The organism is Streptomyces sp. NPDC048002 (assembly GCF_040653275.1).
Classification (GTDB): domain Bacteria; phylum Actinomycetota; class Actinomycetes; order Streptomycetales; family Streptomycetaceae; genus Streptomyces.
Window position 1 is genome coordinate 1 of sequence record NZ_JBEZNL010000033.1, and the last position, 55,646, is coordinate 55,646.

The following is a 55,646-nucleotide window of genomic DNA, read 5'->3' on the forward strand; positions in this document are numbered from 1 at the left end:
TTCCCGAAGCCCTTCTTGAGGGCCAGTTCCCGCACGGCGGCGTACGAACCCGCGAAGCCGATGCCGGCGATGATCACGGCGCCGAACACGACCACGCCGATGAGAACGCGGTGCATCCGGGTCAGCTGTATTGGCGCGGCCACCCGCACTCCCCTCCCCTTGCGTGTTGTTGCGCGCAACAGGGTGGCACATGTGTGCGGCGTACGCGTTGCCGGTAGGTCAGCTCTTCTTCGAAGAGGTCTTCGAGGATGTCGTCGAAGACGCCCGCTACGAGGACTGGGAGGACGCCTTCGAGGACGACTTGGAAGCGGACTCCGAGGCCGACGCGGACGGCGCCTTGCCGGTGGAGGTGCCGCTGCCGTTGGCCTCGGTCACCGCGGCCACGGCCTCCTTGGCGGCCTTCTCCGCCAGCTTGGCGAGGGTGTCCGCGCTCGGCGTCTTCTCACCGGCGAGACCGGCGCCGTTGTAGTCGAGGGTGATGACCACGTTCTCGACCCGGGCCACCACCGTCTGCTGCTTGAAGGCGCCTTCCTTCTTCTTCAGGTCGTAGCGCACCAGCGTCGCCTCGTCGCCCGTCCCGGCGACCGGCTCGGACTTCACGTTCTTCGCGCCGTCCACCGCCTGGACGTCCCCGACCTGCTTGGCGTAGTACTCCTGCGCCAGCTTGTCGCCCTCGCCGCGGGTGACGTCCGACTCGAAGCGCAGCAGCGAGACATTGAGCCAGCGGAACTGCGAGCCGTCCACGCCGTTGTTCTCGAGGCTGCTCCAGGAGCAACTGGCGCGCGTCGCGGTGTCGTCGGACGAGCCCTCCTTGCCCGACTTGCCACTCTTCGGTACGAGATCGCCGAGAGTGTCCTTCGACAGCACGTCGCAGGAGTCCGGCAGCTTGTCGTACGCGGCAGCCTGCACCGTGGGCGAGGGGCTCGCCGAGGCCGAGGCGCTCGCCGCGGAGTCCTTGCCCGCCTCGTCCGAACCGGAACCGGAGTCGGAGGAGCAGCCGGCGGCGATCAGCATCGCGGGGACGGCAGCCGCGCAGACAAGGGCGCGGGGAAGGCGCCGGGCTCGCTGGTCGCTCGGGTCACGCTGGGCTGTTCGCTGCATGGTTCCTTCACTCATCAGACTCGTGGTTCCTGCCGTCGGATCGGGTCCGAGGGGCCACGGTACGCGGTGAGCAAGCCGGGCGTTTTGCTTTCGCCTTCTTCGCGAACGGGCCCGAACCGGCCTCACTCGGCCAGTGACTCGGCCAGTTCGGCGGCCAGTTTCCTTGCCCTGTCCTGCATTTCCTCGCTGTCCGGGACGGCGCCGACGACGGCGGGCTGCTCCTCGTACTCGACGGTCACGATGACGTTGGACGTGCGGAACGCCACAGTCACCGTGCGCTGCTGGGCCGTCGAACCGGCGCTGCTCAACGCGTCGTCCAGGAACGCCTCGTCCCCGAGGTCGTCCAGGACGCGGGGCTGGAGGTCGGTGGGGGTGGCGGACGGCGAGGCGGAGGCGTCGTCGGAGGGCGTCGAGGAGGCGGAGCCGCTCGGGGTGGCGGTGGGGCTGCCGGTGGGGACGGGGTCGGAGTCCGTGACCGTCGGCTCGGGGAGGTTGGCGGCCGTCTGCCGGGTGGCGAAGATCTGCTCGGCCTGGCTGTCGTCGCTGACGGCGTTGTCGTACGAGACCACGCGCTCGAAGTCGACGAAGAGGTGGTCGGTGGCGTCAGCGGACTCCACCTTCCAGCGGCAGCCGACCTTGCGGTCGGTGTCGTAGGTGAGGGTCGCGGTGCCCTCGTAGGCCCGCTCCCGCTGTTCCTCGTCGGCGAGTTGCTGGATGCCGGGCAGCAGCAGGTCGAGGGTGTCCGGGTCGGCGGCGCCGCAGGGCTCGGGGAGGGTGCGGTAGCGGCCGGGTTCGGCCGCGGCCGACGCGGTGCCGGAGTCGCCCGGGTTGGAGTTGTCCGTGTCGCCGCCGTCCGCGGAGGCGCCGGTGCAGCCGGCCAGCAGGGCCGCGAGGAGCGCGGCGGCGCCGGGTACGTACGCCTTCCGCTGCACGGTCGGCTCCTCTCGCTGCGGGTTAATCGTTTGCGGGGTGGGGGCGGCCCCTGGAGACAATGTGTATCGCACGCACTGCCGTGGACGCCGGTCCGTTGTCCCATTCATTGACCTTGGCGCCGGTTTTGCGATTTAAGACTTGTGTCGGTTTCCGGGGGAATGAGGGCGATATGTCGTACGTGGAGATGCCGGGCGCGAAGGTTCCGATCCGCATGTGGACCGATCCGGCGACGGTGGAGGACGTGGCCCTCCAGCAGCTGCGGAACGTGGCGACCCTGCCCTGGATCAAGGGCCTGGCGGTCATGCCGGACGTCCACTTCGGCAAGGGCGCGACGGTCGGCTCGGTCATCGCGATGCAGGGTGCGGTGTGCCCGGCGGCGGTCGGGGTGGACATCGGCTGCGGAATGTCCGCGGTGAAGACGTCCCTCACGGCCAACGACCTCCCCGGCGACCTGTCCCGCCTCCGCTCGAAGATCGAGCAGGCGATTCCGGTGGGGCGGGGGATGCATGACTCGCCCGTCGACCCGGGCGGCTTCCACGGCCTGGCCACCGCGGGGTGGGACGACTTCTGGGGGCGGTTCGACGGCGTCGCGGAAGCGGTGAGGTTCCGCCAGGAACGGGCCACGAAGCAGATGGGGACGCTGGGAGGCGGTAACCACCTGATCGAGACCTGTACGGATTCAGAGGGTGCGGTCTGGCTCATGCTGCACTCCGGCTCCCGGAACATCGGCAAGGAACTGGCGGAGTACCACATCGGTGTCGCTCAGCGACTCCCGCACAACCAGGGCCTGGTTGATCGCGATCTCGCGGTGTTCGTCTCGGACACCCCGCAGATGGCCGCGTACCGGAACGACCTGTACTGGGCGCAGGAGTACGCCAAGTACAACCGCGCGATCATGATGGCGCTCCTGAAGGACGTCATTCGCAAGGAGTTCAAGAAGGCGAAGGTGACCTTCGAACCGGAGATCTCCTGTCATCACAACTACGTGGCGGAGGAGCGGTACGAGGGCATGGACCTGCTGGTCACGCGAAAGGGCGCGATCCGCGCGGGCACCGGGGAGTACGGGATCATCCCGGGCTCGATGGGCACCAGCTCGTACATCGTGAAGGGACTCGGCAACGAGAAGGCCTTCAATTCCGCTTCGCACGGGGCGGGTCGGCGCATGAGCCGTAATGCCGCCAAGCGCCGGTTCACGGTGAGGGATCTGGAGGAGCAGACTCGGGGCGTCGAGTGCCGCAAGGACTCCGGAGTTCTGGACGAGATTCCGGCCGCCTACAAGAACATCGACCACGTGATGGCTCAGCAGCGGGACCTCGTCGAGGTCGTGGCCAAGCTGAAGCAGTTCATCTGCGTGAAGGGCTGACCAGCCAGTGAGGCTCCGGTGGCGACCGCCGGGGCCTCACTGTCCGTTGGTCCGTTACTTCTCGTTCGGCTGCGGGATCATGCCGTTGCGAAGACGCCAGTGCCGAAGATTGCAGCTCTGTGCGGTCCGGCCGAGCGCGCGGGCGGCAGCGGTCGGGCTCTTCAACTCCAGCAGGATGTGATCCTCCTGCGCGGTCCAACGGCGTCGCGGTGGCGCGATGCGCATGCTTTCCGGCCGTACCCAGGAACCGAGCGACTCGGCGGCCGCTTGTTTGCGCTGAAGTGACAGACAGCCCTCGTAGTAGAGGTGTGCTGCCAGAGCTTGGGCGTTCTCCTTCGTGTAGAGGACGTTGTAGATACCGTCTCGGGCATTGCGCTTCAGGGTGCGCTGCGAGCCCGTGATCTCCTGTGCGTACGTGGACAGGAAGGCGGCGATCGGCGTGCTGGCGGTGGTCAGGGAGACGAAGGGCAAGCCCCGGTTGGTGTGCCCGACGGAACCGTCTGCGTCGATGATTCCGCGGAGGTAGTCCCGGTGGGAGAACGCGGTGCTGCTCGGTGGCGAGACCGTCCGGGACTTGTGGCCGTAAGGGAGACCGAGTTCGTTGAGCCGGGTTCTGGCTTCCAGAGAACAAAGTGTCCAGATGGCCGAGGTGTGGGTATCGGCGAAGTTGGTGGACCGAGTGCGCCCGGTGATGCTGCTGTAGTAAGGCGTGAGCCGCTGGAATTCACGCAGGACGTCGATATCGCGGGCGCTGATCTCGACGGTCAGTCTCCCCTTCTGTCCCACACCCCGGCTCAGGTGCCCGTCCGCCTGTAAGAAGCCGAACATGTAGGCGTATTCGGGGACCGTGAGGTCCATGAAGCGGTGAGCGGTAGTCTCGCGGTCAGCCATGAGGAAGTGGTTCCTTCCTTGCTGGTCAGGCCCTCGGTGGGGATGGCAGTCCCCATCGAGGGTCGTCTCTTTTGTGGTGTGGTGCGAGCCTAGGTGTCAGTTCGGGTGCCGTTCGAGTAATCGGACGTGATCACCCGTATGAGCTAAATCGGGGGCTTCACAAGCGGTTGGTGAGGGTGAAGTCCTCGACGATCGTCTCCTCCGGGACGTCCAGGAGGGTCAGGACCAGTGCCGCCACCTGCCCTGTGCGGTCCTTGCCCGAGGCGCAGTGGAAGACCAGGGTTCGGCCGACTTCGCTGATCCGGCGATGAGTTCGAGGTCCTGGCGGATCTCCTCGGTGCCGTCCTCGGCGACCTCCATGAACCGTTCCGCCAGGTACGGGCCCGCGTCGACGTCCGCGGTGAGCGCCGCCTGGTCGTAGGGGCGGTGCTCGATGCCGAGGTTGCGGTAGGTGAGGGAGGCGTGCTCCGGGACGCGGCCGCGGGCCTCGATCTCCCACGGGTGGCGCAGGTCGATCACCGTACGGACGCCGAGGGCGAGGAAGCGGGACCAGTCCTCGGTGCCCTCGCGCAACTTGCCGAGGGAGTCGGCGCGGTAGAGGCGGCCGGTGCGGACCAGGCGGCCGTCGGTGGTCCGACAGCCGCCCAGGTCACGGAAGTTGTGCAGGGCGTCGAAGCGTATGCGCCGGTCCACGATCACGGTTGTACAGCGGCGGGCCGTCTCCGCGTCGGGGGTTTTCGGCGTGGCGCCCGCCCGTCGTCAGACCTCGCGGTGGACCTTCGTGTTCGAGGCCTGGGCGCGGGGGCGCACCACCAGCAGGTCGATGTTGACGTGGCTGGGGCGGGTCACCGCCCAGGTGATCGTGTCGGCGACGTCGTCGGCGCTCAGCGGCTCCGCCACGCCCTGGTACACCTTGGCGGCCTTCTCCGTGTCGCCGCCGAAGCGGGTGAGCGCGAACTCGTCCGTCTTCACCATGCCGGGCGCGATCTCGACGACCCGGACCGGCTTGCCGACGATCTCCAGCCGGAGGGTCTCGGCGAGGACGTGCGCGCCGTGCTTGGCGGCGACGTAGCCACCGCCGCCCTCGTACGTGCCGTGGCCCGCCGTCGACGACACCACGACCACCGTGCCGTCGCCGCTCGCCTCCAGCTTCGGGAGCAGGGCCTGGGTGAGGTTGAGGGTGCCGATGACGTTCGTCTCGTACATCGTGCGCCAGTCCGCCGGGTCGCCGGTGGCGACGGGGTCGGCGCCGAGGGCGCCGCCGGCGTTGTTGACGAGGAGGGAGATCGCCCGGAAGGCGGTGGCGAACTCGTCGACCGCGGCGCGGTCGGTGACGTCCAGCTGGTAGGCGACGGCCGAGTGCCCGGCCGCGTTGATCTCCTCGGCCAGCGCCTCGATGCGGTCCTTGCGGCGGGCGGTGAGGACGACCCGGTGACCGGCCGCGGCGAGCCGGCGCGCGGTGGCGGCGCCGATTCCGCTGCTCGCACCGGTGACGACGGCGATGCGGGAGTCTGCGGAGGGTGCGGCGGGGGCCATGGGGCTGCTCCTAGGGGCGTGACCGGGTCCGGACGTGGCTGTCCTGTCCGGCCAGGATAGGCGGGGGCCCGGCGGGGCGGATCGGGGTCTCGGTGCGTGGGCGCGGGGCCGCAGGCGGGGTGGCCGACGGGGTCGTGGGGTGCGGTGGGGTCCGGGCGTCGTCACCTGATGGACGGCGCCTGCGGCGCGGCGCGCGTGGGATACATCCGTACGACGGGATGACCCATGGCGGGTGAGCGCGAAGGAGTGGGCGGTATGCGGCGTGTGCGGGTGCTCGGGGCCGGGATCGCGGCGGTGCTGGCGGTGACCGGTGCCGCTTCGGGGGCCGGCGCGGTCCAGGAGCGGGAGGCGGACCTCTCCTACCACGGGGCCGCGTCGCTGGCCTTCGGCCAGGTCGACCTGCGGCTGACCCCGCGCAACCACGGGCCCTCGGCGGTGGAGGACGCGACGGTACGGCTGCGCTGGTCGGAGCCGCTCGCCGACCGCCAGTGGCTCCCGGAGGGCTGCGCCCGCTCCGGGGCGCGGGCGGTGCTGTGCCGGGTGGGTGCGCTGGAGGCGGACGAGGTGGGCGAGCGGATCACGCTGCGGGTGTGGCTGCGCGAGGTGCCCTCGGAGGTCGGGCTGGAGATCGACACGGTGTGGAGCGGCGGCGCCGTGGACCGCAACCCGGACAACGACCGGCAGCGGGTGCTGGTCCTCGACACCGGCGACGCGTACTACTTCTGAGCCGCGGAGGCCGCCGGGGCCGGCGTCCGGTCCTCCTCGTCGTAGCGCTCGCGCGCCGCGTGCACCTGGTCGATGTGGGTCTCCGCCCAGTTCTTCACGGCCGTCAGCAGCATGGCCAGGCTGTGGCCGAGCGGGGTCAGCTCGTAGTCGACGCGCACCGGTACGGACGGGGTGACCGTGCGGGAGAGGATGCCGTCCCGCTCCAGGGCGCGCAGGGTCTGCGTGAGCATCTTGGGGCTGACCCCGGCGATCTTGCGGCCCAGGTCGCTGTAGCGCATGGGCCCGGCGGCGAGCGCGGAGACCACCAGGCTGACCCACTTGTCGCTGATGCGGTCCAGCAGCTGGTTGGTGGGGCAGCCGCGCAGGAAGGCGTCGTACTCGACGCGGGCCTCCTCGCGCCGCTGTGCCGCCGTCTTCGTCGCCATGGCTCACCTCCGGGTGATGAACGCACCTTCAGGTAACTACTTACGAATGGATAGTAGCTCTTCCTAGGGTTGCTGATGCCGAGGAGATACCGAGGCGAGCAACTCCATTCGAGGAGCGGTCGGTTATGCGTGCTGTGGTGGTTTCGACGTTCGGTGGGCCCGAGGCCGTGGAGGTCGTGGAGACCGAGGTGCCCGAGCCGGGGGCGCGGCAGATACGGATCAAGGTCGGGGCGGCGGCGCTGAACCCGGTGGACGCCGGGGTACGGGAGGGCGTCTTCGGCGGCGCGGGCGAGCGGCTCGGGCTGGGCTGGGACGTCGCGGGGACGGTGGACGCGGTGGGGGCCGACGCCGGGTGGACGGTCGGCGAGGAGGTGGTGGCGCTGCTCCACGGCACGGTGAAGCCGCTCGGCACGCACGCCGAGTACGCCGTGGTGGACGCGGACGCGGTGGCCAAGGCGCCCGCCGGGGCCGACGCCGTACGGGCGGCCACGGTTCCGCTGAACGCGCTGACCGCGGCCCAGGCCCTGGATCTGCTGGAGGTCGCGCCCGGACGGTCGCTGCTGGTGACGGGGGCCGCGGGGGCGGTGGGCGGATACGCCGTCCAGCTCGCCGCGCACCGCGGGATCGCGGTGACCGCGCTGGCCCGCGAGGCGGACGCGGATCTGGTGAGGTCGCTGGGCGCGGCTCGCCTCGCGGGTGCGGAGGAGGGCGGCTTCGACGCGGTGCTCGACGCGGCGGTGCTCGGAGAGCCGGCGCTGGAGCGGGTGCGGGACGGTGGCGCGTACGTCGGGGTGATCCCGGGGGCCCAGCCCGCGCCGGTGCGGGGGGTGCGTACCGCGGCGGTGGAGGTGCGTGCCGACGGGGCGCGCCTGGCCGAGCTGGTCGGGCTGGTGGAGAAGGGGGTCCTGACGCTCCGGGTGGCCGGTACGTACGCCCTGGACGAGGCGGCGCGGGCGCACGCCCGGCTGGCGGAGGGCGGGGTGCGCGGGCGGCTGGTGCTGGTGCCGTGAGGCGGGCGCCCCGGTGTCGTCGGCCGGTCGCGCCCCTGGGGTGGGGGAGGGGCGCACCCGGTCGGTCCCGTCTCCGGCGCCCGTTCCGGGGAGGGGGAATACCGCGCGCACGGGCTCCGTTCCAGGGGTATAGTTGAACCGTCAACAACCTGGAGGGTGAGCGACCATGCAGTTCGGGATCTTCAGCGTCGGCGACGTCACGCCGGACCCCACCACGGGCCGGACGCCGACCGAGCGTGAGCGCATCAAGGCCATGGTCGCCATCGCGCTGAAGGCCGAAGAGGTCGGCCTGGACGTCTTCGCGACCGGTGAGCACCACAACCCGCCGTTCGTGCCGTCGTCGCCGACGACCATGCTCGGCTACATCGCGGCGCGGACGGAGCGGCTGGTCCTCTCCACCTCCACCACCCTCATCACCACCAACGACCCGGTGAAGATCGCCGAGGACTTCGCGATGCTCCAGCACCTGGCCGACGGGCGCGTCGACCTGATGATGGGCCGCGGGAACACAGGTCCCGTCTATCCGTGGTTCGGGCAGGACATCCGGCAGGGCATCAACCTCGCGATCGAGAACTACGCCCTGGTCCACCGGCTGTGGCGGGAGGACGTGGTGAACTGGGAGGGCAAGTTCCGCAGCCCGCTCCAGGGCTTCACCTCCACGCCCCGCCCGCTGGACGGCGTCGCGCCGTTCGTCTGGCACGGCTCCATCCGCTCCCCGGAGATCGCCGAGCAGGCCGCGTACTACGGCGACGGCTTCTTCCACAACAACATCTTCTGGCCGGCCGACCACACCAAGCGGATGGTCGAGCTGTACCGCAGCCGCTACGCCCACTACGGCCACGGCACCGCCGAGCAGGCCGTCGTCGGCCTCGGCGGGCAGGTGTTCATGCGGAAGAACTCCCAGGACGCGGTGCGCGAGTTCCGCCCCTACTTCGACAACGCCCCGGTCTACGGCCACGGGCCCTCCCTGGAGGACTTCACCGAGCAGACCCCGCTGACCGTCGGCTCCCCGCAGCAGGTCATCGAGAAGACGCTGTCCTTCCGCGAGTACGCCGGCGACTACCAGCGCCAGCTGTTCCTGATGGACCACGCCGGACTGCCCCTGAAGACCGTGCTGGAGCAGCTCGACCTGCTCGGCGAGGAGGTCGTGCCGGTGCTGCGCGAGGAGTTCGCGAAGAACCGTCCGGCGGACGTGCCGGACGCCCCGACCCACGCATCCCTCAAGGCCGCGCAGGAGAAGTCCGCGCAGGAGAAGTCCGCCCAGGAGGTGACCGTCCGATGAAGCTCGTCGTCGTCTCGGCGGGGCTGAGCGTCCCGTCCTCCACCCGGCTGCTCGGCGACCGGCTGGCCGCCGCGGTGCGCGGGCGGACCTCCGCCGAGGTGGAGGTGGTGGAGCTGCGCGACCTCGCCGTGGAGATCGCGCACAACTTCACCAACGGCTTCGCCGGGCCGAAGCTGGCCGCGGCCCAGCGGGCGGTCACCGAGGCGGACGGGCTGGTCGTGGTCACGCCGGTGTTCTCGGCCTCGTACAGCGGACTGTTCAAGTCCTTCTTCGACGTCCTCGACAAGGACGCGCTGGCCGGGAAGCCGGTGCTGCTCGCCGCGACCGGCGGCACCGCCCGGCACAGCCTCGTCCTGGAGCACGCCCTGCGCCCGCTCTTCGCCTACCTGCGGGCCGTGGCCGTCCCGACCGGCGTCTACGCCGCCTCGGAGGACTGGGGTGCCGAGGGTCTGGACGGGCGGATCGATCGGGCGGCCGGGGAACTGGCCGCGCTGATGACCGGGCTGCGGGCGGCGGCGGCCGTGCCGGCCCAGGACCGCCTGGTGCCGTTCGAGGAGCAGCTCGCGGCGCTCCGGCCCTGAGGGCGGGGCCTGAGCGCGTGCCCCGTCCGGCCGGCCCGTTCCGGGGCCGGCCGGACGGACGGTGTGTGGGGCGCGAGGCCGGGCCCAACCGCGTCCGTTCCGGTGGAGGGCCGGGTGGCCCGTACGACCGTGAGGGATCGTGGGGGACGGTGAGGGACCGTGAGGGACCGCGTCCGTGACGGTGAGAGGCAGGTAAAAAGGCCCACCGCCGACCCGCCCGTCCCGCTGGACGGCCGTACGGCTTGGCAGACTGGCGGCGTGCCTCAGACCGTGCTCCTCGCCGAAGACGACCGCGCCATCCGGCACGCCCTGGAGCGTGCCCTGACCCTGGAGGGCTACCGGGTCACCGCGGTCGCCGACGGCGTGGAGGCGCTCGCGCAGGCCCACACCTCGCCGCCGGACGTGCTCGTCCTGGACGTGATGATGCCCGGCATCGACGGCCTCCAGGTCTGCCGCGTGCTGCGCGCCGAGGGCGACCGCACCCCGATCCTGATGCTGACGGCGCTCGTGGAGACCCAGGACCGCATCGCGGGGCTGGACGCCGGCGCGGACGACTACGTCGTCAAGCCCTTCGACGTCGAGGAGGTCTTCGCCCGGCTGCGCGCCCTGCTGCGCCGCACCGGCCAGGGCGAGAACGGCACCGCCGAGTTCCCCCGGCCGGCCCCGGCGCAGGCCCCGGAACAGACGCCCGCGCAGGCGCCCGACCGGTGGCTGGAGGCGGCCGGGCTGCGCATGGACCCCCAGGCCCGCCGCGTCTGGCGCGGCCCGCGCGAGCTGGAGCTGACCCGCACCGAGTTCGAGCTGCTGGAACTGCTGGTCCGCAACGCCGGGATCGTCCTCGACCACGCCACCATCTACGACCGGATCTGGGGCTACGACTTCGGCCCCGGCTCCAAGAACCTCGCCGTCTACGTCGGCTATCTGCGCCGCAAGCTCGACGAGCCCGGCGCCCCGCCGCTGATCCACACGGTGCGCGGCGTGGGTTACGTGCTCCGGGAGGACTGAGTGGGCCGTGTCCGGCGGCTGCTGCGGGACCGGCGTCCGCGCCTGGCCTCGCTGCGTACCACCTTCGCGGTGTCCTTCGCCGCGGTGACCGCCGCGGTCACCGTGCTCGTCGGCATCCTCTCCTACAGCGCCGCCGCCCGGCTGGTGCGGGTGGACCAGCAGTCCGTCTTCGACGAGGTCGTCCAGGACGTGCGCAACGAGGTCGGCGCCCGGCGGATGGACCCGGAGGACTTCTCCTCCACCGCGCCCGGACACGATCTGGTCCGTCCCGCGCGGACCGATGTGCAGGTGCTCGGCCCGGACGGCTCCGTCTACGACCCGGGCCGGCCGGGGCTGCCCGTCACCGACGCCGACCGGCGGATCGCGGCGGAGCGGCCCTCGGGCAGCTGGGTGGTCCACGCGGACGTCGACGTCGGCAGCGACGTGTACCGGATCGCCACGGTGTCGCTCGGGGACGGGCGCGGGGCGGTGCAGATCGCCCAGGAGTTCAGCGACACCGAGGACCTGCTCCGGGCGCTCCAGCAGCGGACGCTGATCCTGATGTCCGCCGTCGTGACCGGCGCCGGGCTGTTCGGGTGGTGGCTGGCCCGCCGGATCACCCGCAGACTGATCGTCCTGACCTCCGCCGCCGAGGACGTGGCCCGCACCCGGCGGCTCGGTATCCAGGTCCCGGTGGCCGGATACGACGAGGTGGGGCGGCTGGGCCGCGCCTTCGACCGGATGCTGGGGCGGCTCGCCCAGTCCGAGGAGGACCAGCGGCGGCTGGTCCAGGACGCCGGGCACGAGCTGCGCACCCCGCTGACCTCGCTGCGCACCAACATCTCCCTGCTGCGCCGGATCGACGAGTTCCCGCCCGGCACCCGGGACGAACTGGTGGCCGACCTCGCCCAGGAGGCGCTGGAACTGACCGACCTCGTCAACGAGTTGGTCGACCTGGCGGCCGGGCAGTCCGACTCGGAGCCGCCGCAGCGGGTGGATCTCGCGGACCTCGCGGAGGACGTGGCGGGGCTGTCCGGGCGGCGCACCGGGCGGCGGATCGAGGTACGGGCCAGCGGGGACACCACGACCGACGGGCGGCCGGGGATGCTCCAGCGGGCGATCTCCAACCTCGTGGAGAACGCGGCCAAGTTCGACCGGGGCGGCACCGCGCCGATCGAGATCAACGTGGCCGGTCCCGCCGTGCACGGCACGGTGCGGGTGGAGGTCCTCGACCGCGGCCCCGGCATCACGGACGACGACCTCACTCACGTCTTCGACCGCTTCTACCGGGCCACGGACGCCCGTTCCCTGCCCGGCTCCGGGCTCGGCCTGTCGATCGTGCGGGAGGTCGCCCTGGCCCACGGCGGCGCGACCTTCGCGGCCCGCCGCCCCGGGGGCGGCTCGGTCATCGGCTTCACGGTCGGGGCGGGCTACGACACGGATCCCGCCGTGGAGCCCTGACCTGCGCCACCGGGCCGGTCGACGGCGCCGGGCGGGTGGGCACGCGGGCGGGTGGCCCCGCGGGGGTGGCCCTGCGGGGGTGGGCCCGCGGGCGGGTGGCCCCGCTCCGCTCGCACGCCTGGCCGTCCGGCGGGCCGGGCGGCATCGCGGGCCGTCCACCACCGCGTCCACCACCGGCGTGCCGGTGGAGGTCCGGCGGGTGCGGACGGCCTCCGGGGCGGGTGCGAAGCAGCCTCGGGGCCGGGGAAGCGGGCGCGGACCCGCTCCGGCCTGCGCGGACCCGCTCCGGCCTGCGCGGACCCGCCCCGGCCTGCCCGGCCTCGGTCCGTGCCGGAGGGGGCCGGCGGGGCGCAGGCCCTGCGGTGCTCTGCCGCCCGGACGGGGCGGCCGTACGGGGCGGCCGTTAGGCTCCGGCTCATGTTGAGCCGTGAAGAGGGTGCCGCGCTCGCCGCCGTCGACGAGGGTGACGCGGTCCGTACGCTGCTGGAGCTGATCGAGGTGCCCAGCGTCACCGGCAGCGCGGCCGAGTCGGAGTTGCAGCACCTGCTGGCCCGACGGCTCGAACTGCTGGGCCTGGACGTGGATTTGTGGTCGATGGACCTGGCCGCCCTGCGCGCCGACCCCGACTTCCCCGGCTCGGAGGCCCCGCGCGAGGAGGCGTGGGGGCTGGTCGGCACCACCGGCGGCGAGGACGGGCCGACGCTGGTCCTCCAGGGCCACGTGGACGTCGTACCGCCCGGCGATCCCGCCGCCTGGGCGGGCGATCCGTTCGTCCCCCGGGTCACCGGGGACCTCGTGCACGGGCGCGGCGCCTGCGACATGAAGGCGGGCCTGGCCGCCCACCTCGCCGCGCTGGCCGCAATCCGGGCGGCCGGTGTCCGGCTGCGCGGGAAGGTCGCCGTGCACTTCGTGGTGGGGGAGGAGGACGGCGGACTCGGCGCCTTCGGCACCCTGCGCCGGGGCCACCGCGGTGACGCCTGTGTCATCACCGAGCCGACCGGCGGACGCGTGATCACCGCCAACGCGGGCGCCCTGACCTTCCGGCTCGCGGTGCCGGGCCTTTCCGCGCACGGCAGTTCGCGCGATCAGGGCGTGAGCGCGATCGACGCGTTCCTGCCGCTGCACCGGGCGCTGGCCGTGCTGGAGGCGGACCGCAACCGGGACCCGGCGCCGCTGATGGCCGAGCACCCGATCCCGTACGGACTGTCCATCGGCACGCTGCGTGCCGGTGACTGGGCGAGCAGCGTGCCCGACCTGCTGGTCGCCGAGGGGCGGCTCGGGGTGCGGCTGGGGGAGGAACCGGCCGCCGCGCGGGCCGAGTTCGAGCGGTGCGTGGCCGAGGCGTGTGACGCGGACCCGTGGCTGCGGGACCATCCGGCGACGGTGACCTGGCCGGGCGGGCAGTTCGCGAGCGGGGCGCTGCCGGAGGGGCATCCCCTGGCCGCGCTGGTGCGGGACGCGCGGGAGGACGCGGTCGGCGACGGCAGGCCGCCGGTGCGGGGTGCGACGTACGGCAGCGATCTGCGGCTCTACGCCGGTGCCGGGATACCCACGCTCCAGTACGGGCCCGGTGACATCCAGGTCGCCCACAGCGCGCGCGAGCAGGTGTCGGTGCGCGAAGTCGTGGACGCGGCACGGACGTTGGTGCCGGTGATCCTCAGGAGCGCGGGGACCCGGTGAGCACCGGCGCCCGGAGGCAGGTCGGGCGCCGGTGCGGTCGGGGTTACGGCGTGGCGACCGTGCCGCCGAACGTCACCACGAGGCGTCCGTCCGAGGCGAGGGACCAGCCGAGGGCGCCGTCGTAGGAGGTGCAACGGGAGCCGTTGGTGCCGGACCAGAACTGGTTGGTGCTGTCGGAGTCGCCGATGATCCGGTCGTTGGTGCCGCTGCCGGAACGGCAGGAGGTGTTGTTCCGGAACACCGAGGTGCCGGCGTCGAAGTTGAAGTTGCGCTCGGTGTTGTCGACGCTGACGTTGTTGGAGATCGTCATCGAGCCCGGGTTGCTGTTGTAGGTGAACCCGTGCTTGCCGTTGTCGACGGCGAAGCTGCGCCGCACGACGTGGTTGACGGGTACGTCCTCGCCGCCGAGCTTGTAGCCGTTGCGGTCGCCGTTGCCGGCCTGGGAGCCGTTGCTGAGGGTGCCGTTCTCGTAGGAGAGCGAGTCCTCGATGGTCACCGGGCCGATGGGGTCCTCGTCGGCGTAGGTGTAGAGGTCCCAGCCGTCGTCGATGTTGTGGTGGGCGACGGCGTAGCGGAAGACGTTGCCGGTGCCGGTGGTGAGCTTCGCGGCGAAGCCGTCGGCGTCCTCGCCGTCGGAGTCGGCGTTGTCGTGCGACTCGGCGCTCAGGATCAGGTTGTTGGACGGCCACTGCGCGGTGGGCGTGGTGGAGGTCATCCGGCCGAGCTGGAGTCCGGTGTCCCGGTTGAAGCGGGTCACCGTCCGCTCGATGACGTTGTTGCTGCCGCCGACGAAGATGCCGTTGTCCCCGGCCCGTTCGACGATCAGCCCCTTGATGTGCCAGTACGAGGCGTTCAGTTGGAGCCCGCGGTTGGACGAACTCTCGCTCTGCGCGCTGAAGTTCAGCACCGGTGTCTCGCCCGGGTAGGCGGTGAGGGTGGTGCGGGCGCTCGAAGTGCCGTTGCTCCCGGCAGGGATGGTGACCGTGGATGCCTGGTTGTAGGTGCCGCCGCGCAGGTAGATGGTGCCGCCGGCGGTGATGCGGCTGATCGCCGAGGTGAGGGTGGTGGGCGCGGCCTGGGTGCCGGCCGCGCTGTCGGTGCCGTTCGGGGCCACGTACAGGGCGCTGCCGGTGGGCGGGGTGGTGTCCGAGGTGACCGCCTCGACGTAGTCGACGTTGGGCAGGCCGTTCGCGGTGGTGGGGTTGAGGCGGACGGTGTTGCTGCCCGCGTTGAGGGTCACCGTCACGGTCTGGGTGGCCCAGGTCGACCAGGCGCCGGTGCCCGCGAAGGTCGGGGTCTGCACGGTGGTGCCGTTGACGAGGACGTTCGCCGGGCGGGCGGTGGTGGTGCCGTTGGCGTAGCGGATGTTCAGGGTGGCGGTGCCCGCGGTCGCCGTGTTCACGGTGAACTGGGCGTAGCCGCTGGTCGCGTTGGTGCCGTTGCAGAATCCGCTGCCGGAGAACCCGGCCCAGTCGGAGTCGATCGTCCCGGTGCAGACCGCCGGTGAGGTCTCGGCCTCGTAGCGGGTGGTGGCGGCCTGCGCGGCCGGGTTGCCGGCCAGCGCGACGAGCGCGCCGGCGAGCAGGCCGGCGCACGCGAGAGCGGGTCTCAGGTGCATCGTGGTGCCTCCAGGAGAAACGGACGCGGGTGCCGACCCCTTGGGGGTAAGCGCTTTCTCCGAGAAGCTTGGGAGTGGTGTCGTGGGCGCGTCAATATCCGTGTACGTGATTCTTGTTCACGGGAGTGAACAAATGGATGAATGGAATTGCGGAGTGATGCATAGTCTTGCATTCGGGTGATCATTCATCCAGGATGTTCCCGCGAAGAACCCGAGGGTTCCCCCTTGTTGCCAGGAAGGCGGCACAGATCGTGCGGAACGACACCACCCAGGACGGCGGGCTGATCCGGGGCCGCTTCGGCGAGGGCATGTCGGAGGTGATGGAGCAGATCAACGCCTCCATCGGCTTCGACCGGCGGATGGCCATGCAGGACATCGACGGCTCGGTCGCCCACGTCACCATGCTGAGCGAGCGGAACATCGTCCCCCGGTCGGACGCCGCCGCGATCCTGGGCGGCCTGGAGACGATCCGCGACGAGATCCGGTCGGGCGAGTTCACGTACTCCGTGGCACTTGAGGACATCCACATGAACATCGAGTCCCGGCTGGGTGAGCTGATCGGTGCCGCCGCCGGCCGGCTCCACACCGCGCGCAGCCGCAACGACCAGGTCGCCACCGGTTTCCGGCTCTGGGTGCGCGACGCGCACGACCGCGCGCTCGCCCTGCTCCAGCGGCTCATCGAGGTGCTCGTCGAGCAGGCGGGGCGCAACACCGCGACGATCATGCCGGGTTACACCCATCTCCAGAGCGCGCAGCCCGTGTCCTTCGGCCACCACCTGATGGCCTACGTGGAGATGTTCGGCCGCGACCACGGCCGGCTGCGGGACTCCCGCGAGCGGATGAACGAGGCCCCGCTGGGCGCGGCGGCGCTGGCCGGCACGTCCTTCCCCATCGACCGCGAACGCACCGCGGAACTCCTGGGGTTCGCGCGGCCCATGCACAACTCGCTGGACGCGGTCTCCGACCGGGACTTCGCCCTGGAGTACCTCTCCGCCGCCGCGCTGTGCATGACGCACCTGTCGCGGCTCGCCGAGGAGATCGTGCTGTGGATGTCGCCGCAGTTCAACTTCGTCGAGCTGTCCGACGCCTGGACCACCGGCTCCTCGATCATGCCGCAGAAGCGGAACCCGGACGCCGCCGAACTGGTCCGGGGCAAGACCGGACGGGTGCACGGCTCCCTGTTCGGCCTGCTGACGGTGATGAAGGCGCTGCCGCTGACCTTCTCCAAGGACATGCAGGAGGACAAGGAGCGGACCTTCGACGGCGCCGACACCTTCGAACTGTGTCTGAAGGCGACCATCGGCATGATCGGCGACATGACCGCGCGGGTGCCCGAGATGCGCGCCGCGGCCGGGGCCGCCCACGCCACGGCGACCGACCTGGCGGACTGGCTGACGCGCGAACTCGGCATGCCGTTCCGGGAGGCCCACCACATCACCGGCCGCCTGGTCCGGCTCGCCGACGAGCGCGGGCGCGACCTCGCGGAGCTGACCGTGGCGGAGATGCGGGAGGTCGACGAGCGCGTCCACGAGGGGGTGCTCGCGGTGCTCGGCGTCGAGGACTCGGTGGCCTCACGGCGCAGCCTCGGCGGCACCGCGCCGGAGTGCGTGGCGCGGGAGGTCGAGGTGTGGCGGGGGCGGATCGAAGGGCTGGGCGTCAAGTGAGCGGCCGTGGGGCGCCGGAGGGCTTCCGCGGGGTGTCCCGTTGAGCGACCCTGGTCCCGGTTCCGTACCTCTTCGTGACGACGGCCGGCCGGATGCGAGGATGAGGCGCCATGACAGCAGGGTGGTGTTCTCGCACAGTACGGGCCGCGGTCTTCGCGGCCGTCTGTGTGCTGCTCGCCGCCCTCGGCCACGTCCTGATGTCCGGCCACGACGTGCCCGCGTGGGCCCTGGCCGCCGGAGCCGTCGTGACCGGCGGGGCGGGCTGGCGGCTGGCGGGCCGTGAGCGGGGGCTGCCGCTGGTCGTGACGGTCGTGGTGGCCGCGCAGACCGGGCTCCACTGGGGCTTCTCCCTCGTGCAGCAGGCGTCCGCCGGTGCGACCGGTGCGACCGGTGCGACCGGTGCGACCGGTGCGACCGGGGCCACCGGGGCCTCTGCGGGCATGGGCTCGATGCACACGCACTCCATGCACTCCATGGGGTCGATGCACATGGGGTCCATGCACATGGGGTCGATGCACATGGGGTCGATGCACATGGGGTCGATGGACTCCATGGGGTCGATGGGTCCCATGGACGCGCACTCCGCTGCGGGCGCCGGTCACTCCATGAGCGGCTCGTCGTCCCTCGGCATGTTCGCCGCCCACCTCGTGGCCGCCCTGCTGTGCGGGCTGTGGCTGGCGTACGGCGAGCGGGCCGCGTTCCGCATCCTGCGGGCCGTCGCCGCCCGGCTGTCGGCGCCGCTGCGCCTGCTTCTCCTGCTGCTCGGGCTGACCGTCACCCCGGAGCTGCCGCGCGTCCGCCCGCTGCGCCGCTCCACGCGCCGTGCGCGGCGCCTCCTCCTCGTCCACGCGATCACTTCTCGGGGTCCGCCCGTGGGGACCGTTGTCGGCTGACGACGACAGCTGACCCGAGAGCGCCGGCGAAGGCGCCTCGGGTCCTGGCCGTACGCCCTTGAGGGCCCGGCACTCCCCACGCACCGGACCGCCCGCGGCCGCGCCCGCCGGTCCGGATCACGGATGACCGAGAAGGACACCAGGTGATCACTACAGCCCTGCCCGTACGCGCAACGCCCGTACGCGAAACGCCCGTACGCGCAACTCCCCTGCGCGAGAAACCCGTACGCGCAACGTCCGACACGGCGAAGTCGCTGGACGAGGCGACCACCGCCTGGGCGCTGGCGGCCCGCGCCGGAGACCGGGACGCCGTCGACCGCTTCGTACGGGCCCTGCACCGGGACGTGCGGCGCTACGTCGCCCACCTGTGCGCCGATCCCCAGGCTGTGGACGACCTCGCACAGGACACCTTTCTGCGGGCGCTCGGCAGCCTGCACCGCTTCGAGGGCCGTTCCTCGGCCCGCTCCTGGCTGCTGGCCATCGCCCGCCGGGCGGTGATCGACAGCTACCGGTGCGCCGCCGCCCGGCCCCGGCTCGCGGGCTCCGCCGACTGGCAGTCGGCCGTGGAGAACGCGCAGCCGCGGCACGTGCCCGGGTTCGACGACGGGGTCGTCCTCCTGGACCTGCTGACCGCGCTGCCCGCCGAGCGCCGGGAGGCGTTCGTACTCACCCAGATGCTCGGCCTGCCCTACGCGGAGGCCGCCGAGGTGAGCGACTGCCCGGTCGGCACCGTGCGTTCACGGGTGGCGCGGGCGCGGGCGACCCTGCTGGAACTGCTGGACGAGACGGAGGCGAGGGAGGAGCCGGCCCTTCAGGCGGCGTGACACGGTCCGCGAGGGTTCCACCTGGGTTCGGCATAAAAAAGGCGTAAAGATTGCCGGGATCCAGCAATGAAACGGTCCTGCTCTCCATGTCAGTATTCCGTCAAGTCGGAGGTCGGCGGCGGGGAACGGGGGACGGCGCGCATGGTCTGGTTTCTTGGACTGGGCATCACGGGGGTCGCGCTGCTCGCCCTGTCGCTGGTCTTCGACGGAATCCTGGAGGGGATTCTGGACGGCGCGCTGGACGGCGCGCTCGACGGATGGCTGTCGTTGCCGGTCGTCGCCGGGTTCCTGGCGATGACCGGCTTCGGCGGCGCCATCGCGGCCGGTGGCTTCGGCGCCGGTCCCGTGGCCGCCACCGCGGTGGGCGCGGGCGCCGGTGCGGGCACCGCCTGGCTGACGTACCGCTTCAGCGGTGCGCTGATGCGGGGCTCGACGGCCGACGCGCCGACCGGGAACGACCTGGTGGGCACGTCCGGCAGTGTGGTCACGGCCATTCCGGCGGACGGGTACGGCGAGGTGCTGCTCCGACTCGCCGGTCAGACCGCGAAGTTCGCCGCGCGCAGCGCCGGTCCGGTGGCCCGGGGCGCCGAGGTCTGGGTGGAGTCGGCACCGTCGGCCACCTCGGTCGTGGTCCGCCCGGTGGACCGCTGAACACACCCTCCTCCCAAGCTGTTTCTCTCTTACTTCCTTCGGTTTATCTCTGTTCTCTGTGATTCGGGGGCATTGTCATGAGTGTGGTCGTCCTCGCGGTCGTAGGAGTCGTCGTACTCCTCGTACTGCTCGCGCTGGTCGTCGTCACGCGCTACAAGGTGGCCGGTCCGAGCGAGGCGTTCATCGTCACCGGACGGCGCGGCAAGAAGGCCACCGATCCGGAGACCGGGCGGGTCTTCACCGACAACAGCGGCCAGAAGGTCGTGGTCGGCGGCGGTGTGTTCGTCGTGCCCTTCGTGCAGCAGAAGTTCAGCCTCGACCTGTCCTCGCGGCACATCCCCATCGCGGTGCGCGGTGCGGTCACCCTGCGCGGCGTGAAGGCCAACCTCGAAGGCGTGGCCATCGTCAAGGTCGGCGGCACCGAGGACTCGATCCGGGCCGCCGCCCAGCGGTTCCTGATGCAGCAGGACGGCATCGTCGGCTTCACCCAGGAAGTGCTCTCCGGCGCGCTGCGCGCCATCGTGGGCCGGATGTCGGTGGAGGACATCATCCGGGACCGGGCCGCGTTCGCCGGCCAGGTCGCGGAGGAGGCCGAGGCGAGCCTGTCCGGGCAGGGCCTGGTGCTGGACGCCTTCCAGATCCAGGACATCACCACCGAGGGCTCCTACCTGGAGGACCTGGGCCGCCCGGAGGCCGCGCGCGCCAAGCAGGAGGCCGACATCGCCGAGGCGATCGCCCAGCGGGCCGCCGAGCAGGCCCGGCTGAAGGCGGCGGAGGAAATCGCCGTCGCCCAGCGGACGTTCGCACTGAAGCAGGCCGAGATCAAGGCCGAGACGGACGAGGCCACGGCGCGCGCCGCCGCGGCGGGGCCGCTCGCCGAGGCGGCCAGGCAGCAGGAGATCCTCTCCGAGCAGGAGAAGGTCGCCGAGCGGCAGGCCGCGCTGACCGACCGTCAGCTCGACACCCAGGTCCGCAAGCCCGCGGACGCCCAGCGGTACGCGGCCGAACAGGAGGCCGAGGCGCGCCGGGTGGCCCGGGTGAAGCAGGCCGAGGCGGAGAAGGCGGCGGGCATCGCGGACGCTCAGGCGGAGGCCGAGCGGGCCCGGCTCACCGGTGAGGGCGAGAAGCAGCGGCGCAGCGCGCTGGCCGAGGCGCAGGCCATCGAGGGCCTGAAGCAGGGCGAGGCCGAGCGGTCGCGGCGTGCGGCGGTCGCGGAGGCGGTACGGCTGGAGGGCGAGGCCGAGGCGGCGGCGATCGGGGCGAAGGGCGCGGCCGAGGCGGAGGCCATGCTCAAGAAGGCGGACGCGTACGCGCAGTACGGGGACGCGGCGGTGCTCCAGATGCTCGTCGAGGTGCTGCCGCAGGTCGTGGCGAAGGCGTCCGAGCCGCTGAGCGCGGTGGAGAAGATGACGGTCATCTCCACGGACGGCGCGGGCCGCATCCCGAAGGCGGTCGCCGACAACGTGGCCCAGGGCCTGGAGCTGATCGGCTCCACCACGGGCATCGACCTGGCGGAACTCCTCAAGGGCGTCACCTCCCGCACGACCCCGCAGACCCCCGCCACGCCCGCCAACGGCAAGGTGGAGATCACGGGCTGACCCCCGCGCGGGCCGAGCCCGGCAGGCTCCGGCGATCCACGGAGGGCGCCACCTCTCACCGGTGGCGCCCTCCGGCGTACCGGCGCGGCCCGCGAGGGGGGACCTCGCAAGGCTGGTGATCCTGCTGGTGCGGGCCGGGCCCCGGAGCGGCACCGTGGCGCGGGACGGCGGGGGCCGCCCGCCGGTGGGAGAACGTGGAAAGGGGCAGACCCTTGAGAACGTGGCGCACCACCTTGAGACTGGCCGTGGCCACCCTGGCCGTCGTCGTCGCGGGCACCGGCGCGACAGCGGCGGCCACGCAACAGGCCCCGCGGGGCGCGGCGGTGGAGACACCGGCCGTGGAGGGCCCGGTGCCCGGGACCGTCCCCGGCGACCCCAAGGCCCCGGACACGGAGGACACCTACCCCTGGCTCTCCGCCCCCGGCCTTGACGAAGTCGGCTATGTGGAGCAGGAGTTCATCCTCTCCGGCCGGGCGGACGCCTACGGTCCGACCGGTGCCCGGCTCGCCGAGGACGTGCCGTACACCACCCGCGTCGTGGTGCGCAGGCCCGCCGATCCGGCGAGGTTCGACGGCACCGTCCTGACGGAGTGGCAGAACGTCAGCGGCGGCTACGACCTGGACGCCCTGTGGGCACCCGACCAGATCACGCGCGCCGGGCAGGTCTGGGTCGGGGTGTCCGCGCAGCGGGTCGGCGTGAACCAGCTCCGCTCCTGGAGCCCCGCCCGCTACGGCGGCCTCGACGTGACCGGGCAGGGACGGTTCACCGCCGACGAACTGTCCTACGACGTGTACGCGCAGGCCGCGCGGGCCCTGCGCGAGGGGACCGGCGGACTGCTCGGCCCGCTCCGCGCGAAGACGGTCCTCGGGATCGGCGCCTCGCAGTCGGCGGGCCGGATGACGGTGTACTACGACCACGTACTGCCGCAGACGGAACCGGTCTTCGACGGCTACGGCTTCGTCGTGGGCCAGGCGCCCGCCCGCACCGGCGGCGAACCGGTCTTCCACGTGCTGTCGGAGACCGATGTGCGGACGCCCGCCCGACGGCCCGACGACGACCGCTACCGACGCTGGGAGGTGGCCGGCGCCGCGCACTCGGGCCGCTTCGGCCAGGCATACCGGGAGCCGCTGCTCACCCGGGACCTCGGTGCCGCTCCGCAGTTCGCCTGCGACCGGCCGCCGTTCAGCGAGGTGCCGCTGCACCAGGTGATCGCCGCCGCCTACCGCCACCTCGAACGCTGGGTGGAGCGGGGCGTGCTGCCGCCGTCGGCGCCCGCGCTCCGGTTCGAGGCGGACGGCACCAAGGCCCGCGACGCCCACGGGATCGCTCTCGGCGGCGTCCGGCTGTCCCAGGTGGAGGTGCCGACGGCGCTGAACACCGGGGACAACACGGGGGAGACGTTCTGCGTGCTGTTCGGGACCCATGTGCCGTTCACCGCCGGGCAACTGGACGGCCTGTACCCGACCCACGCCGGCTATGTCGCCCGGGTCGTCGGCGCCGACGTCCGTGCCGTACGGAACGGCCATCTGCTCCCGGCCGACGCGCGCGCGAACCTGCGGGACGCGGTGTCCTCGACGGTGGGCCTGGGCTGACGCCGACGGCGGTGCCCTCTCCGCGCTGTCAGGACGTCCGGCGGCCGCCCCAGGGGACGGTCGGCTGGAGCACGGCCTCGGCGAGGGCACCGCTGCGCAGCGCGGTCACCTCCCGGTACCCGGGATCGGCGACCATGCGGAGGAACGCCTCCCGGCTCGGATACCGGACGAGCAGCACGGCGTCCCACGCCTGACCGTCCTCGGCGACCAGCGGGGTGTCACCGTCACCGGCGTAGAGCAGTTCACCGCCGTACCGGTGCAGGAACTCCGCGGCGCGACGGGAGTACTCGCCGTACGAGGCCCGTCCGCCGGGAGCGAAGCGCAGCAGGTTGAGCATGACGAAGGGCTCGTCCGGTTCGTGCGCGCCGAGCGCCGCGAGCGCCTCCGCGGTGGGATCGACTGCCATGGCGGTCTCCTGTCGTCGAGGCGGCCCGGCGGGGGCCTGCGGGACGTCCGCAGCCTAGAGCCATTCCGGCAACTTGCATACCATCCGGTCGGTACGCACCACGCGTGCCACGCTGCCACGCGTCCGGTATGCGGCCGGGGGTCCGTACGGTCGTCGGTGCCCGATGCGCCCAGGCGCCGCCCGACAATTCCCCTCGCCACCAAAAGGGGCGAGGCCCGAAGACCCCGCCCGCCACCACCGAAGCCCCGCTCCAGGGCCACACCAAGCGTGCTCTGACCGGATAGGTTCGCCGGAAGCTCGGGGTGTTCGGCATGGACGGGCCTCGCCAACCCTCCGTAGGCTGGTGATCGACTACGAAGGGGGCGGGGTGAACGGCAATCCGCTGTACCACTGGATAGCGCTGGCAGTGTCCACGGCGCTCTTGCTGCCGGTGCCGGTGGCGATACTGGCGGGGTGGACGCCGCCGTGGATGCGCAAGCGACAGGCCGGGATGCGGCTTCGCGCCTACGGCATTCTGTGCATCTACGCCCTCATGCTCGTCAACGCCATCCCCCGGATCGCCGACGCCTCATTCGAGACGGTCATGGCCTGCAGCAGCGTCGGCTTCGGGTTCACCGCCGCCGCTGCGGTCCTGTTCCTGCTCTCGGCACGCAGGGATTCAGGCACCCGGACAGTTGGCCCAGTCGAACCTCGGGAAGGCTGAACAACAGCTTGCCGTGCCTTCCGCGTCACGGGTTTGGTCAGGCTGCTGGTGCGAGGAGGCGCCCGCCCCAGCGGATGCGGGCGCGTTCCTTGCGACGCTGATCTGGAACTACCACCAGATGGGCCACGAGCAGCGACACAGTCGGGCGTTGCATGGTGTGGCCTGCGGCCGGGGTCGGGGGCGAGGAAATCGGTGAAGCCCGGGGCACCTCGGCACCCCCAGCGGACCAATGTGCCCTGGCAGGCTGACTGCCCCCCGCCACCAAAAAGGGCGAGGCCCGAAGACCCCGCCCGCCACCACCGAAGCCACGCTTCAGGGCCACACCAGGCAATAGGGCTGATGCCCCGCCTCATGCAGCCGATGCGAGAAGTCCTGCCACTCGTGGAGCAGTTGGTACACGTTGAACGCGTCCCGCGGACCTCCGCGGTCCGGGACCGTGGACCAGATGAACGCCGCCGCGCCCACCGCCTCCTCGCCGATGCCGCGCAGGGGGTCGACGACCGTCATGGGGAGTTTCACGACCGCGTAGTCGGGGTGCAGGACGACCAGCTCCAGCGGCGGCACCTTGTGCAGGGGCACGCCCTCGATGCCGGTCAGCACCATCGCGGCCATCGTCTCCGGCTTGATCTTGGTGAACATGCCGTTCATGCCGAGTTCGTCGCCGCCGAGTTCCTCGGGGCGCATCGAGATCGGGACACGGGCCGCGGTCGCGCCGTCCGGCGCGCCGAAGTACTTGTACGTCACCCCCACCCGACCACCATTCCTGCTCGCCGCCCTGAGCTCCTCGACCCGTCGGTCGATCCGCTCGGGGTCCGTCCGATCGCCTTGCGCCTGCCGCGCTTCGGCCGTTTCCTCCACGTCACGCCGGTGCCTTCCCCGCCTGGCACGACGCGGACCGACGTCGTCGGTCCCCTCGCCCAGTCCGCCACCGCGATGCATATCTCCACCCGACTGCTGTTTTAGGACGCGTGGCCCCTACCGCGCAACCCGATCATCGTGACAGTGACCTCCCCCACGGTCGCCCGCCGAAACGTGCGGGGTGAACACCTGGCCGCAGGATCTTGTTCCCGCCCACAGTTTCGCAGATCGCCCGCGGGTGGGGGCGGTTTGCGGATCGGCGCAGACCGGGCGCGCGCAGCGGGCCCGCGGCACCCGGTGCCCCCTGGCCTACCCTGAGGAGGTCACAGACAGCGGAGTCCGAGCAGTCGGAGAAGGTCGGAGAAGTCGCGGGACATGAGCTCACTGCCTTATTCATACGATGCGCCTGGGTCGCAGGCTCTGTTCGACCGCGCGGCGGCCGTCACGCCCGGCGGCGTGAACTCCCCGGTGCGCGCTTTCCGCGCCGTGGGCGGTACGCCCCGGTTCATGGTGTCCGGCAAGGGCGCCTATCTCACCGACGCCGACGGCCGCGAGTACGTCGACCTGGTCTGCTCCTGGGGTCCGATGATCCTCGGGCACTCCCACCCCGAGGTCATCGCCGCCGTGCAGGAGGCCGTCGCGCGCGGCACCTCCTTCGGCACCCCCGGTGAGGGGGAGGTCGCCCTCGCGGAGGAGATGGTCGCCCGGATCGCGCCCCTGGAGCAGGTGCGGCTGGTCTCCAGCGGCACCGAGGCGACCATGTCCGCGATCCGGCTGGCCCGCGGCTTCACCCAGCGCACCAAGGTGATCAAGTTCGCCGGCTGCTACCACGGCCACGTCGACTCGCTGCTGGCAGCGGCCGGCTCCGGTGTCGCCACCTTCGCGCTGCCCGACACCCCGGGTGTCACCGGCGCCCAGGCCGGCGACACGATCGTGCTGCCGTACAACGACCTCGAAGCGGTGCAGGAGGCGTTCCACCGGCACCCCGGGGAGATCGCCTGTGTGATCACCGAGGCGTCCCCCGGCAACATGGGCGTCGTGCCGCCGCTGCCCGGCTTCAACCAGGGCCTGAAGGACGCCTGCCGGGAGAACGGCGCGCTCTTCATCTCCGACGAGGTCATGACCGGCTTCCGCACCAGCCGCGCCGGCTGGTTCGGCGTGGACGGTGTGGTGCCCGACCTGATGACCTTCGGCAAGGTCATGGGCGGCGGCTTCCCGGCCGCGGCCTTCGGCGGACGGGCCGACGTGATGGCGTACCTCGCGCCCGCGGGGCCCGTGTACCAGGCCGGCACGCTCTCCGGGAACCCGGTCGCGACGGCCGCCGGTCTCGCGCAGCTGCGGCTCCTCGACGACGCGGCCTACGTCAAGGTCGACGCGGTGTCGGAGCGGATCCAGGCCCTGGTCACCGAGGCGCTCACCAAGGAGGGCGTCGCGCACCGCGTGCAGACCGCCTCCAACATGTTCTCGGTCTTCTTCACCGACCGCGCCGTGCGCGACTACGAGGACGCCAAGGCGCAGGAGTCCTTCCGCTTCACCGCCTTCTTCCACTCGCTGCTCGCGAACGGCGTCTATCTGCCGCCGTCCTCGTTCGAGTCCTGGTTCGTCTCCACGGCCCACGACGAGCGGGCCCTGGAGCGGATCGCCGACGCCCTTCCGTCGGCGGCCCGCGCGGCGGCGGAGGCGCGGGCATGACCGAGGCGCGGACCACCGAACCCGACATCACCGTCGTGCACCTGATGCGGCACGGCGAGGTCGCCAACCCGGACGGCGTGCTCTACGGCCGCCTGCCCGGCTACCACCTCTCCGAGCTGGGCCGGCAGATGGCCGACCGGGTCGCCGAGCACCTCGCCGGCCGGGACGTCACGCACGTCGTCTCCTCCCCGCTGGAGCGGGCACAGGAGACGGCCACGCCGATCGCCAAGGCGCACGGCCTGGACCTCGCCACCGACGAGCGGCTCATCGAGGCGGACAACGTCTTCCAGGGCAAGACCTTCGGTGTCGGCGACGGCGCGCTGAAGCGGCCGGAGAACTGGAAGCACCTCGTCAACCCGTTCAAGCCGTCCTGGGGCGAGCCCTACGTCGACCAGGTCGTACGGATGATGGGGGCGCTGGACGCCGCGAAGGACCGGGCGCGCGGGCACGAGGCCGTACTGGTCAGCCACCAGCTGCCGATCTGGATCGTGCGGTCCTTCGTCGAGAAGCGCCGGCTGTGGCACGACCCGCGCCGCCGCCAGTGCACGCTCGCGTCCCTGACGACCTTCACCTACCAGGGCGACCGGATCGTCTCGGTCGGCTACACCGAGCCCGCCCTCGACCTCGTCCCCGCGCATCTGCGCGCCGGCGCCAAGCCGGTGAAGGGCAAGGACAAGGCGTTCGGCGCATAGCGCGTCCCCTGCCCGACTTGGCTGTGTTTGATGTGAATCACAGCCATTCGACAGGAACCTCCCCGTTCGTCACGTCCTCTGACTGGGTGACCACCAGAGCACGTGACGAACGGGGATGCCATGCGCACTCACACCCGCCTCACCCGAAGGGGAGCACTCGGACTCGGCGTCGCCGGGGCCGCCGCGGTCGGACTCGGGGGGTGCGGCACCCTCACGCCGTCAGACGGGCCCGACCCCTCCCGGGGTTCCGCCGACCCCGGGGACCACCGCCCGGCCGCTCCCGAGCCGACCGCCCGCCCCATCGGCGACGGGTCGACCTCCTACACCGGCAGGCAGCCGAAGCAGCCCGCGAAGCCCGTACCGCTGGAACCCGGCCAGACGCCGCCCCAGTTCGTCGTCTTCTCCTGGGACGGCGCAGGCGACGTCGGCAACGGCCTCTTCCCCCGCTTCCTGGACCTCGCCGAGGAGCACGGCGCGGCCATGACCTTCTTCCTCTCCGGGCTCTACCTGCTGCCCGAGTCGAAGAAGCGCCTCTACGAACCCCCGAACAACCCGCGCGGCGCCTCCGACATCGGCTACCTCACCGACGCGCACATCAAGGACACCCTCGGCAACGTCCGCCGCGCCTGGCTCGACGGGCACGAGATCGGAACCCACTTCAACGGCCACTTCTGCGCCGGTTCCGGCTCGGTCGCCCACTGGACCGCGCGGCAGTGGCGCAGCGAGATCGACCAGGCGAAGTCCTTCGTCAAGGAGTGGCGCACCCACACCGGCTGGACCGAACTGCCCTCGCTGCCCTTCGACTACGACAAGGAACTCGTCGGCGGCCGTACGCCGTGTCTGCTCGGCCAGGAGAACCTGCTGCCCGTCGCCCGCGAGTTGGGCTGGCGCTACGACGCCTCCTCGCCGGGCGGCCGCCAGGTCTGGCCCTCGAAGAAGCAGGGCGTCTGGGACCTGCCCCTTCAGCAGATACCTTTCCCCGGCCGGAGTTTCGAGGTCCTCTCGATGGACTACAACATGCTCGCCAACCAGTCGCTGAACTCCACGAACGCCCCGAGCCACAACTACCCGGGCTGGCGCGAACAGTCGACGCAGGCCTACATATCCGGCTTCAAGCGGGCATACGAGACAAACCGCGCCCCCTTCTTCGTGGGCAACCACTTCGAGCAGTGGAACGGCGGCATCTACATGGACGCCGTCGAGGAGGCGCTGAAGCACATGGCGCGCGAGAAGGAGAAGGGCGGGGACGTCCGCCTGGTGTCGTTCCGGCAGTTCGTGGACTGGCTCGACGCGCAGTCCCCCGAGGTCCTCGACAAGCTCCGCACCCTTGATGTGGGGCAGGCGCCCGCCGGGGGCTGGAAGAGCCTCTGAAACCTGGTCTGAAATGCGGGTTTTCGCCTGCGAGGGGGGTGCGCAAGATCCCCGGAACGGACATGCGAAACTTTTCACATGAGTGCCGCCAGCCGTGCCCCCCTGACCCTCGCCGGTGCCGTCGCCGCCGGGCTGCTGCTGTCCGCGTGCACCTCGGGCGGCACGTCCGGGGGCGGCGGGGACACCGGCTTCGTCATGGGCGCGGACGGCATCGCGACCGTGAAGAAGGGGGAGCGGGACACCGCCCCCGAACTGTCCGGCGCCACCGTCGACGGCAAACAGCTCGACGTCTCCGCCTACAAGGGCAAGGTCGTCGTCCTGAACGTCTGGGGCTCGTGGTGCGCGCCCTGCCGGGCCGAGGCGCCGAACTTCGAGAAGGTCTCCCAGGACCTCAAGGGCGAGGACGTCCAGTTCGTCGGCATCAACACCCGCGACACCAGCACCAAGAACGCCCTCGCCTTCGAGGAGGAGCAGGGCGTCACCTACCCCAGCCTGTACGACCCGACCGGCAAGCTGATGCTCCGCTTCGAGAAGGGCACGCTCAACCCGCAGGCGATCCCCTCCACGCTCGTCCTCGACCGGGACGGGAAGATCGCGGCCCGCTCGCTGGCCGCGCTCAGCGAGGAGAAGCTGCGCAAGATGATCGACCCGGTCCTCGCGGAGAAGTGACGTGAGCAGCCTCACGACACTCGCGGCGGCCACGGACCCCAACCAGACCGTCATGAGCGGCGCCCTGCTGATCGCCCTGCCCGTCGCGGTCCTCGGCGGACTGGTCTCCTTCTTCTCCCCGTGCGTCCTGCCGCTGGTCCCCGGCTACCTCTCCTACGTGACCGGCGTCACCGGCACCGACCTCGCCGAGGCCCGGCGCGGCCGGATGGTCGCCGGAGCCTCGCTGTTCGTCCTCGGCTTCACCGCCGTCTTCGTCTCCAGCGGCGCCCTGTTCGGCTACGCCGGGGACAGCCTCCAGGAGCACAAGGACGTCCTGTCGAAGGTGCTCGGCGTCCTCATGATCGCCATGGGTGTCTTCTTCATGGGCCTGATGCCCTGGATGACCCAGCGCGAGTTCCGCTTCCACAAGCGGCCCATGACCGGCCTGGCCGGCGCGCCCTTCCTCGGCGCCCTGTTCGGCATCGGCTGGACGCCCTGCATCGGCCCCACCCTGACCTCGGTGATCGCCCTGTCGTACAACGAGGCGAGCGCGGGCCGCGGCGCGATACTGACCGTCGCCTACTGCCTCGGCCTCGGGGTGCCCTTCGTGCTCGCCGCGGTCGCCTTCCGCAAGGCGCTCGGCGCCTTCGCCTGGGTCAAGCGCCACTATGTCTGGGTGATGCGGATCGGCGGCACCATGATGATCCTGACCGGTCTGCTCCTGCTGACCGGCGCCTGGGACAGCATGGTCTCCGAGATGCAGAACTGGTCCAACGGCTTCACTGTGGGGATCTGAGGATGAGCAACACGACGACCGACCGCGCCGACGAGCAGGACCTCGGCGCCGCCGGCTCCCAGCTCTCCACCGCCCCCAGGGAAGAACTCCCGAACGTCCCCGCGATGGGCGTCGTCGGCTGGGCCCGCTGGTTCTGGCGGCAACTGACCTCGATGCGGGTCGCCCTGCTGCTCCTGCTCCTCCTCGCGCTCGGCGCGATCCCCGGCTCCCTCATCCCGCAGTCCGGCTCCGACGACACGAAGGTCGCCGACTTCCGCGAACGGCACGACCTCCTCGCGCCGGTCTACGACAAGCTCGGCCTCTTCCACGTCTACAGCTCGGTGTGGTTCTCCGCGATCTACATCCTGCTGTTCGTCTCCCTCATCGGCTGCATCGTGCCCCGCACCTGGCAGTTCGTCGGCCAGCTGCGCGGCCGCCCGCCGGGCGCGCCCAGGCGCCTGACCCGGCTGCCCGCCTACACCACCTGGCGCACCACGGCCGAGCCCGAGCAGGTCCGCGAGGCCGCCCTCGCCCTGCTGAAGAAGAAGCGCTTCCGGGCGCACCTCTCCGGTGACGCCGTCGCCGCCGAGAAGGGCTATCTGCGCGAGGTCGGCAACCTGGCCTTCCACATCGCGCTGATCGTGATGCTGATCGCCTTCGCCTGGGGCCAGCTGTTCAAGATGGAGGGCAACAAGCTGGTCGTGGAGGGCGACGGGTTCTCCAACACGCTCACCCAGTACGACGACTTCAAGTCCGGCACGCTCTTCGACAGCGACGAGCTGACGCCGTTCTCCTTCAACCTGAAGGACTTCGAGGGCACCTACGAGAAGTCCGGCCCGAACAAGGGCACCCCGCGCACCTACCAGGCGTCCCTCACCTACGCCGAGGGCGCCTACGGCAAGGACCGGTCGACGGTCGTCAAGGTCAACGAGCCGCTGGAGATCGACGGCTCGAAGGTCTACCTCACCGCCCACGGCTACGCCCCCGTCCTCACCGTCCGCGACGGCGACGGCAAGGTCGTCTTCAGCGACGCCGTGCCGATGCTGCCGCTCGACTCCAACGTCACCTCCTCCGGTGTGCTGAAGGTCTACGACGGCTACAAGAACGCCAAGGGGGTCAGCGAGCAGCTCGCCTTCCAGGCCTTCCTGCTGCCCACCTACGCGGCCGGCAACGAGGTCTCCTCCAGCTTCCCCGCCCTGCTCAACCCGGTGCTCAACCTGGAGCCGTACCACGGTGACCTGGGCGTGAACTCGGGCATCCCGCAGAGCGTGTACCAGCTGGAGAAGAAGAACATGACGGGGTTCAAGGACTCCAAGGGCAAGCAGATGCGGGAGAACCTGCGGCCCGGGGAGACCCTGGAGCTGCCGAACGGCGCCGGCTCGGTGACCTACGAGTCCACCAAGGAGTGGGCGAACTTCCAGATCACCCGGCAGCCCGCGAGCGGCTGGGCGCTGGCCGGCGCCGTCGCCGCGATCTTCGGCCTGGCCGGTTCCCTGTTCATCCAGCGCCGCCGGGTGTGGGTGCGGGCCGTGCGCGGCGCCGACGGGGTGACCGTGGTCGAGATGGCCGGGCTCGGCCGCAGCGAGTCCGCCAAGGTGCCCGAGGAACTCGGCGACCTCGCAGGAACCCTCTACGAGCAGGCCCCGGGGGCGCCCGAACCGGACCCCGACGCCGACTCGGCCGGCCCAGCCGACTCAGACGACTCAGCCGCTCCAGACGACCCCGCACCGACAACCGACGAATCCGCCGTACCTGCCGAAGGGGCTGAGCAGTGACTCTCGCCGCCGCGACGAACGAAAGCCTCGCGAATCTCAGCAACACGCTGATCTACTCCGCGATGGCCGTCTACACCCTGGCCTTCTTCGCGTACATCGCGGAGTGGCTCTTCGGCAGCCGCAGCAAGGTCGGCCGTACGGCCGCCGCGCTGACCGCCACCAAGCAGGCCGCCGCGGCCCCCGCGGTCACCGTGAAGAAGGCCGGTTCCACCACCGTCCTGGAGCGGCCGAAGGTCGTCGTCCGGGCCGCCTCCGGCACCCGTGACGTGCCCGACGGCCCCGGCGCGCACGGCGGGGACGAGCAGGGCGACCTCTACGGGCGGATCGCCGTCTCCCTCACGGTGCTCGCCTTCCTCATCGCCTTCGGCGGTGTCCTCACCCGCGCCCTGTCGGTGCAGCGCGCGCCGTGGGGCAACATGTACGAGTTCAACATCACCTTCTCCACCGTCGCCGTCGGTGTGTACTTGACGCTGCTGGCGCTGAAGAAGCCGGTCCGCTGGCTCGGCCTGTTCCTGACCACCACGGTCCTGCTCGACCTGGGTCTCGCCGTCACCGTCCTGTACACCGCCAGCGACCAGCTGGTGCCGGCCCTGCACTCGTACTGGCTGTACATCCACGTCTCCACCGCCATCCTGTGCGGCGCGGTCTTCTACGTCGGCGCGGTCTCCACGCTGCTGTACCTGTTCAAGGACAGCTACGAGAACAAGCTCGCGGGCGGCGGCACCCCCGGCCGGTTCGCCAACTCGGTCCTGGACCGGCTGCCCGCCGCGTCCTCCCTGGACAAGTTCTCCTACCGCGTCAACGCCGCCGTCTTCCCGCTGTGGACGTTCACGATCATCGCGGGCGCGATCTGGGCGGGCGACGCCTGGGGCCGCTACTGGGGCTGGGACCCCAAGGAGACCTGGTCCTTCATCACCTGGGTCGCCTACGCCTGCTACCTGCACGCCCGCGCCACGGCCGGCTGGAAGGGCCGCAAGGCCGCCTACCTGGCGCTGGTCGCGTTCGGCTGCTGGCTGTTCAACTACTACGGCGTGAACATCTTCGTCTCCGGCAAGCACTCCTACGCCGACGTCGGACTCGGCGCGCTCGGGGCCGTCGGTTTCTGAGCCGGGCGTCCGTTTCCCCGGTCGGGGACACTGGAGGCATGACCGGAACCATCGAACAGGGCGCCAGTCAGACCCGCGGGAGCACTCACCTGCTGCACTTCCTGGTGCGGATCCCGCGGCCCATGGAGAAGGTCTGGCCGGCGCTGACCACCCCGGAGGGGCTGGCCGGCTGGTGCACCGCCGCCGAGGTCCTCGAACCCCGGCTCGGCGGCGCCGTCACCCTGCGTGACCTGGGGTCCGGGCAGGTCACCGCGTGGGACGTGGACCGGGTCGCCGAGTACACCGTGGCGGGCGGCGGCCGGCTCCGCTTCCACCTGGAGCGCGACGGCGAGCAGGGCAGCGCCCTCCGCTTCACCCACGAGTTCGAGGGAGACCCGGCCTCGGAGGACTCCTGGCGCACCCGCTTCGAACGCCTGATCGAGATCCTGGAGGGCCAGGACGGCCAGGACGGCCAGGACGGCCGGGACGGCCAGGACGGCCGGGACGGCCGGGACGGCTAGGACGGCGGCAGGCACTCCTTCCCCGGTGGCCTCGTCTCCGGCCAGGCGATCCGTACGAACCGGGCGCGCCCCTCGGAGGTCAGCTCCACGATCGGCACGGCCTTGTCGTACGGGTTGCCGTGCACGTCCAGACAGATCCAGCCGCTCGCCCCGTTCACCCGCAGCGAGCCCTTGACCTGCGGCCACTGAAGGCCCACATCGGCGAGCGGCGGCACCGCGCGGCCCTCCGGTGTCGCCTCCCGGATGCCGTGCACGGCCAGCCGCATGGCGTCGTACGCGATGATCGTCTGCCCGTCCTGGAGGGAGACCTCGCCGACGGGCCCGACCGGACGGCGCCCGGCGGAGGCGAGCAGGTCCGCCAGTTCCCGGGCGTCCGCCGCGGAGCCGCCGGTCCGCGCGCCGTCCTCGGCCCAGGCGTCCGGGTGGGCGAGGGAGGTGTAGCGCACCGAGAGATTGCGGGTCAGGGCGGTGCGGTCGAGGTCCTTGTCGCCGGTCAGGTAGGACGCCTCGTCGCCGGTGAGCAGCGTGAACCTCCGGTCCTGGCAGCCGCGTCCGCCGAGCGCGTTGATGAACTGCCGCAGCTGGGTGTGGCGGCCGGCGAACAGGATCGTGTCGGTCTCCGGGGCGGTGTCGCACACCAGGTGCGTGATCTGCCGGAAGGTGTTGGCGGTGGTGCCCTCCTGGCTGCGGTCGGCGGGCGGGGTGAAGGGCTGCGGTTCGTACGGCGAGCCCTCGATGAGCCGCGCGAAGGACTTCTGGAGGGTGCGTGTGTAGGGGTCGCCGGGCTTGTCGTACACCAGCAGCGCCCGGCCGGCCTTCACCCGGGCGAAGGAGGCGAGGGCGCGGGCCTGGTCGGTGTTGGTGGGGGAGACCCGGGCCAGGCCGGGGAAGGGGTCCTTGCCGTCCTGCCCGTTGGCGAGGTCGTCGGCGGTGATGGAGGTGCCGATGACCGGGATGCCGCGCCGGGTCAGCTCCTGGACGGCCCGCTTGTTGTTGTCGGTGCTCAGGCCCACCCCGGTGACCGCCCGCAGCCGGTCGGCGCCCAGCGTCATCCGCTCCAGCCGATCGACGGTGTGCTCCCAGTGCCGGCCCGTGGCACCGGGGTTGGCCAGCACCAGCCGGATCGCCGGGGACTGGCCGTTGGAGGCGTGGTTGGCCCGGTACTGGGCGAGATAGGCGCCCTGCATCTCGTGCAGGACGTCGCCCAGGTTGTCGGGGTCGGAGGCGGTGAACGGCTCCAGCAGCGCGACCGTGACATAGCTGCCCGGCTTCAGCGAGCGGTTCTCCCGGTCGATCGCCGCGACGACCTCACGCAGTTCGGGCCGGTCGAAGTAGTAGGCGGTGGTCGACACGCCCACGCACTCGTCGCTGCCCTCGGGCCGTTCCACCCCGGGTGCGCAGCCGCGGTCCTCCCGGGCCAGCGCGCCCACCCCGAACCAGGTGCCGGCCAGCAGCGCGGCCGTGACCAGCAGGGCCAGATACCGGCGCAGCGGGATCTCCCAGACGTCCTCGCGCAGCCACACCCACCCGCTCCGGCCCGCCATCACGCCTCCCCGTCCTCGTCGTCATCGTCGCCGTCGCCGTCGTCGCCGTGCGGATCGGGGATCCGCAGCGGCCGTCCGGCGAGGGCGTCCTCGGGCCAGTCCCGGGAGGCCTGCCACAGCACGGCGTTCCCGGCGGGCCGCAGGTCGGACAGCTGCTCCAGCTCGAACCGCAGCCGTCGGGCCACCGTCGGACCGGGCGACGCGAGCGGGTCGGTCAGATGCCACACGGCGTGCAGGAGCCGCCGCACCCGCAGGTGCAGCGGGCCGTCGACGCCGGCGGGCGGTGCGTGGCCCGCGTCGGTGAGGCCGAGCGCGATCTCGGCCCGCCGGTCGCCGGGTCCGGCGAAGTCGCCGCCGTCGGCGTCGTGCGCGTGGAACCAGGGCGCGGAGGCGATGAACCGCAGGGACCTCAGCCAGGTGGGCGCGGGCGTTGCGGCGAAGCCGTCGCGCAGGTGGTCGACCGCCGACTCGGTTGTGCCGAGGGCGAGTTCGTGGTGCAGCCGGTAGCGGGCCCGCTCCTCGCCGGGGCCGGTGTAGTGGGCGACGAGGGTCTCGTGCGTCCGCCGCCACCGCTCGTGGCCGGGGTCGAGGTGGTGCAGCCGGAGCAGCAGCAGGGTCCGCACGAAGGGGTCGCCGACGAACCGCCCCGGCACCGCGGGCAGCCCCTCCCGCACCAGCCGGGTCCGGAGGGCTCGTACGTCCGCGGGCCCGAAGTCCGCCGGGAGCAGCGCGGCGGCCAGCGCGCACGCCGAGTCGTGGTCGTGGGCCGCGGCCAGCACGGTCAGCTCGTCGAGCCGGTCCGGGGGCACCAGCCGGTCCAGCAGCTCCAGATAGGCGGGCCTGCCGTCGGCCTCGGCGTGCAGGGTCACATCGGCGGTGAGCAGGTCCCCGAGCGCGGAGACCTCGGGCAGGTGCTGTGCCGCTGACTCGGCGATCAGGGCGATGCCGAGGGGGTTGCCGCCGGTCAGCCGGTGTGTGGCGTGCGGGAGTTGGGGCGGGGTGGCGAGGTCGGCGCAGACGGCCCCGACGATGTGCAGGGTGTCGTCCGGGCTGAGCGGCGGCAGCGCCACCAGCAGCGCCCGGGAGGACGTGGAGCCCGGGTCCGGCGCCCAGTCGCTGCCCCGCGCGACCTCGGGCAGCGTCCGCCGCAGGGCGTGGCGCAGCGCGGGACGGCCCTCGCCGCGGACGGCGGCGACGAACGCCACCTGGTCGGCGACACCGTCGGTGCGGTCGCGCAGTACGGCCTCCACGAGCCCGGGTCCGGGCGCGGTCTGCGCGTTGTCCAGCAGGACCAGGGGCCGCCCCAGCCGCTGCATGCGCGGCAGGACGCCCGCGTAGGCGTCGGTGAGGTCGGCGAGCAGCGCCCGCACCAGGTGCCGTTCGGCGTGCTCGCGGGAGGTCCCGCCGGCCCGGAAGTGCCCGGAGAGCAGGATCAGTCCGCGCCGGGCGTTGTCGCCCGCGTTGGGGTAGTCCCGGTACCAGGCGGAGGCGCGCTGGTTACGGCGGCCGGCGAACCCGTCCGAGATCGACTCCAGGGTCGCCTCCACGGCCGCCGAGAGCAGCGGCCCGGTGCCGGTGGCGGCCGCGACGACCTTGGCGGCCACCCGGCCCGCCCAGCGCCCGGCGAAGCCGCCGATCCACGAGCCGGTCTCGTTCAGCAGCAGGATCCGCTGCACCTCGCGCCGGATGCGCTCGGAGTCGGCGTCCCCCCAGCCCCCGGCCGCGACCGCGACCAGCCCCGACATCAGCCGCGGGAACTGGATCCGCCCCGCCCCGGTCACCGCGACGGCGAGCTGCTCGGCGATCACCAGCAGCGCCTGCGACACCGGCGACCACGCCTCGGCCGGCCGCCCGGACGGCGGTCCCGCGAACTCGGGGTCCTCGCAGTCGATCAGGGCGACCGGGGTGTGCCCCCGGTAGGCGTCCCGGAGTTCACCGAGCACGGCGCTCTTGCCGAGGCCGCGGGCGCCGGACAGCACCACGAACGGGGGTTCGCGGGGATGCTCGTAGGGGCTGACCCGGTGCTGGTGGGGGCGCAGGCCCACCAGGCGCGGGGCGAGCCCGGCCGGATCGGTGTCGAACAGCGCTCCGCGCCCGTGCAACCGTCTTCCCACCGCATCTCCCCCCGGAGCGGTTGTGGTCGATCCGTCGGTGCCGCACCTGCTGCTGTACACGCGTGAGATGTATCAACACCAGCGTAGGGAGGGGGAGTTGGTTCGGACTAGATCGCGTGGTGTCCGTTGGGTTACGAAACCGTCCCACCGTCAGTCGACGGTGATCGAGTCCAGCTTGTGCCGCAGATACACATGCGAGTCGACGGGCGGGTGGGCCACCCGGCCGACCGGCGCAGGCACCGACTCCACCAGCGTGCCCGGGGTGCACTCGCCGAAGTACACCAGGGACATCAGCTCCTCGGCGGGCGCGTCGGCGGGCGGCGGCAGCACCCGGTGCCGGCCCGAACGCCACCGGTCGCCCGTCCAACGGGCCATCAGATCACCGATGTTGATGGTGAACGCGGCCGGGTCGTACGGCGCGTCCTGCCAGCCGCCGTCGTCGGTGTGGACCTGGAGCCCGCCCCTTCCGGCCTCCCGGTCGAGGACGGTGACGGTCCCGAAGTCGGTGTGCGGCCCGATCCGGAACTGACCGGGCTCGGGCGCCCCGACCACCTCGACGCCCGGATACCAGTTGATGTTGAAGCCGTACGTCGGGTGGTCCATGTGCCGGGCGAAGAAGTCGGGTTCGAGCCCGAGGGCCTCGCCGAGCAGGGCCAGCAGCTCCTTCTCCAGCGCGGCCATCCGCGCCAGGTACTCCTCGCACAGCGGCCGCAGTCCGGGCACCTCCCGCGGCCACACGTTGGGCGCGTACCACTCGGCATTGACGGCCGGGTCCTCGAAGGGCTCGTGGGTGGCGAAGGTCAGGGACTCCTTCAGGTCCGGCGGCGTCTCGGTGCCCTCCGCGTAGCCGTTGGCCTCCGTACCGGGCCCGAGCCAGCCGCGCCCGCCGACCCGGGCCGCGTAGGCCGCCTTCGCCTCGGCGGGCAGCAGGAAGAACTCCCGCGCGGCCCGACGGATCCCGGCCCGCAGGGCGGGGTCGACCCCGTGCCCGGTGACCAGCAGGAACCCGGCCCGCTGAAGGGCCTCGTCCACGGTCGCGGCGATCCGGGCACGGACCTCCGGACCACCGCCCCGCCAGGGCCGCAGATCGACGGTGGGGATGGGGATACGGGATTCACTCACCGATGTCCTCGTTCCACAACTCGGGCTTTTCCTTGATGAACTCACTCATCAGCCGTACGCACTCGGGATCGTCGAGCAGCAGGATCTCCACGCCGTGCCCGGCCAGCCAGTCGTGCCCGCCGTGAAAGGTCTCCGCCTCCCCGATCACGACCCGGGAGATGCCGAACTGCCGTACCAGCCCGGAGCAGTACCAGCAGGGCGAGAGGGTGGTCACCATCGTGGTCCCGCGGTACGAGCGCTGCCGTCCCGCCGCCCGGAACGCGGCCGTCTCCGCGTGCGTCGAGGGGTCGCCGTCCTGGACGCGCCGGTTGTGCCCGCGGCCGAGCAGGGTGCCGTCGGCGCCGTAGAGCGCGGCGCCGATCGGGATGCCGCCCTCGGCGAGCCCGGCGCGGGCCTCCGCCACGGCGGTGGCGAGCCAGCTGCGTGCCTGTGCCTGATCCATGGGTCCACTCTGCCCGGCTGAGCACCCGAGCGCGCGTTTCTGAGTACAAGTGCTCAGGGCACGGCGGCGCCCGCCGACCAGAGTTGGGGGCACACGAACCCCACACGGTTCACCCTCTGAACAGGAGACGATCATGCCCAGCTCCCGCCGCCTCCAGGTGCTCGGCCTCGCCCTCACCGGCGCGCTCGCGGCCGTGACGCTCACCGCCTGCTCCGGCCTGGAGTACCGGGAGTACGTCTGCAACGACGGCGAGTACCCGGTCCTCCAGGTGAACGGCACCGGCTCGGCCTGCCAGCAGGACGGCACCGAGCCGCCCGCGGGCTACGCCCGCCACCCCGAGGGCAAGGTCCCGGAGCAGGTGGACGACAAGTGGGACGTCTACTGGCGCACCCACACCCTCGACGAGAACGGCCGCATCATCGACGCCCCCTGACCGAACGAATCCGACGCCCGCCACGTCGAAGGGTCATGGACGAACGCGAGAAGGGGGGCGCCCCTCCAGGGGCGCGGGGAACTGCGCGACCGGCCCGCACCCGGGCCAGGTCCTTGAGGGGCGCGGGGAACTGCGCGACCGGCCCCCACCGGCCCGCACCCGGGCCAGGTCCTTGAGGGGCGCGGGGAACTGCGCGACCAGCCCCGCCGGCCCGCACTCGACCCGACCTGCCCCGACCCGACCCCGGACCAGGAGTGACGTGATGAAGAGCCGTATTCGGATCGCCGGCGCAGCCGTCGCCACCGTGCTGGTCGTCACCGGCGCAACGCTGTGGATCGAGGAGTCGGAGACCGGGCACACCGACGGAGGTCTCGGCGCCGAGGTCCGGCCGGAGGCCAAGGAGTGCGTGGGCAGCCGCCCCGCCCCGTCCGCCTCGGCGGCCGACACCCCCGAGGACAGCACCCCAAGCACCCCGCTCAACCGGCTGATCACGCACATCAACTCGCTCGCCGGGGAGCGGCACGCGGAGGTCTTCACGGGCCTGTCCGCCGACGAGGACGCGGCCACCGCCGACCTCTACTCCCCGCCGCCTCAGGACTCGTCGCGCTTCTTGGGCTCGTCGTCCTCGTCCTTGGGGTCCAGGGACTTCAGGAAGTCGGGGTTGTCGTCGGGGGCGACCCACTGCCGGGAGCGGTTGGCGCGCACGCCCGACCAGCCCTCCGCGGCGGGGGCCCGGCGCTTGCCGGCGATCAGCCAGGACAGCGAGCCGACCATCGGGAACAGCAGCACGAGGATCGCCCAGAGGGGCTTCGGCATGTGCCGGATGTCCTCGTCCTTCGTGCTGATGCAGTCGATGAACGCGTAGATGCTCAGCGCCAGCGGTACCAGGAACATCAGCACCCGGAGCATGGGGTCCCTCCCGCGGGATGGTGGTCGGGGCGCGATCACGGGCCCCAGGTACAGGGCCAGGGTAGCCGCTCGGGGATACTTGACCGCATGGCTTACGACGATCTTCGTTCCCTGCTCAGGGCACTGGAACGCGAAGGCGACCTCAAGCGCGTCAAGGCTGAGGTCGATCCGTATCTGGAGGTCGGGGAGATCGTCGACCGGGTGCAGAAAGCGGGTGGCCCGGCACTGCTCTTCGAGAACGTGAAGGGCTCCGCGATGCCCCTCGCGATGAACGTCTTCGGCACCGACCGGCGGCTGCTGAAGGCGCTCGGCCTGAAGTCGTACGCGGAGATCTCCGAGCGGATCGGCGGGCTGCTCAAGCCCGAGCTGCCGCACGGGTTCGTCGGCGTGCGCGAGGCGTTCGGCAAGCTCGGCGCGATGACCCACGTACCGCCGAAGAAGGTGAAGGACGGGCCGGTGCAGGAGGTCGTCCTGACCGGGGACGACGTCGACCTGGACGCGCTGCCCGCCCTGTTCACCTGGCCCAAGGACGGCGGCTCCTTCTTCAACCTGGGGCTGACCCACACCAAGGACCCCGAGACCGGGGTGCGCAACCTCGGCCTCTACCGGCTCCAGCGCCACGACAAGCGCACCATCGGGATGCACTGGCAGATCCACAAGGACAGCCGCAACCACTACCAGGTCGCCGCCCGGCGCGGGGAGCGCCTGCCCGTCGCCATCGCCTTCGGCTGCCCGCCCGCCGTCAGCTACGCCTCCACCGCCCCGCTCCCCGGCGACATCGACGAGTACCTCTTCGCCGGGTTCCTCGCGGGCAAGCGGATCGAGATGGTCGACTGCAAGACGGTCCCGCTCCAGGTCCCGGCGCAGGCCGAGGTCGTGATCGAGGGCTGGCTGGAGCCCGGCGAGATGCTGCCGGAGGGCCCCTTCGGAGACCACACCGGCTTCTACACCCCGCAGGAACCGTTCCCCGCGCTGAAGATCGACTGCGTGACGATGCGGAAGCGTCCGCTGCTCCAGTCGATCGTGGTGGGACGGCCCCCGACCGAGGACGGCCCGCTCGGCCGCGCCACGGAACGGTTCTTCCTGCCCCTGCTGAAGATCATCGTTCCGGACATCGTGGACTACCACCTGCCCGAGGCCGGCGGCTTCCACAACTGCGCGATCGTCTCGATCGACAAGAAGTACCCCAAGCACGCCCAGAAGGTGATGCACGCGATCTGGGGCGCGCACATGATGTCCCTGACCAAGCTGATCGTGGTCGTCGACTCCGACTGCGACGTCCACGACCTGCACGAGGTCGCCTGGCGGGCGCTGGGCAACACCGACTACGCCCGAGACCTCAGCATCGTCGAGGGCCCCGTCGACCACCTCGACCACGCCTCCTACCAGCAGTTCTGGGGCGGCAAGGCGGGCATCGACGCGACGAAGAAGTGGCCCGAGGAGGGCTACACCCGCGACGGCGGCTGGCCCGACATGGTGGAGTCGGACCCCGAGACGGCGGCGAAGGTCGACCGCCGCTGGAAGGAGTACGGCCTGTGAGCTCGGCTTCCGCAGCGCTCCCGCAGCCGGGACGCACCAAGGCGTTCCTGCGCCTGGTGATGATCGAGCACTCGGTCTTCGCGCTGCCCTTCGCCTACATCGCCGCCCTCACCGCGATGTTCCAGGCGGACGGGAACATCCACTGGGGGGAGCTGCTCCTGGTCACCGTCTGCATGGTGGGTCTGCGGACCTTCGCCATGGCGGTGAACCGGATCATCGACCGGGAGATCGACGCCCGCAACCCCCGCACGGCCCAGCGCGAGCTGGTCACCGGCGCGATGTCGGTGAAGCACGCCTGGACGGGCGCGCTGATCGCACTGGTGATCTTCCTGGGCTCGGCGGCGCTGCTCAACCCGCTCTGCCTGGCCCTCGCCCCCGTCGCGGTGATCCCGATGGTGGTCTACCCCTACGGCAAGCGGTTCACGAACTTCCCGCAGGCCATCCTGGGTCTCGCCCAGGCCATGGGCCCGATCGGCGCCTGGCTCGCGGTCACCGGCGCCTGGTCCTGGGACGCGGTCGTCCTCGGCCTCGCCGTAGGCATCTGGATCGGCGGCTTCGACCTGATCTACGCCTGCCAGGACGTCGAGACCGACCGGGAGACCGGTGTCATGTCGGTCCCGGCCCGCTTCGGCATCCCCGCCGCCATCCGGTCGGCCCGGGTCTGTCACGCCCTCACCACGGCCCTGTTCGTCTGGTACGCGGTCCTCACCGACGCGGGCGGGTTCTTCTGGCTGGGCCTGATGATCGTGGCCGGCGCCTTCGTCTACGAGCACAACATCGTCCGCCCGCACGACCTGTCCCGCCTCAACCGGGCGTTCTTCAGCGTCAACGGGTTCATCGGCATCGCCCTGTTCGTCTGCGCGCTGCTGGACCTCCTGGTGCGGGGGCTGACCGTCTGACCGTCACGTCCACCGGTACGCTCAAGATGTGAACGCAGGAGAAACGCGGCGCGTGCCTTGGATCGTGGGGGTGTCCGGAGCTTCCGGTACGCCGTACGCGGCCGCTGTGCTGCGCGCCCTGCTGGCGGCGGGCGAGAGTGTCGACCTGGTGGTGAGCAGGGCCTCGCGGCTCACGCTCCTCGACGAGACAGGGATCGCCTTCCGGGACGCGCACTGGGCGGACGACCTGCGGGAATGGCTGGCCCGCGGCGCCGACGGCAAGCCGGGCACCTTCGACGCGGACATCGCCGGGGTGCGGTACTGGGGCGCCGGTGACCTGGCGGCCGGGCCGTCCTCCGGCTCGTACCCGACCAAGGGCATGCTGATCGTGCCGGCGTCCACGGCGTGTGTCGCGGGCGTCGCGCTGGGACTGTCCAAGGACCTGTTGCAGCGCACCGCGAGCGTGACGCTGAAGGAGGGCCGCAAGCTGGTCGTCGCCGTGCGGGAGACCCCCCTGAACGGCCAGACACTGCGGCACCTGGTCACCCTCGACGACGCGGGCGCGGTGGTCGTACCGGCCTCGCCCGCCTTCTACGCCGGGGCCACCCACATCCAGGACCTGGTGGACTTCGTCGCCGGCCGGGTGCTCGACGCGGCGGGCGTGGAGCACGGGCTGTACCGGCGGTGGAAGGGCGACCTGGGCGGCGCCCGCACCCCGGACGCCGACGGCGGTGCCGGTCCCACCTGAGCATCACGCGGCGGCCGCGGTACTCATCACTTCAGGAACCCATCGACCTCTTCATCGGAAGGCTTCGAATCGCATGGACGCGGTGGACAGGCAGCTCATCCAGGCCCTGAGAGAGAACGGCCGGGCCTCCTACGCGGAGCTGGGGCGCCTCGTCGGCCTGTCGGGACCCAGTGTCACCGACCGCATCAACCGGCTGGAGGCGGCCGGGGTCATCACCGGCTACCGGGCCACCGTCGACTCCGCCTCGCTCGGCCTCGGTGTGATCGCCCTGATCGGCATCTCGCTCTCCGACGCCGCCGACCACGAGGACGTGGCCGCCCGGCTGAAGGACCTCTCGGAGATCGAGGACTGCTGGTTCATCGCCGGCGACGACTCGTACATGCTGAAGGTGCGGGCACCCGACGTCGACGGTCTGGAGAAGACCATCCGCCGGCTGAGCGGCACCAAGGGTGTCTCCCGGACCCGTACGACGATCGTGCTCTCCACGAAGTGGGAGAACCGCGTGGGCGCGCTGCCCGACGAGGTGTGACCAGGGCCGGTAGTACGGTTGACGAGCTGTCTACGAGATGTCTGAGAGAGGGATGACCATGGACGTCGGGCTCAAGCGCGAGCTGGAGCAGAAGGTCCGTTCCGGTGAGCGGCTGACCCGCGAGGACGGCATCGCGCTGTACGAGTCGGACGACCTGGCCTGGCTCGGCGGACTGGCGCACGAGGTGCGGACCCGCAAGAACGGCGACGTGGTCCACTTCAACGTCAACCGGCACCTCAACATGACCAACGTGTGCACGGCGTCCTGCGCCTACTGCTCCTTCCAGCGCAAGCCGGGCGAGAAGGACGCGTACACGATGCGCATTGAGGAGGCGGTGAAGCTCGCCAAGGCGATGGAGTCGGAGCACCTCACCGAGCTGCACATCGTCAACGGCCTGCACCCGAACCTGCCGTGGCGCTACTACCCGCGTTCGCTGCGGGAGCTGAAGGCGGCCCTGCCGGACGTCTCCCTGAAGGCGTTCACGGCGACGGAGATCCACCACTTCGAGACGATCTCCGGTCTCTCGGCCTCCGAGATCCTCGACGAGCTGATCGACGCGGGTCTGGAGTCGCTGACCGGCGGCGGCGCGGAGATCTTCGACTGGGAGGTCCGGCAGCACATCGTGGACCACCGCACCCACTGGGAGGACTGGTCCCGGATCCACCGCCTCGCGCACGAGAAGGGTCTGAAGACCCCGTGCACGATGCTCTACGGCCACATCGAGGAGCCCCGGCACCGGGTCGACCACGTGCTGCGGCTGCGTGAGCTCCAGGACGAGACGAACGGCTTCCAGGTCTTCATCCCGCTGCGCTACCAGCACGACTTCGTGGACGTGCAGGACGGCAAGGTGCGCAACCGGCTCCAGGCGCGGACGCAGATGGCGACGGGGGCGGAGGCGCTGAAGACCTTCGCGGTCTCGCGGCTGCTCTTCGACAACGTGCCGCACGTCAAGGTGTTCTGGGTGATGCACGGTGTGCAGACGGCGCAGCTCGCGCTTCAGCACGGTGCGGACGACATGGACGGGTCGGTCGTCGAGTACAAGATCACGCACGACGCGGACAACTACGGCACGCCGAACAAGCTGACGCGTGAGGATCTGCTGGACCTCATCCGCGACGCGGGCTTCCGTCCCGTGGAACGGAACACGCGCTACGAGATCATCCGCGAGTACGAGGGCCCCGACGCGGCGCGTCGCGAGTCCCCCCAGCCGATGAGGCTCTGACGCCGCGCCTCACCTGCGGCCCGGTGGGGGCTCGTCGCGCAGTTCCCCGCGCCCCCAAAAAAACGAACGGTCGCACGTCGGCTGCGGGCCGGCGGTGGCCGATCGCGCAGTTCCCCGCGCCCCTAAAAACAAGCGCCCGCACCCGGGGGCTCTTTTAGGGGCGCGGGGAACTGCGCGACGAGCCACCACCGGCCCGCAGCCGGGCTTCTCAGGGGCGCGGGGAACTGCGCGATCGGCCACATTCCGCCCGCACCCGGCGATGTAAGGGCTACCATGCAGATGTGGCCCTTACCTTTACTCTCGACCCCGTCGTGGATCCGGCCCTCAGGGACGGCGTCCTCGGACTGTGGGCGGACGTGTCCAACGCCGGCGGCTCCGTCGGATTCGTACCCCCCGTCACCCCCGAAGCGATCCGCCCGGAACTGCTGAAGCACCTCACCGCCATGACCGAGGGACGAACCCGCCTCCTCGTGGGCCACGACGAGGACGGCCAGGTCGCCGCCACCGCCTTCCTCACCTTCAACACCCACCGCCTGATGACCCACTGGGTCTGGCTGTACACGGTGATGGTGCACCCCCGCCACCAGGGCCGCGGCTACGGCCGCGACCTGATGAGCGCCGCCGCCGAGGCCGCCCGCCGCTTCGACGGCATCGAGGCCATCCGCCTCACCTGCCGCGGCGGCCAGGGCCTGGAGAACTTCTACGGCTCCTGCGGCTACAAGGAGGTCGGCCGCATCCCGGACGCCATCCGCGTAGCCCCCGGCGACGACCGCGACGACGTCATCATGCTGCTCCCGCTCGACTGAGCCCCCGAGTGGGCCCCCGACTGGGCCCCCGGCAGAGCCCTCGGCAGAGCCCCGCCCCCAAGATCGTGCACCCGGCATGCTTCACTGGATGCCGCCCCTTTTGGAATCGGAAGACTGGATTGAGATGCTCCGCTACACGCTGATGCGCCTCGGGATCTTCGTGGGCTGCCTCGTGGTCGTCTGGGGCCTCGTCTACTCCGGTCTCGCCCCGCGCGGCCTCGGCGACTCCAACGGCATGTGGATCGTGCTGCTCGCCCTGCTGATCTCCGCCCCGATCAGCTTCGTCGCGCTGCGCAAGGAGCGCGACCGCGCCTCCGTGCGGATCGTCGAGCGGGTCGACCGGGCGAAGGCCAACCTGGAGGCGAACCGCAGCCAGGAGGACGTCGCCGACGACTCCGCACGGGCGCAGGGGCAGACGTCCTAGTCTTGCCCCCATGGGTGCAGTGAAGACCAAGCGGATGCCGCGCGCGGTCCGTGAACAGCAGATGCTGGACGCCGCCGTGCGGACCTTCGGCAGACGTGGCTACATGGCCGCCTCGATGGACGAGATCGCCGAACTCGCCGGTGTCTCCAAGCCGTTGGTCTACCTGTACCTGAACTCCAAGGAAGACCTCTTCACCGCCTGCATCCGCCGCGAGGCCCAGGCGCTGACCGCGGCCGTGCGCTCCGGAGTCTCCACCGACGCGCCCGCCGACCGCCAACTCTGGGACGGTCTGCGGGCGTTCTTCACGCACACCGCGCAGAACCCGGACGGCTGGTCCGTCCTGCATCTCCAGGCCCGCACCCACGGCGACGTGTTCGCCGCCGAGGTGACCGTGATGCGCGAGGACATCGCCGGGTTCGTCACCCAGTTGATCCTCGCCGCGGCCCGCGACGCCGTTCCCCAGCCGGGACTGCGTTCCTGCGCGGGAACCCCGGAGGGCCCCGGCCTCGCCGAGCAGGACGCCGCCGGTCTCGCCGAGGCCCTCGTGGGCGCCGCCGAGTCGCTCGCCGACTGGGCCAACGCCACCCCCGGGGTCACCGCCCGCCAGGCCGCCGCGACCCTGATGAACTTCGCCTGGGCCGGCCTGGGCAACCTGATGGACGGCCGCCCCTGGACCGCCCCCGAGGAACCTCAGGCCGGATAGACCCCGCCCCGCACATGCGCCCGGCCGCCGTCCGGCCCGCGCAGCTCGAACCGCTCGCCGAGCGCCGCGTACGTCACCGTGCCGGGCAGCGGAAGCGGTGCCCGGAACTCGGCCCGCACCCGGGCCGCGTCCGGCACCCCGTGGGCGGCGAGGCACCGCGCGACCGTCCACATGCCGTGCGCGATGGCCCGGGGAAAGCCGAACAGCCGGGCGGTGAACGGGTGGAGGTGGATCGGGTTGCGGTCCCCGGAGACCGCCGCGTACCGCCGCCCCAGGTCCCCGCCCAGCCGCCACTCGGCGACCGCGGGCAGCGGCTCGGGCAGCGGCTCGGGCTCGTCCGGCGCAGCCGCAACGGCCCCGGGTGCCGCGGTCCGGTGCCGGGCCAGATACGTGCTCGTCGACTCCCACACCACCTCCGAGTCCGCCCGCGCCTCCGTGACGACGGACGCCTCCGTGCCCCGCCGGTGCGGTGCCAGCCCGGCCACGCGCACGGAGAGGTCGAAGGAACCGGTCGCCGGGATCGGCCGCCACCGGGTGATGCCGATCGAGGTGTGCACCAGCCCCAGCAGCGGCAGCGGGAAGTCCCGTCCGCTCATCAGCCGCATGGCCAGCGGGAACCCCAGCACATGCGGATAGGTGACGGGCAGCGCGTCCTGGCCGGTGGGGAAGCCGCACATCCGCTCGTAGGCGGCGAGCCGCGCCAGGTCCACGCGGAGTCCGGGCAGGGTCAGCGGCGCGCGGGGGAAGTCGGCCTCGGCGTGCGGTCGCTTGAACGGGGAGAGCAGGGCGCCACGGGCGAACACCGGTCCGAGGGACGGGGGTTGGGTCAGCTCGGTCATCTGGTGTCTCCCTACTCCTCCAATTGCTTACTCCGCAGTAAGGTTACCGGAGGTAAGCGTGCGCGCACGACGCGAACCTGAATGACCCTCGGGTTACCCCCGAGGTTGCACAGCCCCACCTCCCGACCCTCTCCGAACACGCACAGCCTCCACACGTGAGCCCCGTACGATCCCCTCTCTAACCGGCGGTAACCCCTTTCCCGCACTCGGGGAGCCGTCCGTGATCGCCGCGCCAGGAGCCGCCCCCGTGTCCACGTCACTGCCGTCCTTCGCCGCGTCCGCCGCCTTCGACGACGCTCCCGCGCCCGTGCTCGTGCAGCCCGAGACCCGACGGCTGGACGGAGCCGTCCGGGAGGCGTTCGTCCCGCCGTTCGCCCCGCCCGTCTCCCACGGCTCGCTCGGCGACCTGCCCTTCGACAACGCCGTCGCCGTCCCGGACAAGGTGCTCCTCAGCCGCCGCGCGGAGCAGGGCCGTTGGACGGACGTCACGGCGGTCCGGTTCGCCGAGGAGGTGCTCGCGGTGGCCAAGGGGCTCATCGCCGAGGGCCTCATGCCGGGCGACCGGATCGCGGTCATGGCCCGGACGACGTACGAGTGGACGCTCCTCGACTTCGCCGCCTGGGCCGCCGGTCTGGTGACCGTCCCCGTCTACCCGACCTCCTCCGTCTTCCAGACCCGCTGGATCCTCCAGGACTCCGGCGCCGTCGCCCTGGTCACCGAGACGGTCGCGCAGGCCGCCGCCCTCGGCCCCGAGCGCGAACGCCTCCCCGACCTCCACCACCTGTGGGTCATGGAGAAGGGCCATGTGGAGCACCTCGCGGAGGCCGGCACCCAACTCCCGGACCAGGAGGTCGAGATCCGCCGAGGGATGCTCGGCCCGGACACCCTCGCCACCCTGATCTACACCTCCGGCACCACCGGCCGCCCCAAGGGCTGCGCCCTCACCCACGGCAACTTCTTCGCCGAGGTCGACAACGCCATCGAGCTGCTCTACCCCGTCTTCAAGTCCCGCACCAGCGAGGAGGTCTCCGTCCTCCTCTTCCTGCCGATGTCCCACGTCTTCGGCCGGATGGTCGCGGTGGCCTGCGTGCGGGCCCGGGTCCGGCTCGGCCACGCGCCCAGCCTCCAGGCCGAGGACCTCCTCTCCGACCTCGCGGCCTTCCGCCCCACCTGCCTGCTCGCCATCCCCTACATGCTGGAGAAGGTCTACAACTCCGCCCGCGCCAAGGCGGAGGAGGGCGGCCGGCTGACCATGTTCGACCGGGCCGCCGCCATCGCCGGACGCTACGGCGAGGCCGTCGAGGCCAAGCAGCACGGCACCGGTTCCGGCCCCGGCCGCGCCCTGGCCATGGCCCGCGCCTTCTACGACCCGCTCGTCTACCGGCGGCTGCGCAACGCCATGGGCGGCCGCGTCCGCTACATCATCTGCGGCGGCTCCCCGCTCGGCCGTCGCCTCGCCGCCTTCTACGCGGGCGCGGGCATCGAGGTCTACGAGGGCTACGGCCTCACCGAGACCACCGCCGCCGCCACCGTCACCCCGCCCCTCAAACCCCGTCTCGGCACGGTCGGTTGGCCGCTGCCCGGCACCCGGGTCCGGATCGCAGCGGACGGCGAGGTCCTGATCTCCGGCGAGCAGGTGCTGCGCGGCTACTGGGACCCGGCGGCCGGGGGAGTGGTCCCCGCCGCCGTCGACGGCTGGCTGCACACCGGCGACATCGGCGAACTCGACGACGAGGGCTACCTCAGCATCACCGGCCGCAAGAAGGAACTGCTCATCACCGCCGGGGGCAAGAGCGTCGCCCCCGCCCCGATGGAGAACTGGCTGCGCTCGCACCCCCTGATCTCCCAGGCCCTCGTCCTCGGCGACCGCCGCCCCTACGTCAGCGCCCTGATCACCCTCGACATGGAGGGCGTCAGCCACTGGCGCCGCATGAACGGCCGCCACCCGGTCCCGGCGGAACTCCTGCTGGACGACGACGACTTGATGGCCATCCTCCAGCGCGCGGTGGACGAGGCGAACAAGCTGGTCTCCCGCCCCGAGTCGATCCGCAGGTTCGCCGTCCTACCGGTCGACTTCACGGAGGCGGACGGCCATCTCACCCCGTCCATGAAGCTGCGCAGGGAGCAGATCATGACGGACTTCGCCGAGGAGATAGAGGCGCTGTACGCCGGCTGATCACGGGTTCGAATCGGCGTACAACCTTCCCCCACCCTCGTGGGTCTCCTCGTCGCCAGTCACAGATCATCGCAGGAGACGCATGTTCACGCGCAGCACCGTTCGCCTGGCGCTGGCCACGGCCACGGCCGCCTCCCTCACCGGCGGACTGCTCACCCTCTCCGTGGGCGCCGCCCACGCGGCCACCCCGGCGAAGTACGCCGACGACTTCAACGGCGACGGCTACCGCGACTTCGCCGCCGCGGGCTTCGGCCAGTTCACGGTGACCTACGGCACGTCCAAGGGTCCCGGCACCACCAGCAAGACCTTCACCCAGGCCACCGCCGGCATCCCCGGCACGGCCGGTGACGCGGGCGGCTACGCCGACGCCTTCGGCGAGGACGTCGCCGCCGCCGACTTCAACCGCGACGGCTACGCCGACCTCGCCGTGGCCGACTTCACCGAGAAGGTCAGCGGCAAGGTCAGCGCGGGCGCCGTCACCATCGTGTGGGGCTCGAAGTCCGGCCTCACCGGCACGGGCGCCCTCCGCCTCAAGATCACCGCCAGCTCCCACCGCGGCTTCGGCAAGCAGATCGAGGCCGGCGACTTCAACGGCGACGGCAAGGCCGACCTCGCGGTCGCCGACGCCATCGACGGCGTCCGCATCTACCGCGGCGGCTTCTCCAAGTCCGGTACGACGGGCTCGGTCACCAAGCACGTCCCGAACTCCCTGCTCGCCCCCGCGGGCCTGGTCGCCGGCAAGGTCACCAAGGACGGCGCGACCGACCTGTTCCTGCTCGGGCAGGGCTACCGCGACGACAAGTTCACCTCGGAGGCCTGGTTCCTCCGCGGCGGCTCCACGATCAAGCCGGGCAAGGTCACCGTCTACAACAGCAACGGCTACGACGAGCCGACCGGTGTCGTCGCCGACTTCAACAAGGACGGCTACGGGGACCTCGCGGTCGGCGACTCGGCGTACAACAGGTTCGCCGGTTCGGTCGTCGTCTGGCGGGGCGGAAGCACCGGCCCGACCACGAAGTACCGCGTCACGCAGTCCACTTCGGGCGTGGCCACGGCCGCCGTGAAGGGCGAGGGCTTCGGCCGCACCGTCTCCGCCGGTGACACCAACGGCGACGGCTACGCCGACCTCGCGGTCGGCGTCCCGTGGGAGACGGTCAACTCCGTGGAGAACGCGGGCGGCGCCCACGTCCTGCGCGGCTCCAAGTCCGGCCTCACCGGCACCAACTCGCAGTGGTTCACGCGCGCCACGGCGGGCGTCCCCGGCAGCCCGACCGACTTCGGTACCTTCGGCACCCTGGTCCGCCTCCGCGACATCGACCGGGACGGGGACAAGGACCTGGTGGTCTCACCGGACTGGTACGGGCCGAGCGTGCTGCTGCCGGGCACGGGGTCCCGGATCACCGGAACCGGCGCTCAGGAAGTGAACCTCGTGGCGTCGTTCAGGGAGTAACCCGAGGCGAGGAAGGCAGCCCAGGCGGCGGGGGCGAGCGTGACGTGGCCTCCGGCGGGGTTCTTGGAATCACGGAGGTGGATGTGCGTGGGGGTCTTGGCGACCTCCACGCACTGGCCGCCCTCGCCGCTGCTGTACGTGGACTTGCGCCAGGTGTAGGCGACTTCGAGGCATTCACCGCCCTCGCCGCTGCTGTAGCTGGACTTGAACCAGGTGAGCTGCTCTGCGTTCATAGCTCCTCCAGCTTCTGCTCGATCAACTTGCGCGTCTCCGAAGGGGAGAGCGCCATCGCCCGCATGATCCCATAGCGGTCGGCGATCTTACGGACGTCCTCGGGATCGGTGATCAGCCGAGGAAAGCCCTGGGCTTCGGTGTAAGCCACCTGGCCGTGCCCCTTGGGGACCAACAAGTTGAACGCGCTGTCCAGGTTGGGATGTTCCTGTCGCCGAGTCGGCATGACCTGAATCTCGACGTTCCTCATGCCACCGAAGCGGAGCAGGTTCGCCAACTGGTTCTTGAAGATGTCAGGCCCACCGATCGGCCGGTCAAGCAGTACCTCTTCGAGTACGTAGCTCACGATGGGTGGCGGCCAACGGTCGAAGACCTGCTGCCTTGAGAGCCGGTCGGCGACTCGTTTCTGGATGGTTTCCTCGCTCAGGAACGGCCGACGCTGGCGAAAGACGGCCTGCGCGTACGGCTCCGTCTGCAACAGCCCAGGCAGCGCCTGATTGGCATAGACGTGCAGCTCGACCGCCTCCGCCTCCAACCCCGCGTAGTCCCGATACCACTCGGGGTGCCTTGTCCGAGCCGTCGACATCGCCTCCCGTACCTCCGGGACGACCTCCCGCAACAGGCCCCCGGCGTCGAGGAGTTCGTCCGCCTTCACCAACAGCTCGGGCTGTGGCGTCCGTACGCCCCGTTCCATCGCGGAGATCGCGTCGGGCCCGTACCCCACCAGCCCCCCGAACTCCTTCTGTGTCAGCCCCTTGCGCTCGCGCAGGACCTTGATCTGCTTGCCGAGTGCGACGAACAACCCCGTCGCGCCCCCGTTCTCGCTCACCCGCATCGCCTCCCGTCCGACGGCTCGCACACCGCACGCTCCGGCGTCGTACAGATACCCAGCGTCGTTGTGTCTCCCCTGGTCAGGGTAGAGAGAACCCGCCACGCTCGGTGAGGTGAACGCCGAAATCATCACCCCCACCGCCGAACTGGCGCAGCGCATCGCGGCCACCCCGAGGGGTGCCCGCGCGGCCCGACATCTCACCCTCCGGCAACTGGCCGCCTGGGGATTCGCCGAGGACGGCGAGGTCAGCGCGGCGGCGCAGCAGATCGTGGCGGAGCTGGCGGCCAATGCCGTGACCCACGGCCGGGTGTCCGGCCGCGCCTTCGAGATGCGTCTGCTGCTGTTCCCGGAGGGCACTCTGCGTATCGAGGTGAGTGACGCGCGGGGCGACCGGAAGCTGCGCTACGTGACGGACCCGGAGGGGGAGGGCGGCCGGGGCCTGATCCTGGTGTCGCTGCTCGCGCGGGCGTGGGGCGTGACGGAACGGACCGTCGGCAAGACGGTGTGGGCGGAGATCGGTACCGGTCGAGCGGTGAACGGCGCTTGACTTCACAAGACCGTCGCGACACATTCCGAGTTCTGACGCATCGTCAGCGATTTGGTTCCCGTGACGCCGGAGCGGCCTGCCATGACCACGAGCCAGTCACCCACCCGCAGACGGGTCCTCACCACCGCGACCGCCGTCGGCGCCGGCCTGGCGCTGGGTCAACAGCGCGCGTCGGCAGCCGACTTACCCCTCCTCGGCACCTACGACGTGGTGGTCGTCGGTGCCGGGGCCGCCGGGATGACCGCCGCTCTGACCGCCGCCCGCCAGGGCATGTCCTGCGTGGTCCTGGAGAAGGCCCCCACCTTCGGCGGTTCGGCGGCACGCTCGGGTGCCGGGATCTGGATCCCCAACAACTCCGTGATCCTCGCCGCGGGTGTCCCGGACACGCCCGCGAAGGCCGCCGCGTACCTCGCGGCGGTGGTCGGGCCCGAGGTGTCCGCCGCCCGGCAGGCCGCGTTCCTGGCCCACGGCCCGGCCATGCTGTCGTACGTCATGGCCCACAGTCCGCTGCGCTTCCGCTGGATGGACGGGTACAGCGACTACTACCCCGAGCTTCCCGGCGGCCTCCCGGGCGGCCGGTCCGTCGAGCCCGACCAGCTCGACGGGAACGTCCTCGGCGCCGAACTGGCCCGGCTGAACCCTCCGTACATGGACGTGCCCGCCGGCATGGTCGTCTTCAGCGCCGACTACAAGTGGCTCGCGCTCGCCGCGGTGAACGCCAGAGGTGCCGCCGTGGCCGCCGCCTGTCTGGCCCGGGGCGCGAAGGCGGCGGCGCTGGGGCAGAAGCCGCTCACCATGGGGCAGTCCCTCGCGGCGGGCCTGCGCGCGGGGCTGGCCTCGGCGGGGGTGCCGGTGTGGCTCTCGACGCCGCTCACCGACCTCCTGGTGGAGGCCGGCGCCGTCACGGGCGCGGTGGTCACCCGCAGCGGCTCCGAACCGGCTCTGGTGCGTGCCCGCAAAGGGGTGATCGTGGGCTCCGGCGGCTTCGAGCACAACGCGGCCATGCGGGCCCGGTACCAGCGCCGGCCGATCGGCACGGAGTGGACGGTGGGCGCGAAAGAGAACACGGGAGACGGCATCCAGGCGGGTGAACGTGCGGGCGGCGCCCTGGACCTGATGGACGACGCCTGGTGGGGCCCGGCGATCCCCCTACCGGGTCAGCCGTACTTCTGTCTCGCCGAGCGCACCCTTCCGGGTGGGCTGCTGGTGAACGGGGCGGGCGCCCGCTTCGTCAACGAGGCGGCGCCGTACAGCGACGTCGTCCACACCATGTACGACCAGAACCCCACGGACCCCGCGATCCCGGCCTGGCTGATCGTCGACCAGAACTACCGCAACCGCTACCTCTTCCGGGACGTGCTGCCCACGCTGCCCTTCCCGGACGGCTGGTACTCCTCGGGCGCCGCCCACAAGGCGTGGACCTGGGACGGCCTGGCGGGGTCGATCGGAGTGCCCCCGGCCGCCCTGCGCGCCACCGTGGACCGCTTCAACTCCCACGCCCTCCGGGGCAGGGACCCCGACCATCACCGAGGCGACAGCGCCTACGACCACTACTACACGGACCCGGCGGTCCTGCCGAACTCCTGTCTTGCCCCGCTCTGGCTGCCGCCGTTCCACGCCTTCCGGATCATGCCCGGTGACCTGGGCACCAAGGGCGGCCTGCGCACGGACCCCCAGGCCCGGGTGCTGCGCCCCGACGGCACGCCCGTGCCCGGCCTGTACGCGGCGGGCAACGCCAGCGCCGCCGTCATGGGCCACAGCTACGCGGGCGCGGGCTCGACCATCGGCCCGGCGATGACGTTCGGCTACATCGCGGCGAAACACCTGGCCGGCACCCTCTGACGGGCCCTGGAGAAGACGGTGCGGGCGGGGATCGGCACGGGACGACGCGGTCCGGCGCGGTCCGGCAGGCGACGCTCCGGACTCGCCATCGCCTGCCGGACCGCAGTCCGTCCCGCCTAGCCGTTGAGGATCCGCTCGACCGAGTTGGCCACCTGACCGGCCTGGATGTCACGCCCCTTCTCGTTGGGGTGGGCGTACCAGGGGAGCTGGCCGTCGAAGAGCTGGGAGGGCTCCACCAGTCCGCCGATGCCCCGGTCGGCGCCGTCACACGCCGTGTTGGTGCCGGTCTGGGCGTAGAGGTCGACGAAGTGGGCGCCGCCCTCGGCGTCGGTGGCCACCTTCTGCATGACGTCGTTCAGCCGCTTCTGGATCCGATCCAGGACCGGCAGGGCGTCCTGCGGGATGTCGACGAACGGCAGCTCCGTCTGGCCCGGAGCCGCCGTCAGGCACTTGGTGGCGTCCTCGGGCACGAGCCGGGGGTAGCCGACCAGGACGCGCTTGGCGTCGGGGGAGAAGTAGCCGATGCGCTCCAGTACGTGCTCCAACTCGGCCCCGACCCGCTCAAACTGCCCGTCCAGCCACGCCTTCCCGTCCCCGGACTCGAAGAACTCGGCGCAGGCGGCGGCCGGTACGTCTCCGTCCACCGGCTCCCCCGGCAGCAGGGCGTGCTCCTGGCCCCGGAGCCTGTCGGAACACTGCTTCATGATGCGGGTGAAGCCCAGCGTGTTCCCGCCCAGGCTGCCCACGGCCAGCTGAGTGTCGAACTTGAGCGCGTTCTGCTGCGGCGGGACCGTCCCGGTGAGCGGCAGCCGTTGCTCCTCCCAGAAGTGGTGCGCGAGGGCGCCTCCGCAGGACACGTCCGACTGGACGTCGAGCGTGATGTCCTTGTCCGCGAGGAGCCGGGTGGCGACGGCGGGGTAGTTCTCCTTCGCCTGGAAGCAGAACGTCCTGTCGCCCTCCTGGACGGGGGCGATGCC

Annotated in this window: 56 protein-coding genes (1 of these 56 running past the window's edge); 36 read left to right on the forward strand and 20 right to left on the reverse strand. The window is 71.5% G+C overall.

The features are described 5' to 3' along the window. From AB0E07_RS29920 to AB0E07_RS29930, 3 genes are all read right to left on the reverse strand, one after another. On the reverse strand, nt 1-143 hold a 143-nt coding region (locus AB0E07_RS29920; protein ID WP_362259270.1), incomplete at its 3' end, for a DUF2637 domain-containing protein. Nucleotides 144-267: 124 nt separating this feature from the next. Next, nucleotides 268-1,116: a DUF3558 family protein gene (locus AB0E07_RS29925; protein WP_362259023.1), complete on the reverse strand. Its 849-nt coding sequence runs from the start codon at nt 1,114-1,116 to the stop codon at nt 268-270. Nucleotides 1,117-1,223: 107 nt separating this feature from the next. After that, nucleotides 1,224-2,033, reverse strand: a complete 810-nt coding sequence (locus AB0E07_RS29930; RefSeq protein WP_362259026.1) for a DUF3558 domain-containing protein — start codon at nt 2,031-2,033, stop codon at nt 1,224-1,226. Between the two features lie 170 nt (nt 2,034-2,203). Here AB0E07_RS29930 and AB0E07_RS29935 point away from each other — a divergent pair, with 170 nt between their 5' ends. Then, complete coding sequence (locus AB0E07_RS29935) at nt 2,204-3,397, forward strand: RtcB family protein (RefSeq protein ID WP_362259029.1); 1,194 nt, start codon at nt 2,204-2,206, stop codon at nt 3,395-3,397. 54 nt (nt 3,398-3,451) lie between these two features. Here AB0E07_RS29935 and AB0E07_RS29940 read toward each other — a convergent pair whose 3' ends face one another. The 4 genes from AB0E07_RS29940 to AB0E07_RS29955 form a co-directional block, all read right to left on the reverse strand. Next, the gene (locus tag AB0E07_RS29940) at nt 3,452-4,288 is read right to left on the reverse strand and encodes an LAGLIDADG family homing endonuclease (RefSeq protein ID WP_362259032.1); all 837 of its coding nucleotides are present in this window, start codon (nt 4,286-4,288) and stop codon (nt 3,452-3,454) included. A 157-nt stretch (nt 4,289-4,445) separates the two neighbouring features. Continuing rightward, on the reverse strand, nt 4,446-4,526 hold the full coding sequence (locus AB0E07_RS29945; protein WP_362259273.1) for a tyrosine-protein phosphatase: 81 nt from the start codon (nt 4,524-4,526) through the stop codon (nt 4,446-4,448). After that, nucleotides 4,508-4,981, reverse strand: a complete 474-nt coding sequence (locus AB0E07_RS29950; RefSeq protein WP_362259035.1) for a tyrosine-protein phosphatase — start codon at nt 4,979-4,981, stop codon at nt 4,508-4,510. Before AB0E07_RS29950 ends, AB0E07_RS29945 begins: the two co-directional genes overlap by 19 nt. A gap of 66 nt (nt 4,982-5,047) precedes the next feature. Continuing rightward, nucleotides 5,048-5,824 carry an SDR family NAD(P)-dependent oxidoreductase gene (locus AB0E07_RS29955; protein ID WP_362259038.1) on the reverse strand — a complete coding sequence of 259 codons (777 nt, stop codon included), beginning with the start codon at nt 5,822-5,824 and terminating at the stop codon, nt 5,048-5,050. 255 nt (nt 5,825-6,079) lie between these two features. Here AB0E07_RS29955 and AB0E07_RS29960 point away from each other — a divergent pair, with 255 nt between their 5' ends. Next, nucleotides 6,080-6,550, forward strand: a complete 471-nt coding sequence (locus AB0E07_RS29960) for a hypothetical protein (protein WP_362259041.1) — start codon at nt 6,080-6,082, stop codon at nt 6,548-6,550. On the opposite strand, the gene AB0E07_RS29965 is transcribed toward AB0E07_RS29960, so the two are convergent. Next, nucleotides 6,541-6,975: a helix-turn-helix domain-containing protein gene (locus AB0E07_RS29965; RefSeq protein WP_362259044.1), complete on the reverse strand. Its 435-nt coding sequence runs from the start codon at nt 6,973-6,975 to the stop codon at nt 6,541-6,543. The two genes, AB0E07_RS29960 and AB0E07_RS29965, sit on opposite strands and share 10 nt — an antisense overlap. 125 nt (nt 6,976-7,100) lie before the next feature. On the opposite strand from AB0E07_RS29965, the gene AB0E07_RS29970 reads away from it, so the two are divergent. From AB0E07_RS29970 to AB0E07_RS29995, 6 genes are all read left to right on the forward strand, one after another. Continuing rightward, nucleotides 7,101-7,985, forward strand: a complete 885-nt coding sequence (locus AB0E07_RS29970; RefSeq protein WP_362259046.1) for an NADP-dependent oxidoreductase — start codon at nt 7,101-7,103, stop codon at nt 7,983-7,985. A gap of 166 nt (nt 7,986-8,151) precedes the next feature. Then, on the forward strand, nt 8,152-9,267 hold the full coding sequence (locus AB0E07_RS29975; RefSeq protein ID WP_362259049.1) for an LLM class flavin-dependent oxidoreductase: 1,116 nt from the start codon (nt 8,152-8,154) through the stop codon (nt 9,265-9,267). Then, complete coding sequence (locus AB0E07_RS29980; RefSeq protein WP_362259052.1) at nt 9,264-9,848, forward strand: FMN reductase; 585 nt, start codon at nt 9,264-9,266, stop codon at nt 9,846-9,848. The genes AB0E07_RS29975 and AB0E07_RS29980 overlap by 4 nt, the downstream gene beginning before the upstream one ends. A gap of 258 nt (nt 9,849-10,106) precedes the next feature. Next, nucleotides 10,107-10,853, forward strand: a complete 747-nt coding sequence (locus AB0E07_RS29985) for a response regulator transcription factor (protein WP_362259056.1) — start codon at nt 10,107-10,109, stop codon at nt 10,851-10,853. Next, a complete protein-coding gene (locus tag AB0E07_RS29990; RefSeq protein WP_362259059.1) occupies nt 10,854-12,293 on the forward strand; it encodes a HAMP domain-containing sensor histidine kinase in 1,440 nt (479 codons plus the stop codon). Nucleotides 12,294-12,710: 417 nt separating this feature from the next. Then, on the forward strand, nt 12,711-13,973 hold the full coding sequence (locus AB0E07_RS29995; RefSeq protein WP_362259062.1) for an ArgE/DapE family deacylase: 1,263 nt from the start codon (nt 12,711-12,713) through the stop codon (nt 13,971-13,973). A gap of 43 nt (nt 13,974-14,016) precedes the next feature. Here AB0E07_RS29995 and AB0E07_RS30000 read toward each other — a convergent pair whose 3' ends face one another. Then, a complete protein-coding gene (locus AB0E07_RS30000) occupies nt 14,017-15,591 on the reverse strand; it encodes a CBM35 domain-containing protein (RefSeq protein WP_362259065.1) in 1,575 nt (524 codons plus the stop codon). A gap of 251 nt (nt 15,592-15,842) precedes the next feature. Here AB0E07_RS30000 and argH point away from each other — a divergent pair, with 251 nt between their 5' ends. From argH to AB0E07_RS30030, 6 genes are all read left to right on the forward strand, one after another. Continuing rightward, on the forward strand, nt 15,843-17,255 hold the full coding sequence (argH, locus tag AB0E07_RS30005) for an argininosuccinate lyase (RefSeq protein ID WP_362259068.1): 1,413 nt from the start codon (nt 15,843-15,845) through the stop codon (nt 17,253-17,255). Nucleotides 17,256-17,365: 110 nt separating this feature from the next. Continuing rightward, complete coding sequence (locus AB0E07_RS30010) at nt 17,366-18,148, forward strand: hypothetical protein (RefSeq protein WP_362259071.1); 783 nt, start codon at nt 17,366-17,368, stop codon at nt 18,146-18,148. Between the two features lie 209 nt (nt 18,149-18,357). Continuing rightward, nucleotides 18,358-18,972, forward strand: a complete 615-nt coding sequence (locus AB0E07_RS30015; RefSeq protein ID WP_362259276.1) for a sigma-70 family RNA polymerase sigma factor — start codon at nt 18,358-18,360, stop codon at nt 18,970-18,972. Between the two features lie 141 nt (nt 18,973-19,113). Further along, nucleotides 19,114-19,623 (forward strand): hypothetical protein, encoded by a 510-nt coding sequence (locus tag AB0E07_RS30020; RefSeq protein ID WP_362259073.1) that lies wholly within the window; start codon nt 19,114-19,116, stop codon nt 19,621-19,623. A 77-nt stretch (nt 19,624-19,700) separates the two neighbouring features. After that, on the forward strand, nt 19,701-21,221 hold the full coding sequence (locus AB0E07_RS30025) for an SPFH domain-containing protein (protein WP_362259076.1): 1,521 nt from the start codon (nt 19,701-19,703) through the stop codon (nt 21,219-21,221). A 212-nt stretch (nt 21,222-21,433) separates the two neighbouring features. After that, nucleotides 21,434-22,813: an alpha/beta hydrolase domain-containing protein gene (locus AB0E07_RS30030; protein WP_362259079.1), complete on the forward strand. Its 1,380-nt coding sequence runs from the start codon at nt 21,434-21,436 to the stop codon at nt 22,811-22,813. A 28-nt stretch (nt 22,814-22,841) separates the two neighbouring features. Here the strand turns inward: AB0E07_RS30030 and AB0E07_RS30035 are convergent, their stop codons facing one another. Continuing rightward, entirely contained in the window at nt 22,842-23,219 is a 378-nt protein-coding gene (locus AB0E07_RS30035; RefSeq protein ID WP_362259082.1) for a DUF1330 domain-containing protein, read from the reverse strand. Nucleotides 23,220-23,562: 343 nt separating this feature from the next. Between AB0E07_RS30035 and AB0E07_RS30040 the strand changes: the two genes are divergently transcribed. Further along, complete coding sequence (locus AB0E07_RS30040) at nt 23,563-23,922, forward strand: hypothetical protein (protein ID WP_362259084.1); 360 nt, start codon at nt 23,563-23,565, stop codon at nt 23,920-23,922. Nucleotides 23,923-24,234: 312 nt separating this feature from the next. On the opposite strand, the gene AB0E07_RS30045 is transcribed toward AB0E07_RS30040, so the two are convergent. Next, nucleotides 24,235-24,672 carry a hypothetical protein gene (locus AB0E07_RS30045; RefSeq protein ID WP_003974483.1) on the reverse strand — a complete coding sequence of 146 codons (438 nt, stop codon included), beginning with the start codon at nt 24,670-24,672 and terminating at the stop codon, nt 24,235-24,237. Nucleotides 24,673-25,155: 483 nt separating this feature from the next. Here AB0E07_RS30045 and hemL point away from each other — a divergent pair, with 483 nt between their 5' ends. From hemL to AB0E07_RS30085, 8 genes are all read left to right on the forward strand, one after another. Further along, complete coding sequence (gene hemL, locus AB0E07_RS30050; RefSeq protein ID WP_362259087.1) at nt 25,156-26,472, forward strand: glutamate-1-semialdehyde 2,1-aminomutase; 1,317 nt, start codon at nt 25,156-25,158, stop codon at nt 26,470-26,472. Further along, entirely contained in the window at nt 26,469-27,164 is a 696-nt protein-coding gene (locus AB0E07_RS30055; protein WP_362259090.1) for a histidine phosphatase family protein, read from the forward strand. Before hemL ends, AB0E07_RS30055 begins: the two co-directional genes overlap by 4 nt. Nucleotides 27,165-27,284: 120 nt before the next feature. Next, on the forward strand, nt 27,285-28,535 hold the full coding sequence (locus tag AB0E07_RS30060; protein ID WP_362259093.1) for a hypothetical protein: 1,251 nt from the start codon (nt 27,285-27,287) through the stop codon (nt 28,533-28,535). Between the two features lie 78 nt (nt 28,536-28,613). Then, a complete protein-coding gene (locus tag AB0E07_RS30065; protein ID WP_362259096.1) occupies nt 28,614-29,204 on the forward strand; it encodes a TlpA disulfide reductase family protein in 591 nt (196 codons plus the stop codon). Nucleotide 29,205: 1 nt separating this feature from the next. Next, nucleotides 29,206-29,979: a cytochrome c biogenesis protein CcdA gene (locus tag AB0E07_RS30070; protein WP_362259099.1), complete on the forward strand. Its 774-nt coding sequence runs from the start codon at nt 29,206-29,208 to the stop codon at nt 29,977-29,979. A 2-nt stretch (nt 29,980-29,981) separates the two neighbouring features. Continuing rightward, the gene (locus AB0E07_RS30075; RefSeq protein ID WP_362259101.1) at nt 29,982-31,733 is read left to right on the forward strand and encodes a cytochrome c biogenesis protein ResB; all 1,752 of its coding nucleotides are present in this window, start codon (nt 29,982-29,984) and stop codon (nt 31,731-31,733) included. Further along, nucleotides 31,730-32,839 (forward strand): c-type cytochrome biogenesis protein CcsB, encoded by a 1,110-nt coding sequence (gene ccsB, locus AB0E07_RS30080; protein WP_362259104.1) that lies wholly within the window; start codon nt 31,730-31,732, stop codon nt 32,837-32,839. The genes AB0E07_RS30075 and ccsB overlap by 4 nt, the downstream gene beginning before the upstream one ends. A gap of 38 nt (nt 32,840-32,877) precedes the next feature. Next, nucleotides 32,878-33,339 carry an SRPBCC family protein gene (locus AB0E07_RS30085; protein WP_362259107.1) on the forward strand — a complete coding sequence of 154 codons (462 nt, stop codon included), beginning with the start codon at nt 32,878-32,880 and terminating at the stop codon, nt 33,337-33,339. Here the strand turns inward: AB0E07_RS30085 and AB0E07_RS30090 are convergent. The 4 genes from AB0E07_RS30090 to AB0E07_RS30105 all read right to left on the reverse strand — a co-directional run bounded on the left by AB0E07_RS30090 (nt 33,336) and on the right by AB0E07_RS30105 (nt 38,561). Continuing rightward, the gene (locus tag AB0E07_RS30090; RefSeq protein ID WP_362259109.1) at nt 33,336-34,883 is read right to left on the reverse strand and encodes a hypothetical protein; all 1,548 of its coding nucleotides are present in this window, start codon (nt 34,881-34,883) and stop codon (nt 33,336-33,338) included. The two genes, AB0E07_RS30085 and AB0E07_RS30090, sit on opposite strands and share 4 nt — an antisense overlap. After that, complete coding sequence (locus AB0E07_RS30095; protein WP_362259112.1) at nt 34,883-36,997, reverse strand: hypothetical protein; 2,115 nt, start codon at nt 36,995-36,997, stop codon at nt 34,883-34,885. Before AB0E07_RS30095 ends, AB0E07_RS30090 begins: the two co-directional genes overlap by 1 nt. Nucleotides 36,998-37,147: 150 nt before the next feature. Further along, the gene (locus AB0E07_RS30100) at nt 37,148-38,119 is read right to left on the reverse strand and encodes a 2-oxoglutarate and iron-dependent oxygenase domain-containing protein (RefSeq protein WP_362259115.1); all 972 of its coding nucleotides are present in this window, start codon (nt 38,117-38,119) and stop codon (nt 37,148-37,150) included. Next, complete coding sequence (locus AB0E07_RS30105; RefSeq protein WP_362259118.1) at nt 38,112-38,561, reverse strand: nucleoside deaminase; 450 nt, start codon at nt 38,559-38,561, stop codon at nt 38,112-38,114. Before AB0E07_RS30105 ends, AB0E07_RS30100 begins: the two co-directional genes overlap by 8 nt. Nucleotides 38,562-38,694: 133 nt before the next feature. Here AB0E07_RS30105 and AB0E07_RS30110 point away from each other — a divergent pair, with 133 nt between their 5' ends. Next, a complete protein-coding gene (locus tag AB0E07_RS30110) occupies nt 38,695-38,994 on the forward strand; it encodes a hypothetical protein (protein ID WP_362259120.1) in 300 nt (99 codons plus the stop codon). Nucleotides 38,995-39,585: 591 nt separating this feature from the next. Here the strand turns inward: AB0E07_RS30110 and AB0E07_RS30115 are convergent. Beyond that, nucleotides 39,586-39,903, reverse strand: a complete 318-nt coding sequence (locus tag AB0E07_RS30115; protein ID WP_362259123.1) for a PLD nuclease N-terminal domain-containing protein — start codon at nt 39,901-39,903, stop codon at nt 39,586-39,588. An 87-nt stretch (nt 39,904-39,990) separates the two neighbouring features. Here AB0E07_RS30115 and AB0E07_RS30120 point away from each other — a divergent pair, with 87 nt between their 5' ends. From AB0E07_RS30120 to AB0E07_RS30155, 8 genes are all read left to right on the forward strand, one after another. After that, nucleotides 39,991-41,442, forward strand: coding sequence for a menaquinone biosynthesis decarboxylase (locus tag AB0E07_RS30120; RefSeq protein ID WP_362259126.1), 1,452 nt, complete (start codon nt 39,991-39,993; stop codon nt 41,440-41,442). Then, a complete protein-coding gene (gene mqnP / locus AB0E07_RS30125) occupies nt 41,439-42,341 on the forward strand; it encodes a menaquinone biosynthesis prenyltransferase MqnP (RefSeq protein ID WP_362259129.1) in 903 nt (300 codons plus the stop codon). The genes AB0E07_RS30120 and mqnP overlap by 4 nt, the downstream gene beginning before the upstream one ends. Before the next feature lie 52 nt (nt 42,342-42,393). Beyond that, nucleotides 42,394-43,068, forward strand: coding sequence for a UbiX family flavin prenyltransferase (locus tag AB0E07_RS30130; RefSeq protein ID WP_362259132.1), 675 nt, complete (start codon nt 42,394-42,396; stop codon nt 43,066-43,068). Between the two features lie 73 nt (nt 43,069-43,141). Beyond that, on the forward strand, nt 43,142-43,597 hold the full coding sequence (locus tag AB0E07_RS30135; RefSeq protein ID WP_362259135.1) for an Lrp/AsnC family transcriptional regulator: 456 nt from the start codon (nt 43,142-43,144) through the stop codon (nt 43,595-43,597). Nucleotides 43,598-43,655: 58 nt separating this feature from the next. After that, nucleotides 43,656-44,819, forward strand: coding sequence for an aminofutalosine synthase MqnE (gene mqnE / locus AB0E07_RS30140; RefSeq protein ID WP_362259279.1), 1,164 nt, complete (start codon nt 43,656-43,658; stop codon nt 44,817-44,819). Between the two features lie 281 nt (nt 44,820-45,100). Continuing rightward, the gene (locus AB0E07_RS30145) at nt 45,101-45,625 is read left to right on the forward strand and encodes a GNAT family N-acetyltransferase (RefSeq protein WP_362259137.1); all 525 of its coding nucleotides are present in this window, start codon (nt 45,101-45,103) and stop codon (nt 45,623-45,625) included. A gap of 124 nt (nt 45,626-45,749) precedes the next feature. Then, the gene (locus AB0E07_RS30150; RefSeq protein WP_362259140.1) at nt 45,750-46,049 is read left to right on the forward strand and encodes a DUF4229 domain-containing protein; all 300 of its coding nucleotides are present in this window, start codon (nt 45,750-45,752) and stop codon (nt 46,047-46,049) included. Nucleotides 46,050-46,059: 10 nt separating this feature from the next. After that, on the forward strand, nt 46,060-46,752 hold the full coding sequence (locus AB0E07_RS30155; RefSeq protein WP_362259143.1) for a TetR/AcrR family transcriptional regulator: 693 nt from the start codon (nt 46,060-46,062) through the stop codon (nt 46,750-46,752). On the opposite strand, the gene AB0E07_RS30160 is transcribed toward AB0E07_RS30155, so the two are convergent. Beyond that, nucleotides 46,740-47,591: a MaoC/PaaZ C-terminal domain-containing protein gene (locus AB0E07_RS30160; RefSeq protein WP_362259146.1), complete on the reverse strand. Its 852-nt coding sequence runs from the start codon at nt 47,589-47,591 to the stop codon at nt 46,740-46,742. The genes AB0E07_RS30155 and AB0E07_RS30160 overlap by 13 nt on opposite strands. A 247-nt stretch (nt 47,592-47,838) precedes the next feature. Here AB0E07_RS30160 and AB0E07_RS30165 point away from each other — a divergent pair, with 247 nt between their 5' ends. Beyond that, complete coding sequence (locus AB0E07_RS30165; protein WP_362259149.1) at nt 47,839-49,767, forward strand: AMP-dependent synthetase/ligase; 1,929 nt, start codon at nt 47,839-47,841, stop codon at nt 49,765-49,767. A gap of 82 nt (nt 49,768-49,849) precedes the next feature. After that, a complete protein-coding gene (locus tag AB0E07_RS30170) occupies nt 49,850-51,217 on the forward strand; it encodes an FG-GAP and VCBS repeat-containing protein (RefSeq protein ID WP_362259151.1) in 1,368 nt (455 codons plus the stop codon). Here AB0E07_RS30170 and AB0E07_RS30175 read toward each other — a convergent pair. Beyond that, nucleotides 51,181-51,450 (reverse strand): DUF397 domain-containing protein, encoded by a 270-nt coding sequence (locus AB0E07_RS30175; protein ID WP_362259154.1) that lies wholly within the window; start codon nt 51,448-51,450, stop codon nt 51,181-51,183. The two genes, AB0E07_RS30170 and AB0E07_RS30175, sit on opposite strands and share 37 nt — an antisense overlap. Next, nucleotides 51,447-52,283: a helix-turn-helix transcriptional regulator gene (locus AB0E07_RS30180; protein WP_362259282.1), complete on the reverse strand. Its 837-nt coding sequence runs from the start codon at nt 52,281-52,283 to the stop codon at nt 51,447-51,449. Before AB0E07_RS30180 ends, AB0E07_RS30175 begins: the two co-directional genes overlap by 4 nt. Nucleotides 52,284-52,392: 109 nt before the next feature. On the opposite strand from AB0E07_RS30180, the gene AB0E07_RS30185 reads away from it, so the two are divergent. Both AB0E07_RS30185 and kstD read left to right on the forward strand, forming a co-directional pair. Beyond that, a complete protein-coding gene (locus AB0E07_RS30185) occupies nt 52,393-52,827 on the forward strand; it encodes an ATP-binding protein (protein ID WP_362259156.1) in 435 nt (144 codons plus the stop codon). An 81-nt stretch (nt 52,828-52,908) separates the two neighbouring features. Continuing rightward, entirely contained in the window at nt 52,909-54,669 is a 1,761-nt protein-coding gene (gene kstD / locus AB0E07_RS30190; protein ID WP_362259159.1) for a 3-oxosteroid 1-dehydrogenase, read from the forward strand. Between the two features lie 116 nt (nt 54,670-54,785). Here kstD and AB0E07_RS30195 read toward each other — a convergent pair whose 3' ends face one another. After that, nucleotides 54,786-55,646: the 3' portion of an SGNH/GDSL hydrolase family protein gene (locus AB0E07_RS30195; RefSeq protein ID WP_362259162.1), read on the reverse strand. Its footprint extends 165 nt past the window's final position; 861 of the gene's 1,026 nt are visible here — the last part of the coding sequence; its start codon lies beyond the right edge, outside the window; it ends in the stop codon at nt 54,786-54,788.

Coding starts and splice junctions, on each gene's coding strand:
- AB0E07_RS29925 (WP_362259023.1), bottom strand. CDS start 1,116: ATGAGTGAAGGAACCATGCAGCGAACAGCCCAGCGTGACCCGAGCGAC.
- AB0E07_RS29935 (WP_362259029.1), top strand. CDS start 2,204: ATGTCGTACGTGGAGATGCCGGGCGCGAAGGTTCCGATCCGCATGTGG.
- AB0E07_RS29940 (WP_362259032.1), bottom strand. CDS start 4,288: ATGGCTGACCGCGAGACTACCGCTCACCGCTTCATGGACCTCACGGTC.
- AB0E07_RS29955 (WP_362259038.1), bottom strand. CDS start 5,824: ATGGCCCCCGCCGCACCCTCCGCAGACTCCCGCATCGCCGTCGTCACC.
- AB0E07_RS29960 (WP_362259041.1), top strand. CDS start 6,080: ATGCGGCGTGTGCGGGTGCTCGGGGCCGGGATCGCGGCGGTGCTGGCG.
- AB0E07_RS29965 (WP_362259044.1), bottom strand. CDS start 6,975: ATGGCGACGAAGACGGCGGCACAGCGGCGCGAGGAGGCCCGCGTCGAG.
- AB0E07_RS29970 (WP_362259046.1), top strand. CDS start 7,101: ATGCGTGCTGTGGTGGTTTCGACGTTCGGTGGGCCCGAGGCCGTGGAG.
- AB0E07_RS29975 (WP_362259049.1), top strand. CDS start 8,152: ATGCAGTTCGGGATCTTCAGCGTCGGCGACGTCACGCCGGACCCCACC.
- AB0E07_RS29980 (WP_362259052.1), top strand. CDS start 9,264: ATGAAGCTCGTCGTCGTCTCGGCGGGGCTGAGCGTCCCGTCCTCCACC.
- AB0E07_RS29995 (WP_362259062.1), top strand. CDS start 12,711: ATGTTGAGCCGTGAAGAGGGTGCCGCGCTCGCCGCCGTCGACGAGGGT.
- AB0E07_RS30000 (WP_362259065.1), bottom strand. CDS start 15,591: ATGCACCTGAGACCCGCTCTCGCGTGCGCCGGCCTGCTCGCCGGCGCG.
- AB0E07_RS30010 (WP_362259071.1), top strand. CDS start 17,366: ATGACAGCAGGGTGGTGTTCTCGCACAGTACGGGCCGCGGTCTTCGCG.
- AB0E07_RS30020 (WP_362259073.1), top strand. CDS start 19,114: ATGGTCTGGTTTCTTGGACTGGGCATCACGGGGGTCGCGCTGCTCGCC.
- AB0E07_RS30025 (WP_362259076.1), top strand. CDS start 19,701: ATGAGTGTGGTCGTCCTCGCGGTCGTAGGAGTCGTCGTACTCCTCGTA.
- AB0E07_RS30035 (WP_362259082.1), bottom strand. CDS start 23,219: ATGGCAGTCGATCCCACCGCGGAGGCGCTCGCGGCGCTCGGCGCGCAC.
- hemL (WP_362259087.1), top strand. CDS start 25,156: ATGAGCTCACTGCCTTATTCATACGATGCGCCTGGGTCGCAGGCTCTG.
- AB0E07_RS30055 (WP_362259090.1), top strand. CDS start 26,469: ATGACCGAGGCGCGGACCACCGAACCCGACATCACCGTCGTGCACCTG.
- AB0E07_RS30060 (WP_362259093.1), top strand. CDS start 27,285: ATGCGCACTCACACCCGCCTCACCCGAAGGGGAGCACTCGGACTCGGC.
- AB0E07_RS30065 (WP_362259096.1), top strand. CDS start 28,614: ATGAGTGCCGCCAGCCGTGCCCCCCTGACCCTCGCCGGTGCCGTCGCC.
- AB0E07_RS30075 (WP_362259101.1), top strand. CDS start 29,982: ATGAGCAACACGACGACCGACCGCGCCGACGAGCAGGACCTCGGCGCC.
- AB0E07_RS30085 (WP_362259107.1), top strand. CDS start 32,878: ATGACCGGAACCATCGAACAGGGCGCCAGTCAGACCCGCGGGAGCACT.
- AB0E07_RS30090 (WP_362259109.1), bottom strand. CDS start 34,883: ATGGCGGGCCGGAGCGGGTGGGTGTGGCTGCGCGAGGACGTCTGGGAG.
- AB0E07_RS30105 (WP_362259118.1), bottom strand. CDS start 38,561: ATGGATCAGGCACAGGCACGCAGCTGGCTCGCCACCGCCGTGGCGGAG.
- AB0E07_RS30110 (WP_362259120.1), top strand. CDS start 38,695: ATGCCCAGCTCCCGCCGCCTCCAGGTGCTCGGCCTCGCCCTCACCGGC.
- AB0E07_RS30115 (WP_362259123.1), bottom strand. CDS start 39,903: ATGCTCCGGGTGCTGATGTTCCTGGTACCGCTGGCGCTGAGCATCTAC.
- AB0E07_RS30120 (WP_362259126.1), top strand. CDS start 39,991: ATGGCTTACGACGATCTTCGTTCCCTGCTCAGGGCACTGGAACGCGAA.
- AB0E07_RS30135 (WP_362259135.1), top strand. CDS start 43,142: ATGGACGCGGTGGACAGGCAGCTCATCCAGGCCCTGAGAGAGAACGGC.
- mqnE (WP_362259279.1), top strand. CDS start 43,656: ATGGACGTCGGGCTCAAGCGCGAGCTGGAGCAGAAGGTCCGTTCCGGT.
- AB0E07_RS30150 (WP_362259140.1), top strand. CDS start 45,750: ATGCTCCGCTACACGCTGATGCGCCTCGGGATCTTCGTGGGCTGCCTC.
- AB0E07_RS30155 (WP_362259143.1), top strand. CDS start 46,060: ATGGGTGCAGTGAAGACCAAGCGGATGCCGCGCGCGGTCCGTGAACAG.
- AB0E07_RS30160 (WP_362259146.1), bottom strand. CDS start 47,591: ATGACCGAGCTGACCCAACCCCCGTCCCTCGGACCGGTGTTCGCCCGT.
- AB0E07_RS30170 (WP_362259151.1), top strand. CDS start 49,850: ATGTTCACGCGCAGCACCGTTCGCCTGGCGCTGGCCACGGCCACGGCC.
- AB0E07_RS30175 (WP_362259154.1), bottom strand. CDS start 51,450: ATGAACGCAGAGCAGCTCACCTGGTTCAAGTCCAGCTACAGCAGCGGC.
- AB0E07_RS30180 (WP_362259282.1), bottom strand. CDS start 52,283: ATGCGGGTGAGCGAGAACGGGGGCGCGACGGGGTTGTTCGTCGCACTC.
- kstD (WP_362259159.1), top strand. CDS start 52,909: ATGACCACGAGCCAGTCACCCACCCGCAGACGGGTCCTCACCACCGCG.